43 protein-coding genes, 1 tRNA gene and 1 pseudogene are annotated in these 47,129 nt (G+C 66.7%); 24 read left to right on the forward strand and 21 right to left on the reverse strand.

Translation table 11 applies throughout. The annotated features are described in order from the left end of the window. Window positions 1-1,448: sigma-54-dependent Fis family transcriptional regulator (locus ACF8O7_RS25715; RefSeq protein WP_392444630.1), on the reverse strand; the 1,448-nt coding region annotated here is incomplete at its 3' end. 320 nt (window positions 1,449-1,768) lie between these two features. Here ACF8O7_RS25715 and ACF8O7_RS25720 point away from each other — a divergent pair. The 9 genes from ACF8O7_RS25720 to ACF8O7_RS25760 all read left to right on the forward strand — a co-directional run bounded on the left by ACF8O7_RS25720 (window position 1,769) and on the right by ACF8O7_RS25760 (window position 12,564). After that, window positions 1,769-3,571, forward strand: coding sequence for an NAD(P)/FAD-dependent oxidoreductase (locus tag ACF8O7_RS25720; RefSeq protein ID WP_034367991.1), 1,803 nt, complete (start codon window positions 1,769-1,771; stop codon window positions 3,569-3,571). Between the two features lie 69 nt (window positions 3,572-3,640). Further along, window positions 3,641-4,708 (forward strand): 2,3-butanediol dehydrogenase, encoded by a 1,068-nt coding sequence (locus ACF8O7_RS25725; RefSeq protein ID WP_074923048.1) that lies wholly within the window; start codon window positions 3,641-3,643, stop codon window positions 4,706-4,708. A gap of 272 nt (window positions 4,709-4,980) precedes the next feature. Then, complete coding sequence (rpoH, locus tag ACF8O7_RS25730; protein ID WP_016450157.1) at window positions 4,981-5,925, forward strand: RNA polymerase sigma factor RpoH; 945 nt, start codon at window positions 4,981-4,983, stop codon at window positions 5,923-5,925. 96 nt (window positions 5,926-6,021) lie between these two features. Beyond that, window positions 6,022-7,014 (forward strand): tripartite tricarboxylate transporter substrate binding protein, encoded by a 993-nt coding sequence (locus tag ACF8O7_RS25735; protein ID WP_017404747.1) that lies wholly within the window; start codon window positions 6,022-6,024, stop codon window positions 7,012-7,014. A 33-nt stretch (window positions 7,015-7,047) separates the two neighbouring features. Next, window positions 7,048-7,794, forward strand: a complete 747-nt coding sequence (locus tag ACF8O7_RS25740; protein WP_017404748.1) for a sterol desaturase family protein — start codon at window positions 7,048-7,050, stop codon at window positions 7,792-7,794. After that, on the forward strand, window positions 7,791-8,726 hold the full coding sequence (locus ACF8O7_RS25745) for a fatty acid desaturase (RefSeq protein ID WP_209798728.1): 936 nt from the start codon (window positions 7,791-7,793) through the stop codon (window positions 8,724-8,726). Before ACF8O7_RS25740 ends, ACF8O7_RS25745 begins: the two co-directional genes overlap by 4 nt. A gap of 15 nt (window positions 8,727-8,741) precedes the next feature. Further along, window positions 8,742-10,694, forward strand: a complete 1,953-nt coding sequence (locus tag ACF8O7_RS25750; protein ID WP_392444635.1) for an iron-containing redox enzyme family protein — start codon at window positions 8,742-8,744, stop codon at window positions 10,692-10,694. Then, complete coding sequence (locus ACF8O7_RS25755) at window positions 10,694-11,671, forward strand: DUF6999 family protein (protein ID WP_016450152.1); 978 nt, start codon at window positions 10,694-10,696, stop codon at window positions 11,669-11,671. The genes ACF8O7_RS25750 and ACF8O7_RS25755 overlap by 1 nt, the downstream gene beginning before the upstream one ends. Window positions 11,672-11,898: 227 nt before the next feature. Then, window positions 11,899-12,564, forward strand: a complete 666-nt coding sequence (locus tag ACF8O7_RS25760; RefSeq protein WP_392444638.1) for a Crp/Fnr family transcriptional regulator — start codon at window positions 11,899-11,901, stop codon at window positions 12,562-12,564. A 69-nt stretch (window positions 12,565-12,633) separates the two neighbouring features. On the opposite strand, the gene ACF8O7_RS25765 is transcribed toward ACF8O7_RS25760, so the two are convergent. The 5 genes from ACF8O7_RS25765 to ACF8O7_RS25785 all read right to left on the reverse strand — a co-directional run bounded on the left by ACF8O7_RS25765 (window position 12,634) and on the right by ACF8O7_RS25785 (window position 18,491). After that, complete coding sequence (locus ACF8O7_RS25765; protein WP_392444640.1) at window positions 12,634-14,487, reverse strand: putative bifunctional diguanylate cyclase/phosphodiesterase; 1,854 nt, start codon at window positions 14,485-14,487, stop codon at window positions 12,634-12,636. Then, a complete protein-coding gene (locus tag ACF8O7_RS25770; protein ID WP_392444641.1) occupies window positions 14,484-16,079 on the reverse strand; it encodes a methyl-accepting chemotaxis protein in 1,596 nt (531 codons plus the stop codon). The genes ACF8O7_RS25765 and ACF8O7_RS25770 overlap by 4 nt, the downstream gene beginning before the upstream one ends. 161 nt (window positions 16,080-16,240) lie before the next feature. Next, a complete protein-coding gene (locus ACF8O7_RS25775; RefSeq protein ID WP_034390671.1) occupies window positions 16,241-16,855 on the reverse strand; it encodes an SCO family protein in 615 nt (204 codons plus the stop codon). 186 nt (window positions 16,856-17,041) lie between these two features. Beyond that, the gene (locus tag ACF8O7_RS25780; RefSeq protein WP_392444644.1) at window positions 17,042-17,731 is read right to left on the reverse strand and encodes an SCO family protein; all 690 of its coding nucleotides are present in this window, start codon (window positions 17,729-17,731) and stop codon (window positions 17,042-17,044) included. Then, complete coding sequence (locus tag ACF8O7_RS25785) at window positions 17,718-18,491, reverse strand: SURF1 family protein (protein ID WP_016453743.1); 774 nt, start codon at window positions 18,489-18,491, stop codon at window positions 17,718-17,720. The genes ACF8O7_RS25780 and ACF8O7_RS25785 overlap by 14 nt, the downstream gene beginning before the upstream one ends. A gap of 29 nt (window positions 18,492-18,520) precedes the next feature. Here ACF8O7_RS25785 and ACF8O7_RS25790 point away from each other — a divergent pair, with 29 nt between their 5' ends. Next, a complete protein-coding gene (locus tag ACF8O7_RS25790; RefSeq protein WP_047473766.1) occupies window positions 18,521-18,763 on the forward strand; it encodes a twin transmembrane helix small protein in 243 nt (80 codons plus the stop codon). 70 nt (window positions 18,764-18,833) lie between these two features. On the opposite strand, the gene ACF8O7_RS25795 is transcribed toward ACF8O7_RS25790, so the two are convergent. The 7 genes from ACF8O7_RS25795 to ACF8O7_RS25825 all read right to left on the reverse strand — a co-directional run bounded on the left by ACF8O7_RS25795 (window position 18,834) and on the right by ACF8O7_RS25825 (window position 25,317). Next, window positions 18,834-19,715, reverse strand: a complete 882-nt coding sequence (locus tag ACF8O7_RS25795) for a cytochrome c oxidase subunit 3 (protein WP_016450144.1) — start codon at window positions 19,713-19,715, stop codon at window positions 18,834-18,836. Between the two features lie 70 nt (window positions 19,716-19,785). Then, window positions 19,786-19,998 (reverse strand): DUF2970 domain-containing protein, encoded by a 213-nt coding sequence (locus ACF8O7_RS25800; protein ID WP_016450143.1) that lies wholly within the window; start codon window positions 19,996-19,998, stop codon window positions 19,786-19,788. Continuing rightward, window positions 19,995-20,615 (reverse strand): cytochrome c oxidase assembly protein, encoded by a 621-nt coding sequence (locus tag ACF8O7_RS25805; protein ID WP_016453742.1) that lies wholly within the window; start codon window positions 20,613-20,615, stop codon window positions 19,995-19,997. Before ACF8O7_RS25805 ends, ACF8O7_RS25800 begins: the two co-directional genes overlap by 4 nt. Before the next feature lie 28 nt (window positions 20,616-20,643). Next, window positions 20,644-20,751: a cytochrome oxidase small assembly protein gene (locus tag ACF8O7_RS25810; protein ID WP_016450141.1), complete on the reverse strand. Its 108-nt coding sequence runs from the start codon at window positions 20,749-20,751 to the stop codon at window positions 20,644-20,646. A 105-nt stretch (window positions 20,752-20,856) separates the two neighbouring features. Further along, complete coding sequence (gene ctaD, locus ACF8O7_RS25815) at window positions 20,857-22,527, reverse strand: cytochrome c oxidase subunit I (RefSeq protein WP_016450140.1); 1,671 nt, start codon at window positions 22,525-22,527, stop codon at window positions 20,857-20,859. 35 nt (window positions 22,528-22,562) lie between these two features. Beyond that, window positions 22,563-23,744 (reverse strand): cytochrome c oxidase subunit II, encoded by a 1,182-nt coding sequence (coxB, locus tag ACF8O7_RS25820; RefSeq protein WP_016450139.1) that lies wholly within the window; start codon window positions 23,742-23,744, stop codon window positions 22,563-22,565. 670 nt (window positions 23,745-24,414) lie between these two features. After that, the gene (locus tag ACF8O7_RS25825) at window positions 24,415-25,317 is read right to left on the reverse strand and encodes a trans-aconitate 2-methyltransferase (RefSeq protein ID WP_212646475.1); all 903 of its coding nucleotides are present in this window, start codon (window positions 25,315-25,317) and stop codon (window positions 24,415-24,417) included. A gap of 89 nt (window positions 25,318-25,406) precedes the next feature. Here ACF8O7_RS25825 and ACF8O7_RS25830 point away from each other — a divergent pair, with 89 nt between their 5' ends. From ACF8O7_RS25830 to ACF8O7_RS25840, 3 genes are all read left to right on the forward strand, one after another. Then, window positions 25,407-26,150 carry a ComF family protein gene (locus ACF8O7_RS25830; protein WP_212646476.1) on the forward strand — a complete coding sequence of 248 codons (744 nt, stop codon included), beginning with the start codon at window positions 25,407-25,409 and terminating at the stop codon, window positions 26,148-26,150. Window positions 26,151-26,202: 52 nt separating this feature from the next. Then, window positions 26,203-26,700 carry a tRNA (uridine(34)/cytosine(34)/5-carboxymethylaminomethyluridine(34)-2'-O)-methyltransferase TrmL gene (gene trmL / locus ACF8O7_RS25835; RefSeq protein WP_016450136.1) on the forward strand — a complete coding sequence of 166 codons (498 nt, stop codon included), beginning with the start codon at window positions 26,203-26,205 and terminating at the stop codon, window positions 26,698-26,700. Between the two features lie 183 nt (window positions 26,701-26,883). Next, window positions 26,884-27,189, forward strand: a complete 306-nt coding sequence (locus ACF8O7_RS25840; protein WP_016453737.1) for a DUF4148 domain-containing protein — start codon at window positions 26,884-26,886, stop codon at window positions 27,187-27,189. Window positions 27,190-27,320: 131 nt separating this feature from the next. On the opposite strand, the gene ACF8O7_RS25845 is transcribed toward ACF8O7_RS25840, so the two are convergent. Continuing rightward, window positions 27,321-27,785 (reverse strand): MaoC family dehydratase, encoded by a 465-nt coding sequence (locus tag ACF8O7_RS25845; RefSeq protein ID WP_017406698.1) that lies wholly within the window; start codon window positions 27,783-27,785, stop codon window positions 27,321-27,323. Between the two features lie 76 nt (window positions 27,786-27,861). Beyond that, entirely contained in the window at window positions 27,862-28,491 is a 630-nt protein-coding gene (locus tag ACF8O7_RS25850) for a LysE family transporter (RefSeq protein WP_012203595.1), read from the reverse strand. 297 nt (window positions 28,492-28,788) lie between these two features. On the opposite strand from ACF8O7_RS25850, the gene kefC reads away from it, so the two are divergent. Then, window positions 28,789-30,672 carry a glutathione-regulated potassium-efflux system protein KefC gene (gene kefC, locus ACF8O7_RS25855; RefSeq protein WP_392444649.1) on the forward strand — a complete coding sequence of 628 codons (1,884 nt, stop codon included), beginning with the start codon at window positions 28,789-28,791 and terminating at the stop codon, window positions 30,670-30,672. 10 nt (window positions 30,673-30,682) lie between these two features. Here kefC and ACF8O7_RS25860 read toward each other — a convergent pair whose 3' ends face one another. Continuing rightward, window positions 30,683-31,573, reverse strand: coding sequence for a LysR family transcriptional regulator (locus ACF8O7_RS25860; protein ID WP_392444652.1), 891 nt, complete (start codon window positions 31,571-31,573; stop codon window positions 30,683-30,685). A gap of 106 nt (window positions 31,574-31,679) precedes the next feature. On the opposite strand from ACF8O7_RS25860, the gene ACF8O7_RS25865 reads away from it, so the two are divergent. Both ACF8O7_RS25865 and ACF8O7_RS25870 read left to right on the forward strand, forming a co-directional pair. Beyond that, window positions 31,680-32,279 (forward strand): short chain dehydrogenase, encoded by a 600-nt coding sequence (locus ACF8O7_RS25865; protein WP_017405388.1) that lies wholly within the window; start codon window positions 31,680-31,682, stop codon window positions 32,277-32,279. 79 nt (window positions 32,280-32,358) lie between these two features. Then, window positions 32,359-32,817, forward strand: a complete 459-nt coding sequence (locus ACF8O7_RS25870) for a DUF1841 family protein (RefSeq protein ID WP_016453732.1) — start codon at window positions 32,359-32,361, stop codon at window positions 32,815-32,817. A 75-nt stretch (window positions 32,818-32,892) separates the two neighbouring features. On the opposite strand, the gene ACF8O7_RS25875 is transcribed toward ACF8O7_RS25870, so the two are convergent. Then, window positions 32,893-33,567, reverse strand: a complete 675-nt coding sequence (locus tag ACF8O7_RS25875; RefSeq protein WP_016450129.1) for a cytochrome c — start codon at window positions 33,565-33,567, stop codon at window positions 32,893-32,895. Between the two features lie 116 nt (window positions 33,568-33,683). Here ACF8O7_RS25875 and ACF8O7_RS25880 point away from each other — a divergent pair, with 116 nt between their 5' ends. The 6 genes from ACF8O7_RS25880 to ACF8O7_RS25905 all read left to right on the forward strand — a co-directional run bounded on the left by ACF8O7_RS25880 (window position 33,684) and on the right by ACF8O7_RS25905 (window position 42,901). Continuing rightward, window positions 33,684-34,538 (forward strand): MoxR family ATPase, encoded by an 855-nt coding sequence (locus tag ACF8O7_RS25880; protein WP_016450128.1) that lies wholly within the window; start codon window positions 33,684-33,686, stop codon window positions 34,536-34,538. An 8-nt stretch (window positions 34,539-34,546) separates the two neighbouring features. After that, window positions 34,547-35,281, forward strand: coding sequence for a GNAT family N-acetyltransferase (locus ACF8O7_RS25885; RefSeq protein WP_046240826.1), 735 nt, complete (start codon window positions 34,547-34,549; stop codon window positions 35,279-35,281). A gap of 31 nt (window positions 35,282-35,312) precedes the next feature. Then, on the forward strand, window positions 35,313-36,500 hold the full coding sequence (locus ACF8O7_RS25890) for a VWA domain-containing protein (protein ID WP_046987465.1): 1,188 nt from the start codon (window positions 35,313-35,315) through the stop codon (window positions 36,498-36,500). 76 nt (window positions 36,501-36,576) lie between these two features. Then, window positions 36,577-38,427: a BamA/TamA family outer membrane protein gene (locus ACF8O7_RS25895; RefSeq protein WP_046987464.1), complete on the forward strand. Its 1,851-nt coding sequence runs from the start codon at window positions 36,577-36,579 to the stop codon at window positions 38,425-38,427. Between the two features lie 2 nt (window positions 38,428-38,429). Next, a complete protein-coding gene (locus ACF8O7_RS25900) occupies window positions 38,430-42,749 on the forward strand; it encodes a translocation/assembly module TamB domain-containing protein (RefSeq protein WP_392444656.1) in 4,320 nt (1,439 codons plus the stop codon). A 77-nt stretch (window positions 42,750-42,826) separates the two neighbouring features. Next, window positions 42,827-42,901: transfer RNA gene (locus ACF8O7_RS25905), tRNA-Arg, on the forward strand. A gap of 262 nt (window positions 42,902-43,163) precedes the next feature. Here the strand turns inward: ACF8O7_RS25905 and ACF8O7_RS25910 are convergent. The 4 genes and pseudogenes from ACF8O7_RS25910 to ACF8O7_RS25925 all read right to left on the reverse strand — a co-directional run bounded on the left by ACF8O7_RS25910 (window position 43,164) and on the right by ACF8O7_RS25925 (window position 45,485). Continuing rightward, window positions 43,164-43,490 carry a hypothetical protein gene (locus tag ACF8O7_RS25910; protein WP_080649883.1) on the reverse strand — a complete coding sequence of 109 codons (327 nt, stop codon included), beginning with the start codon at window positions 43,488-43,490 and terminating at the stop codon, window positions 43,164-43,166. A 305-nt stretch (window positions 43,491-43,795) separates the two neighbouring features. Continuing rightward, window positions 43,796-44,255: pseudogene (locus ACF8O7_RS25915) on the reverse strand (hypothetical protein). 95 nt (window positions 44,256-44,350) lie between these two features. Next, the gene (locus tag ACF8O7_RS25920; protein ID WP_392444658.1) at window positions 44,351-44,647 is read right to left on the reverse strand and encodes a YciI family protein; all 297 of its coding nucleotides are present in this window, start codon (window positions 44,645-44,647) and stop codon (window positions 44,351-44,353) included. 34 nt (window positions 44,648-44,681) lie between these two features. Next, entirely contained in the window at window positions 44,682-45,485 is an 804-nt protein-coding gene (locus ACF8O7_RS25925; RefSeq protein ID WP_392444661.1) for an SDR family oxidoreductase, read from the reverse strand. Between the two features lie 264 nt (window positions 45,486-45,749). Here ACF8O7_RS25925 and ACF8O7_RS25930 point away from each other — a divergent pair, with 264 nt between their 5' ends. Next, the gene (locus tag ACF8O7_RS25930) at window positions 45,750-46,187 is read left to right on the forward strand and encodes a helix-turn-helix domain-containing protein (protein WP_016454547.1); all 438 of its coding nucleotides are present in this window, start codon (window positions 45,750-45,752) and stop codon (window positions 46,185-46,187) included. Continuing rightward, a partial coding sequence (locus tag ACF8O7_RS25935) for a Bcr/CflA family efflux MFS transporter (RefSeq protein WP_392444663.1) occupies window positions 46,184-47,129 on the forward strand: 946 nt, incomplete at its 3' end. The genes ACF8O7_RS25930 and ACF8O7_RS25935, both read left to right, overlap by 4 nt.

Here is a 47,129-nt window from a genome sequence, read left to right on the forward strand (position 1 = left end):
TGGTGCGAGGCCGAGATGAAGCGCACCGCCACCGCCCGTGGCGCGCGCGCCCCCAAGGGAGTGATTTCGGATTCGGACAGCACCCGCAGCAGCTTGGCCTGCAGGGCCAGGGGCATATCGCCGATCTCGTCAAGGAACAGCGTGCCCTCGTGTGCCGCAGCAATCAGCCCTTCGCGGCCCTTGCTGGCGCCGCCGGTCCAGGTGCCGGGCAGGTAGCCGAACAGCTCGCTCTCCAACAGTGCCTCGGGAATGGCTGCGCAGTTGATGGCAATGAAGGCGCCGCTGCGGCCGCTGGATGCATGCAGCCCGCGGGCCAGGTATTCCTTGCCCGCGCCGGTCTCTCCCTGCACCAGCACGGGCAGCTCTTGCGGTGCGAGCCGCGCGGCCTTGCGCAGCAGCGTCTGCAGTGCGGCATCACCCGTGTCCAGCGCCTGCAGCGCAGCAGGCAGCGGGGGCTGCGCCGGCCTTGCCTGCGCTTGCAGGCGGCGTGTCCGGCGCTGCGGCTCCATGGCATGGGCGAAGAGGATGCTGCCGTCGCGGGCGCGGATGATGCGCTCCTGCGCCGGGCGATTGCGGCGCAGCTCGGACAGGTGGCGCAGGTCCACGTCGAAGAAGCGCTCCAGCGGCTGGCCGATGAGGCTCTTGCGCTGGCGCCAGTCCAGTTGCGCGGCCGCTGCCAACAGCCGCGCGCCCGCGTGGGTCATGGCGCGGATGCGGCCACGTGCATCGACGCTGATGGAGGCGTCGGGATCGACGTCGAGGAAATCGGGCGACTGGGCCAGGCGCACCACCCAGTCCTGGCCGGACTGCGCCATCAGGTTGGCCTGCTCCACGCGCCGCGCCGCGGCCATGACGAGGTTGAGCGCCAGGTTCTGGCTGGCCCGCTCGGCAGGTGAGCGCAGCAGCGACAGGTCCAGCACCGCCGCGAGTTCGCCGCGCATGTCGTAGATGGGCGCGGCCGTGCAGGACAGGCCGGTGTGGGTGAAGTCGAAATGGTCGCTCTGGTGCACCGTCAGCGCCTCGCCCGTCTCAAGGCAGGCACCCACGGCCGAGGTGCCCGAGTGGTCCTCGCGCCATTGCGCGCCCAGATACAGGCCCGCGCGGCGCAGGTCGCCCTTGTCGGCCTCATGCCCCAGAAAGTCCACGGCCACGCCATGCCGGTCCGCCAGCAGCAGCACGTAGTCCAGTCCCTTGAGCTGCTGGTACAGCCGCTCCAGCGCATGGCGGGCGATGTGGATCAGCGGCTCGGACTCCTCGCGGTGCGCGCGCAGCTGGCCTTCGGTGACGATGTGGGCTTCGCTGGTATGCGCCGGGTCGAGCCGGTGGGAGTCGATGCAGCGGCGCCAGCTGCGCAGCACGGCGCGGTCGCGCTCCTGCCCGCGGTGGGAGTAGCCCAGGCCGAAGGCTTCGATTTCCTGGATGTGCGAGGCGTAGGACTGCAGGGGCATGGCGTGGAGTCGATGCGGGCTTTGAACGTGCCGCAGACGATTCTGTGCCCTGTGCGGCGCAGCGCCAATCAAGACTTACCCACTGCCCCTGCTGCGCTGCAGCACGCCTGGTGCGACAGGTGTCGCAGGGCTGCCCCACCTGTGGCGGGCGGCAATGCCGGGCAGCGGGTTGCAAGGCGCAGGGTTTGTACCGGAGGCGCGCAGGCAACCCCTTGATTTGCCTGGCGCATCCTGCCGCCGGGCCTGCCTGGCATGGTGATTGCGTAAGAGCGCCTGCCCGAAGAAAAACCAGCGGGCATGACCGCATCAAGGAGACAACCATGACCGATACGACGCCCAACGCCCGCGCCAAGGCGATGCTTGACCAACTCAACCATGCCCTGGGAGACCGCGACTTCGCGGCCGCCAGCCGCCTGTTCGCCGACGAATGCTACTGGCGCGACCTGGTGCTGCTGACCTGGAACATCAAGACCATGGAAGGGCGCAGCCAGATCGCCGACATGCTGGCTGCGCAGCTGGACGCCGCGGCGCCCGTGCGCTTTTCGCTGGACGAGCGCGAGTCGGTGGAGGAGGCCGATGGCGTGGTGTCCGCCTGGATCGTGATCGACACGCGCCATGCGCGCGGCGGCGGCCATGTCCGCATCAGGGACGGGCGCATCTGGACGCTGCTGACGGCCGCCCAGGAGCTCAAGGGCCATGAGGAACCCATGGGCACGCGCCGCCCGATGGGGGCCGAGCACGGCATCCGGCGTGGCCGCCAGACCTGGTTGGAGCGCCGCCAGCAGGAGGCCCAGGAACTGGGCCGCGACAGGCAGCCTTTCGTGCTCGTCATCGGCGGCGGCCAGGGCGGCATTGCGCTGGGCGCGCGGCTGCGCCAGCTGGGGGTATCGCACATCGTCATCGACCGCCAGGCGCGCCCTGGCGACCAGTGGCGCAACCGCTATAAATCGCTGTGCCTGCACGACCCGGTCTGGTACGACCACCTGCCGTACATGCCTTTCCCGGACAACTGGCCCGTGTTCGCGCCCAAGGACAAGATCGGCGACTGGCTGGAGATGTACACCAAGGTGATGGAGGTCAACTACTGGCCGTCCACCAACTGCCTGAACGCCCGCTTCGATGAGGACCGGCAGGAATGGGAAGTCACCGTGGAGCGCAATGGCGAGACGCAGGTGCTGCGCCCCAGGCATGTGGTGTTCGCCACCGGCATGTCGGGCAAGGCGAATGTGCCCAAGATCAAGGGCCAGGACATCTTCAAGGGCGAGCAGCAGCACTCGTCCCAGCACCATGGCCCGGACGCCTACGCGGGCAAGAAGGTGGTGGTGATCGGCGCCAACAATTCCGCCCACGACATCTGCGCGGCCCTGTGGGAGCACGGCGCCGATGTGACCATGGTGCAGCGCTCGTCCACGCACATCGTGCGCTCCGATTCGCTGATGGACATCGGCCTGGGCGACCTGTACTCGGAGCGCGCCGTGGCCAGCGGCGTGACGACCAGGAAGGCGGACCTGATCTTTGCCTCGCTGCCCTACCGCATCATGGCCGACTTCCAGGTGCCGGTGTACAACCGCATCCGCGAGCGCGACGCTCAGTTCTACCGCCAGCTGGAGGCGACCGGCTTCATGCTGGACTTCGGGGATGACGACTCGGGCCTTTTCATGAAGTACCTGCGCCGCGCCTCGGGCTACTACATCGACGTGGGGGCCTGCGATCTGGTGATCGACGGCAGCATCAAGCTGCAGGCGGGCAAGCAGATCAGCCACCTGTCGGAAAACGCGGTGGTGCTGGCCGATGGCACCGAGCTGCCGGCGGACCTGGTGGTCTACGCGACCGGCTATGGCTCCATGAACGGCTGGGTGGCCGACCTGATCAGCCAGGAGGTGGCGGACAAGGTAGGCAAGGTCTGGGGCCTGGGCTCGGACACCACCAAGGACCCGGGACCGTGGGAGGGCGAGCAGCGCAACATGTGGAAGCCCACGCAGCAAGAGGCGCTGTGGTTCCACGGCGGCAACCTGCACCAGTCGCGCCACTACTCGCTGTACCTGGCGCTGCAGCTCAAGGCGCGGCAGGAAGGCCTGCCGGTGCGTGTCTATGACCTGCAGCAAGTTCATCACCTGCGGTAAGGCCGAATAATCGCCATGGGGCGGCTGTGCCGCCCGCCAACCCAGCCTTGCAAAACAGAAAGTTCAATCATGAAAGCAGCACGTTTCCACGACCGGGGCGACATCCGCATCGAGGACATCCCCGAACCCGTGGTGGAGCCCGGCACCGTGGGCATCGAAGTGGCCTGGTGCGGCATCTGCGGCACGGATCTGCATGAGTTCATGGAAGGGCCGATCTTCATCCCGCCCTGCGGCCACCCGCATCCCATCTCGGGCGAGTCCGCACCCATCACCATGGGGCATGAGTTCTCGGGCGTGGTGTACGCCGTGGGCGCAGGGGTGGACGATATCCAGGTCGGCCAGCATGTGGTGGTGGAGCCCTACATCGTGGCCGACGATGTGCCCACGGGGCCGGGCGACAACTACCACCTGTCCAAGGACATGAACTTCATCGGCCTGGGCGGGCGCGGTGGCGGGCTGTCCGAGCGGATTGCCGTCAAGCGCCGCTGGGTGCATCCCATCTCCGATGCCATTCCACTGGACCAGGCCGCGCTGATCGAGCCGCTGTCCGTGGGCCACCATGCCTACACCCGCAGCGGAGCGAAGGCCGGCGATGTGGCACTGGTGGGCGGCGCCGGCCCCATCGGTCTGCTGCTGTCGGCCATCCTCAAGGCCAAGGGCCTGACCGTCGTCATCACCGAGCTCAGTGCCAAGCGCAAGCAAAAGGCGCGTGAATCGGGCGTGGCCGATCACATCCTGGACCCCTCCGAGGTGGACGTGGTGGCCGAGGTGATGAAGCTCACCGGCGGCAAGGGCGTGGATGTGTCGTTCGAATGCTCCAGCGTGAACAAGGTGCTGGACACGCTGGTGGCCGCGACGAAGGCCACGGGCGTGGTGGTGATCGTGTCCATCTGGAGCCATCCGGCCACCATCAACGTGCACAGCGTGGTCATGAAGGAGCTGGACGTGCGCGGCACCATCGCCTACTGCAACGACCACCAGGAAACCATCAAGCTGGTCGAGGAGGGCAAGATCAACCTCGAGCCCTTCATCACCCAGCGCATCCAGCTCGATGACCTGGTGGCCCAGGGATTTGACACGCTGATCCACAACAACGAGTCGGCGGTGAAGATCATCGTGCAGCCACGGTTCAAATAGCCGCTGGGCACCGCGACTGCACGAACCTGCATCTTTCGTGCCGGTCGCCCGGTCGCCGGCGGAGCCGGGCGCAAAGGGGTCAAAACCCGGCGGGGGCCGACACATGCCTCCCGCCGGCAAGCAGGGTTTCCAAAAATCGCTCAGACTAGCCAGAAGCGACTTTTGCAGTGCCGAAGATTTCTGCAACCGACTGAAAAACCCGCGGAACTTCGGCTTTAGCACTCAATCCTAACGAGTGCTAATATGAAGGAATGGAAGAAAGGAACTCTGCAATGACAAACGCCTCCGGCTCCATTGCGACCACCTTGGCGCCCGCTAACCCCTGGGCCCTGGTGCCGCCTCTGGGCAATCTGGATGCCTACATTTCCGCGGTCAACCGCCTGCCCATGCTCACCCTCGAGGAAGAGCAGGACTACGCCCGCAAGCTCAAGGAACACAGTGACCTGGACGCCGCAGGGCGTCTGGTGATGTCCCACCTGCGCCTGGTGGTGTCCATCTCGCGCCAGTACCTGGGTTACGGCCTGCCCCACGGCGACCTGATCCAGGAAGGCAATGTCGGCCTGATGAAGGCCGTCAAGCGCTTCGATCCCGATCAGAACGTGCGCCTGGTGAGCTACGCCATGCACTGGATCAAGGCCGAGATCCACGAGTACATCCTCAAGAACTGGCGCATGGTCAAGGTCGCCACGACCAAGGCCCAGCGCAAGCTGTTCTTCAACCTGCGCTCCATGAAGCAGGGCCTGAAGTCCGACGCCGCCATGGCCGAGGACGGCGCCATGCTGCGCGACACGCTGACCTCCGGCGAGATCGACGCCATGGCCGAGAAGCTCAACGTCAAGCGCGAAGAAGTCATGGAGATGGAAACGCGCTTGGCCGGTGGCGACGTGCTGCTGGACCCCTCGCCCAGCGATGATGGCGAGCAGGCCTTCGGCCCCATCGCCTATCTGGCCGACGGCGCACATGAGCCCACGGCCATGATCGAGTCGCGCCAGCGTGACCATCTGGCCACCGACGGCATTGCCATGGCGCTGGATTCGCTGGACGACCGCAGCCGCCGCATCGTCGAGGAGCGCTGGCTCAAAGTCAACGATGACGGCTCGGGCGGCATGACGCTGCATGAACTGGCCGCCGTGTATGGCGTGAGCGCCGAGCGCATTCGCCAGATCGAGGTGGCTGCCATGAAGAAGATGAAGAAGGCCCTGGCCGAGTTCGCCTGATGGCCTGACGGCCTGGGCTGACAGGCTGCTTCAAGACAAACCCGGATAATCTCCGGGTTTTTTATTGCCCGCAGCCTTTGCGGCCCCCACGCACCCATGCCCGCCCGCGCCATCTCGCCACTACGCCGCCTCTTCGCCAATGCCTTGGCCACCGCCCTGGCTTCGGCCCTGCTGCCTTGCGCTGCCGTGGCGGGCGACAACTGGCCCAGCAAGCCGCTGCACCTGATCGTCGGCTTTCCCGCAGGATCTTCCCCGGACCTCACGGCGCGCGCACTGGCCGAGCCGCTGGAAAAGCGCCTGGGCCAGCCCGTCATCGTCGAGAACAAGGTGGGAGCAGGCGGCAACATTGCAGGCGAGCAGGTGGCCCGTGCGCGCGATGGCCATACCTTCAGCGTGATGATCAACGGCAACCTGACGATTGCCCGCCTGCTCAACCCCGCCGTGCGCTACGACCCCGTCAAGGACCTGCAGCCCGTCAGCCTGATCGGCGTGGCACCCCTGGTGCTGGTGGCGCCGGCCGGCGCGCCCGAGGGCCGGGCCTTCCTGGAGGCCGCTGCCCAGGCCGGCAGCCGCTGGAGCTACGGCTCGCCCGGCGTGGGCACCGTGGGCCACCTGGGCATGGAGCTGCTCAAGAGCCGCTCCGCGCTCAGGCCCGAGCACATTCCCTATCCCGGCTACCCGCAGGTGTTCAACGCCATCCAGGGCGGCGACCTGCAGCTGTCCATGCTGCCGCCCGCGCTGGCCATGGCCCAGGTCCAGGCCGGCAAGCTGCGCGGCGTGGCCGTGACCTCGGCCGCGCGCAGCCCGCTGGCGCCGGGCCTGCCCAGCCTCAAGGAGCTGGGCGTGGGCGATTTCGACCTGGAGATCTGGAACGCCGTGGCGGCGCCCAAGGCCATGCCCGCCGCCCATGTGCACAAGCTGGCCGAGGCCGTGAGCGAGATCGTGCGCTCGCCCGAGATGCGCGCGCGCCTGGCCGCCCAGGGCTGGCAGGCCGTGGGCAGCTCGCCCGAAGGCCTGGCCCTGCGCATGCGCCAGGACGTGGCGACGCTGGGCCGCATCATCCGCGAACAGGGCATACGCGCACAATGATGCGCCCAGTGACGTGCCCTCTTTGACACCCCCATGACCGCAGCCCAAGCCTTTACCGAACTCAACGCCTGGCAGGTCATGGCCTGGGGCCTGGCCTTCTTTGGCGTGCTCTACCTGGCCGGTGGCTGGGGCATGTCGGCGCTCACGCGCTGGCTGCAGCGGCGCGGCGTGGGCCGCGTGCTGGACACGCGCCCGCTCAAGCCCGACCAGTTGCAGCGCGAATGGCGCCAGTCGCTGCATTCGGTGCTGATCTTCGGCATCGGCATGATCGTGCCCTGGGGCCTTCTGCAATTGGGGTGGGCGCGGCTGGAGCCCGATGCAGGCCCCTGGCGCATTGCCATCGAAGTCGTGGTGCTGCTGATCTGGAACGATGTGCATTTCTGGATCAACCACCGCCTGCTGCACACGCGGCTGCTGGGGCGCTTTCATGGCGACCACCACCGCTCCATCGTCACCACGCCGTGGTCCACCTACAGCTTCCATCCCATCGAGGCGCTGATGCTGGGCAACGTCATCCTGTTGCCCATGGTGGTGCATGACTTCAGTTTCTGGTCGCTGGCCTCGGTGCCCGTGCTCAGCCTGCTGCTGAACGTCATAGGCCACTCCAACTACGACTTCTTTCCCAGGGTGTCCGACACGCATGCGCTGGCCGCCAGCCGGCGCCACCATCTGCACCATGCCCGGCCCAATGGCAACTACGGCTTTGCGCTGGCCTTCATGGACCGGCTGATGCGCACGCGCGTGGCACTGCCCGCCACGGCCCGGCCCAGGACGGAATGAGCCGACCGCCTGCTCGCCACGTCCAGCCATGGCTGCCCCGGCTGCGCCACGGGCGCGACCTGCAGTCGCTGGCCTATCTGGTGGCGCTGCCGCTGATCGTGTGGTGGCAGTGGCAGCATGGCTGGAACCTGTGGCTCTACGGGATCGAGCTGTTCCTCACGCTGGGCGTGGGCGTCATCCACCACAACCACACGCATTTGCGCATGTGGCGCGGGCGCTGGGCCAACCGCTTCACCGACTACTGGCTGACCCTGCTGCAAGGCCACCCGACCTTTGTGTTCTGGCCCGCCCATGTGGCCAACCACCACCGCTTCCGCCACGGCCCGCGCGACATGGCACGCACCTACCGCTTCGGCGGCGACCACAACCATCTGCTGGGCTACCTGCTCCACCCGCTGCAGGCCGGCTGGGTGCTGTACCCGCTGTTCCTGCGCTGGCTGGGCCAGCTGCGGCGGCATTGGCCCGGCGCCTTTCGCTACTGCATGGGCCAGTACCTGCTGTGGCTGGGCAGCTGGGCGCTGCTGCTGTCGCTGGATTGGCAAAAGGCCTTGCTGCTGGTGATCGTTCCCCAGTTGCATGGCCTGCACTGGCTGCTGGCCACCAACTACCTGCAGCACGCCCATGCCGATGGCCGGCCACTGACGCGCGGCCAGCGGCTGGACAGCGCCACGCCACTGAACTACGCGCGCAATTTCGAGGGCTGGGTCAATCCGCTGCTGTTCAACATCGGCCTGCACACGGCCCACCACGAGCGGCCCCAGGCCCACTGGTCCGAGCTCACGCGCCTGCACAGCGAACACTACCGCCAGCGCGTGGCCCCTGCGCTCAACGAAGGCGGACTGCTACCCTACATGGCCCGCGTCTTCGTGCTCGGCACGGTCTGGCCGCCGGCGCGCACGCGCGCGCAAATGCCTCCCGGAACATACGACTGATACGTCCCAGAACCCATGCCCGTCGCCTATTCCAACGTCTATCTGCATGCCGCAGGCATGTTCCTGCCCGGTGAACCCGTGGACAACGCAGGCATGGATGCCTACGTGGCGCCGCTCAACCGCCTGTCCGAGCGCCTCAAGCGCCGCATCCTGGCCGAGAACGGCATTGTCCAGCGCCACTACGCCATCGACGCCGAAGGCCGCACCGTGCACAGCAACACGGCCATGGCCGCCCAGGCCATCCAGGACTGCCTGGCGCAGGCCGGGCGCGCGCTGGGCGATGTGGGCTTCCTGGCCAGCGGTTCCTCGGGCGGCGATGCGCTCATGCCCGGCTTTGCCAGCATGATCCAGGGCGAGATGGCCGCGCCGCCCATGGAGACCCTGTCCGTGCACGGCGTCTGCGCCGCCAGCGTGGGCGCGCTGCAGGCAGCGGCCCAGGCCGTGGACCGCGCGCCCGACTCGCTGGCCCTGGCCGTGGCCAGCGAAATGCCCTCGCGCCTGTTCAAGCGCTCGCGCTTCGCGGCCCAGGGATACAACACGGATTTCGACGCCCACTTCCTGCGCTGGATGCTGTCCGATGGCGCGGGCGCCGTGCTGCTGGGCGGCCCGCAGGCCCTGCCCGACGCGCCCGGCCTGCGCCTGAAGCTGCGCTGGACGCACCTGCGCAGCTTTGCGGGCGACTACCCGGTCTGCATGCAGCTGGGCCTGACGCCCGACCGCGCCACCAGCCACCTGGACTTTGCCGCCTGGGGCGAGGCCGAGGCCGCAGGCGCGCTGTCGCTGCGCCAGGACATCCGCCTGCTGCCGCACCTGTTCGATGTCTGCATCCACGAATACGCCCACCTGGCGCACACGGGCTGGGTGCCCGGGCGCGGCATAGACCACTTCCTGTGCCACTACTCGTCGGAGCGCTTCATCCCCGTGGTCGATGAGCTGCTGGGCAAGGCCCAGCTCGGCATCCCGCGCGAGCGCTGGTGGAGCAACCTGGCCTGGCGCGGCAACACGGGCGCGGCCTCCATCTTCGTGATGATGTCCGAGTTCCTGCGCACGGAATCGGCACGCCTGAAGCACGGCGACACCGTGCTGTGCTTCATTCCCGAATCGGGCCGCTTCACGGCCGGCTACATGCTGCTGGAAGTGGAGGATGCGGCCCAGGCGCCCACCGCCACCCCGGCCACGGCCGCAGCACGCAGTGCGACCGCCGAAGCTTCCGCTGCCCCGGACCTGCTGCCCGATGTCTCCACCATCGCCCCGCCCCACGACCCGAACCAGGCCCCGGCCACGCTGGCGCCGCTGCTGACCGAACTGGCCAGCCTCTGGCAGGACTACCGCTCGCGCGTGTGGCGCACGCCGCTGCTGCAGCGCATACGCACAGGCAGGCTGCAGACCGCCGACTACGTGCGCTGGATGAGCCACTGGGTTCCCCAGGTGCGCGAGGGCAGCCTGTGGATGCGCGAGGGCGCGGCCTCGCTCACCGGCGAGCACGCGGCGCTGGCTGCGCTGATCGACGTGCATGCGGGCGAGGAGCAGAACGACTTCCGCATCCTGCACGAGGACTACCTGAAGGCTGGCGGCACCGAGACCGACCTCACCCGCCTGCGCCGCAACCCCGGCGGCGAGGCGCTCAACGCCTATCTGCACGGCCTGGCCGCCACGCCCAATCCCGTGGGCCTGCTGGGCGCCATCTACATCATCGAAGGCACGGGCCAGCGCATCGTGCCCAGCCTGCTGCCGCTGCTGCGCGCCAGCCTGCCGCTGCCGCCCGATGCCTTCCGCTTCCTGGAATACCACGGCGCCAACGACGAACACCACCTGGAACGCTGGCTCATGGCCGTGCAGATGGTGATGGCGCTGGACGGCACAGACGGCAGCGGGGGTACGGCGGCGCAGGCCATCGTGCGCACCGCGCGCCACACGGCGGCGCTGTACCTGATGCAGTTCGAGCATGTCCTGACCGAGGAGCACTGATGCCACCGCCAGACTTCATCGACCAGCCCCACGACGAGCGCGACCCCAGCCCCTGGCGTGCCCTGTACCTGGACCAGAGCACGCCGCTGCCCGACGACGTCAAGGCCGCCTGGCTGCGCGACTGCAGCAGCGGCTCGCGCCAGTACCTGCTGCCCTTCCTGCGGCCGCTGGCGCGCACCAGCATCGTCCTCATCCAGATCCTCAAGGTGCTGCTGCCGCGCAACTGGGCCCACTCCAGGCTGCTGCACCGGCTGCTCGCCTTCAGCATGAACCGCTTCGTCTCGCCCGAGGCCAACTGGCTCATCCTGCGCCATTTCCACCTGGGCTCGCAGATCCTGGCCTTTGTCGCGGCCAATGCGCCCACGCCCGTGTCCACCACACCGCTGGAGCCGGACAGCATCGACGACATCAAGGACGACCTGTTCCTCAGGCACGACCTGAACCTGTTCAACTTCGTCATCCGCCTGAACAACGCGCTGCGCGCCGCAGGCCAGGAACTGCAGCCCGTGGCCGAGCCCGACTTCTCCATGCTGCGCAACCCGCCCCTGCGCCTGGAGGACATGCCGCGCGGGCGCCTGAACCTGCTGGACCTGCAAAGCGCCATCGAGGTCTACACGCCCGTCTACCAGCTGCTGCTGACCGACAACGACTTCTGGCGCGCCAGCAACTCGCTGCAGCTGGACGAGACCGTGGCCATCTATGCGGCCAAGATCCTCGCCTCGCCCGAGCACCTGGTCATGCTCAACAACAAGCACCCGCTGGTGCCCCTGTCCACCCTGCGCGCCGGCCACCGCCTGGTGCTGCACGGACTGTCCACCGAAATGCTGCACTGCCTGCTGATGAAGGTCGCCAGCGGCGACATCCCCCTGCCCGCACGCGAGCTGGCACGCATGCGCGAAGCCGCCCGCGCCCACGGCAGCGAAACGGCCAGCGGTGCCGACCATGCCAGCAGCGCCAGCAGCACGGCAGCCGTCTGACCCAGGTCAAGGAACAGCGGCGGATTGACGCCATCTGGCGCGAAAACGGTTACATCACGTTGCATTCAGCCGCAGGGCCCGCTAGCCTGCACGGCTTCGCCCTGGCCGCACGCCCGGGTCCCTGCCAGCGCCAGGGCGCCTCCTGCCCTGGCTTGCGGCGCCTTCGAACCGTCCGTGCCATGCCATCGTCGTCCTTTGCGCCTTCAGCCGTACGCTGCAGCGAATGCATGCGTTCGTCGCACTGCCTGCTGGGGCAACTGCCCGAACCCGCCTTCCTGCAATGGCTGCCGCACATCCGCGAACGCGGCCTGGCCAAGGGCCAGAAGCTCCAGGCGCAAGGCTGCGTTGCCCATGAATTCCAGGTGATCAAGCTCGGTTTCGTCCTGGCTATCCGCCGTGGCGGCGACGGCGTGCAGCGGCCCGTGGCACTGTTCGGCAACGGCCACGCGCTGGGCAGCCCGGGCTGGCTGCAGCAGCCCTCGGCCATGCACTTCGAGGCCCTGGGCCCGGGGCGCATCTGCTGCGTGGATATCGCCACCATCACGCGCCGGGGCTTGGTCGATGCCGCCTTCGTGCGCGCGCTGGCCACCAGCTACACCTGCAACAACGCCCTGCTGGCGGAATGGGCCCACATCGTCCGCATCCCCGGCGTGCTGCGCCAGCTGGCCGCCACCCTGATGCAACTGGCCGCGCTGCAGTCAAGCCTGCTCGTGCGCCTGCCCAGCCAGGGTGCACTGGCCGCCCTGCTGGCCACCACGCGCGAAACCATCGCACGCAGCCTTGTGCGCCTGGTGCAACTGGGCGCGCTGGAGCGGCCGGATCGATGGCATTGCGTGCTGCAGCCTGCGGTGTTGTTGAGGATCAGTGGGGGTGGGGTGAGGGAGGTGGGGTGAAGGAGGTGGGGTGCGAGAGGCGTGGCGGTTGATCGGGCGGACCGGTAGGCTTGCCGACCTGTTGCAACATCAAGCGCCAGGTTTGGCAGAACCGCCGTCCCTGCTCACCATCGCTCCCTTCCCATCGCAACAGTCCGCAGTTTGATGCTCAAGCGCCTCTTCCTCCTGCTGCGCCAGCAAGGTCGCCACGGGCTTGTGAATCAGCGCGGGAATCTGCTCCGCCGGCATGGCGCGGGCGAAGAGCCAGCCCTGGTAGGCGTCGCAGTCCAGGATGCGCAGCAGGCGCAGCTGCTCGGCGGTTTCCACGCCTTCGGCCACCACCTGCAGGCCCAGGGTGCGGGCCAGCGCGATCACGGCCTTGACGATCTTGGCGTCGGCCGGGCTGTCGAGCATGGGGCCGATGAAGGTGCGGTCTATCTTCACGCGCGAGACGGGCAGATCGCGCAGGTGGGCCAGCGAGGAGTAGCCGGTGCCGAAATCGTCCAGCACCACGCAGACACCTGCGGCAAGCAGGCTGCCCAGCAATTCGCGCGCCTGCTGCGGGTCGGTCATGGCGGCGGACTCGGTGACTTCCAGCTCCAGCAGGTGCGGCGGCACGCCATGCCGGGCCAGGCTGCCCATGAGGCGCTGCTGCAGGTCGGCCTGGCGCAGTTGCTGGGCCGAGAGGTTGACCGCCACGCGCAGCGGCATGCCTGCGCGCAGCCAGTCGCCGGCCTGGCGGCAGGCCGCATCGATCACCCATTCGCCCAGCGCGAGGATCAGGCCCGTGGACTCGGCCACGGGCACGAAGCGCTCCGGCGAGACCCAGCCCATCTGCTCGTCGTTCCAGCGCAGCAGGGCCTCCACGCCCTGGACCTGGCCGCCCAGCACCTGCACCTGGGGCTGGAAATGCAGGCTCAGCAGACCCCGGTCCAGGGCGCGCTTGAGGCGTTCGTGCAGCAGCACTTTCTCGGCCATGGCCTCGCCCATGGCGCTGGCATAGCAGGCGTAGGAGGCACGGCCGCGCTGCTTGGCGTCGTACATGGCCATGTCGGCATAGCGCATGAGGGTGGCCGCATCGCCCGCGTCCTGCGGGTAGAAGGCCACGCCCACGCTGGCGCCGAAGTTCAGCGCGTAGTGGCCGATGGCGCAGGGCCGGCACAGCTCGCCCAGCAGCGCGTCGACGCGCCGGCGCAGGTCCGGCCCGTTGCAGGGATGCAGCACGGCGGTGAACTCGTCACCGCCCATGCGCGCCAGCGTGGCCGAAGTGCCCAGCGCGGCCTGCAGGCGGCGCGCCACTTCCTTGAGCACCTGGTCGCCCACGTCGTGGCCATAGCCGTCGTTGATGGCCTTGAAGTTGTCGAGGTCGAGCAGCAGCAGCGCAAAGGACGCGGGCCCGGTGCCCGAGCCCGAACCCACTTGCGCCTGCGAGATCGCCTGCTCCAGCTGCAACCCGAACTGCCAGCGGTTGAGCAGGCCGGTGAGCGTGTCGTGCGTGGCGTGGTAGTGCATGCAGGCCTCCATCTGGCGCAGCTGCGACAGGTCGCGCACAAAGGCCACGGCCACGCCCCCGCCGTGCGGGGAATGGCCCAGGGCGATGTCCACGGACAGGCGCTTGCCGTCCTTGCGCAGCAGCCACAGGTCCCGCCCCTGCCCCATGGGCCGGCGCGCGGGCTGGGCGAAGTAGGACTGCAGCTGCGGCCCATGGGCCGCATGCGCCTCGGGCGGCAGCAGCATCTGCAGCGGACGGCCCAGCAGCTCGGAGGCGCCATAGCCGCTCATGGCCTGCATGGCGGGATTGGCCAGCAGGATGCGGCCCTTGCGATCCACGAGCACGATGCCGTCGGGCGCGGCCTCCATGGCCACGCGCTTGAGCTCCTCATCCAGCGCCTCGCACGGCCCGATCAGATGGCCGGCTTGCGCGCTCCAGACCGACGCCATCATGCGGACGGCCCCTTGCCGTGGAAGACCGATGCCGCAGCCTCCAGCGCCTGAGCCTGCCCGGCCAGCTGCTGCGCGTGCCCGATGGTGTCGCGCGCCAGCGTGGCGTTGTGCTGGGTCATCTGTTCGAGCTGCTGCACGGCGGCCTGCACCTGTTGCACGCCACCGGCCTGGGCCTGGCTGGCGGCCTGCATGCCTTCGGCCAGCAGCAGCTGCTCGCGCATGTCGGCCTGCACGGCGAGCATGGCCTCGCCCATTTCGCGCGCCATGGCGCAGCTTTGCGCCACCTGCTGCTGCGATGCCTCGATCAATGCCTTGATCTGGCGCGCAGCTTGGGCGCTGCGCTGGGACAGGCCGCGCACCTCGTCGGCCACCACGGCAAAGCCCTTGCCGTGCTCGCCGGCGCGCGCGGCCTCCACGGCGGCGTTGAGCGCCAGCAGATTGGTCTGAAAGGCAATGCCGTCGATGAGCGAGCTGATCTCCCCGACCTCGTCGCTGGTCCGGGCCACGCCGCGCATGCCCTGGTCCAGTTGCGCGACCATGCGGCTGCTCTGCCCGGCCATGTCCACGCCATGCCGCGCGCGGCGGGCGGCCTCGCCGGCCTGGGCGCTGCTGCGCTCTATGGCGCAGGCCAGGGCCCGCATGGCCTGGGCCGATTGCTCCAGGCTGGCGGCGGCAGCCTCGGTGCGGTCGCTCAGTTCGGTGCTGCCCTGCTGCACGGCCAGCGCGCAGCGGCGCACCTGGTCGCTCTTGCCCTGGATGTCGTCCACCAGGGAGACCAGGTTGAGTCCGGTCTGCCGCACGGCGCCGCCGATGGCGCCGATCTCGTCCGTGCGCTGCGTGAACAGTTCCCCCGTCTGCTGCCCGCTGGCCACGGCCTGGGCCTGTCCGCGCAGGGCAGCCAGGGGCATGAGCAGCCTGGTGCGCAGCCACTGCCCGGCCGCCACGCAAGCCAGGCTCCAGATCAGCCAGGCGGGCCAGATCTCGGCCAGCGTCAGGGACAGGGGCAAAGCCGAGGCCCAGGCCTGCAGCGACGGCAACCACAGCCCGGCCGATCCCAGCAGCCACAGTCCCGCCACCATGGCCTGCGCCCGCCAGGCCAGCGGCCTGAAGCGCCACCAGCGCTGCAGCGCGCCCGCGGCGCCACGCCCCACTGGGAAGCCCCGGTGCAGGCCCAGCGAGCGCACGCCGGCATTGATCTGTTCATAGAGCGCCGCATGCTGCTGCACCTCGCACGGCTGCGGCCGGGTGCGCACGGACAGGTAGCCGACCACGGTGCCCGCATGACGTATGGGACTGGCGTTGGCGCGCACCCAGTAGTGGTCGCCATTCTTGCGCCGGTTCTTGACCAGGGCGCTCCAGGGCAGCCCGCGCTGGATGGTGGACCACATGTCGGCAAAGGCGGCCGCCGGCATGTCGGGATGGCGCACGATGCTGTGGGCCTTGCCGTAGAGCTCGGCGGCCTCGAAGCCGCTGACGCGGATGAAGGCATCGTTGGCATAGACGATGCGCCCCTTCAGGTCGGTGACGGAAAGAAGCGTCTCTCCTTCGCTCAGAGGGTACTCACGCTGGGTGACGTACACGTTTCGCCGCATGGATCAGGTCTCTCGGAGATGGGCGGGGCGTCGGCATGACACCCCCAGGCGGGGCCCACTCTAAGCAGTCCTGAGGCGATGCACATCAGGGATGGTGTGCTGCAGCGCACCTAAACGCAGTCAATGTGACGGGGGTCACATTGGCTGCGGCGCGCGCAGGATCAGGAGCGTTTTTCCTGCAGCAGGGCCTTGACGTCGGCGCCCAGCACCTGCGGGCCGCCGCCGTATCGCTCATACACGCGCAGGCGGCCGGCCGTGTCATAGACATAGCTGCCGGCCGAATGGTCCAGCGTGTAGGTGCCTTCGGTCTTGCCGGGCACTTTCTTGTAGAAGAGCTTGAAGTCCTTGGCCACGGCCGCCGTCTCGTCCGGCGTGCCGTGCAGGCCGACGAAGCCGGGGTCGAAGTTGCCCAGGTAGGCCTTGAGCACCTCGGGCGTGTCGCGCTCGGGGTCCAGGGTGACGAAGACGCCCTGCAGCCTGTCGCCATCGGCGCCCAGCTGCTGCTTGACCTCGACCAGCTCCTGCAGGGTGGTGGGGCAGACATCGGGGCATTGCGTGTAGCCGAAGAAGACCACGACGACCTTGCCCGCGAAGTCCTTGATGCTGCGCTGCTTGCCGTCCACATCGCGCAGGGGAATGTCCTTGGCGTACTCGGCGCCCGTGACATCGACACCCTGGAAACTGGTCTTTGCCTCGCGCGAGCATCCGCTCAGCGCCAGGGCGCCCCATGCCATGGCGGTCAAGCCCAGAACGCGCAGCGCTGTCCGTTTGTTCATGCTTCCTCAACAAGGTAGTTGCCGCAGGCTGCGTGGCCGCAAAGGCTGCGCGCCGGCCCGGGCTGGAAAGGGAAAAGGCGAAAGCGTCCGCTGAAGGCGCTTTCGCACAGCCGCAAACCATAACCCATAACCGCAAGACCCCGGCGCTGCGGGGCCTGCCTGCCGGCCTACCGGGGCCGGCCAGCCTTACTCGCCGTCGCCCGGACGCCCTGCCGTGTCCCAGGAAGCCGATGCACGCAGCAGCCGGTCCAGGTCGCGCTTGGCCTTGCCGGCATCGGCCATGCCCAGGCCTGCGGGCATGCGCATCATCCAGTGGCCCTGCGGGTCCACCACGTACAGGTGGTCCTGCAGCGCATGGCCGGGCGCCGGCTGCAGCCAGCCGTGCAGCACGGCCTCGGGCACGCGCAGCACCGTGGCCTGGGCCAGCGCGGGGCGCAGGTGGGCGGGCACGGGTGCGTCGTCGGAGATGAGCCAGACCCGGTCCAGCCGGTCCTTTTCGCGGCCCAGGGTTTCGCGCAGCTGGCGCTGCAGATAGAGATGGCTTTCGCAGGCGCTGCCGCAGGCCCCGCCCGCCACGCTCAGCAGCAGCCATTGGCCCTTGAGCGACTGCAGCGGTACAGGGGCGCCGTCCAGCGTGGTGGCCGTGGCCGGTGGCAAGGCTGGCTGGTCCGCGATCAGCTCGCCAAAGCTGCGCTGCTGGCCAGGCCGCAGCACGTAGTAGGTGAAATAGGAGGCCACCACGGGCGCGGCGCAGACCGCGAACACGGCCAGCATCTTCCAGCGGCCGCTGCGCGTGCGTTGCGCGCCGGCAAGGCTCGGCTGCAAGGGTGGCAGGCCATGGACAGTCATCTCCAGGGGAGTCTCAGGAGCGGGCATGGCGCGGGCGGACAAAGCGTCGGACGATTTGGAACCAGACATACAAAAGCGTGATCAGGGCCGCAAGTCCAAACCATTGGAACGCATAGCCATGGTGTTTCTCGACACCGGCCGTCACAACGGGCCAGTCGCGCCGCAGGCCTTCGCTGGCTTCGCCGGTCTGCAGCAGGCTCCATTCGCGCAGCGGCAGCCCGGAGGCCACGGCCCATTCGGCAATGTCCACATTCTGTCGGATGCGCGACTTTTGCCCATCAGGGTCTGCCCCTGCACGGCCGAATTCGTAGAGCCGGGACGGCGCGGCCTCCATGCGCCCCTGGACGGTCACCAGCCCTTCGGGCGTCTGCACCTCGGGCAGGGCCGTGCGGTCCAGGAAGTTGCGCGGCACCCAGCCGCGCTGCACGGCGATCACCACGTCCTCATGCGGCGCAGCCAGCCGCAGCGGCGTGAGCACGAAGAAGCCCGGCTGGCCCTGCATCTGGCGGTTGTCCAGGTACAGCGTCTGCCCCGCAATCCAGTGGCCCTGCAATTGCACGGGACGGTGCAGCCAGGGCGCGGCTTCGGGGTTCGGCACCGCACCGGGCTGCACGGCTGCCAGCTGGGCGTTGCTCCACGGCGGCAGGCCCTGCTGGCGCTGCACGGCGTCGAACAGTTCCTGCTTGTAGGCCGCGCGCTGCAGCTGCCAGCGGCCCAGGGACAGCGTGACGGCCACGCCGATCAGCGCGGCCAAGGTGATCAGTACAAACCGCCAGCGCTCTGGCATTCTGGAAACACGCACCGGATAATCCACCCATGAAATTCGTGATCGTTCTCGCCCTGCTGGCCATTGTCGCCAGTCTGGGCAGCGCCCTGTTCTTCATGATGCGCCGCAATCCCGAAGACCAGCAGGGTGCGGGCGACGACAAGCGCCGCAGCCGCGCCATGTTCCGTGCACTGGCGCTGCGCGTGGGCCTGTCCATCGCGCTGTTCCTGTGCGTGCTGCTGGCGGCCAAGCTGGGCTACATCCATCCCACCGGCTGGACCGCCGGGCAATAGACAAGCCCCCTGCCACCACAAACAAAAAGAAGCGCCCTGGCGCTTCTTTTTGCATGGGGCCGGATACAGACTACATCCAGTAGACCAGCACGTAGAGGAACAGCCACACCACGTCCACGAAGTGCCAGTACCATGCCGCGCCCTCGAAGCCGAAATGCCGCTCGGCCGTGAAGTGCCCGGCATGCAGGCGCATGGTGATGAAGAAAAGCATCAGCATGCCCACGAAGACGTGGAAGCCGTGGAATCCCGTGAGCAGGAAGAAGGTCGAGCCGAACACGCCCGAGGACAGCTTGAGGTTCAGATCCGTGTACAGGTGGTAGTACTCGTAGCCCTGCACGCACAGGAAGACGAAGCCCAGGATCACCGTCATCCACATGAAGGCGATGGTGCGGGCGCGGTGGCCGGCCTGCAGCGCATGGTGGGCAATGGTCAGCGTCACGCCCGAAGTCAGCAGCAGCGCCGTGTTGATGGTGGGCAGCCAGAACGGGCCCACGGTCTGGAAGGGCTCGACACTGTTGGCCGGCGAGGCCGTGGCACCCGCTGCCATGCTGGGCCAGACGGCCTTGAAGTCGGGCCACAGCAAGGCGTTGTCCAGGCTGCCCAGCGCGGGCACCGAGTGCGAGCGCGCCCACCACAGGGCGGTGAAGAAGGCGCCGAAGAACATCACCTCGGAGAAGATGAACCAGCTCATGCTCCAGCGGAAGGACAGGTCGATCTTGCGACCGTACTTGCCGGACTCGCTTTCATGCGCGGCCTCCCGGAACCAGAAAAAGAGCACGGCCAGCCACCAGACCAGGCCCAGGCCCAGGCTGTACATGCCCCATTCATGGCCGTTGATCCAGTTGCCCGCGCCCAGGATCACGAAGAACAGCCCCGCCGCCGCCATGACGGGATGGCTGGACTCTGCCGGCACGTAGTAGTAAGGCGTTTTGCCGTGGGTGGTTGCACTCATTGCTCAGCTCCTGACATTCTTGGTTCTGTGTTTCCCGTCGATCACTCTCTGTCCCCGATGGCCGCGCCGCTCAGACCACGAGCTTGACCAGCGCGATCAATCCCAGCACCAGCAGGAAGATGGCCGCCAGCCCCACTGCAATCACATGCAGCGGCGTGATGCGCTCCCCGTCCTGCTGGTACTCGCTAGCCCTGCGCACGCCGAACAGGGACCACGCCACGGCGCGCACCGTGCGCCACACGCTGGGCGGGCGGCGCTTGTCCCCGGGTTGCGGCGCATTCATGAGGCCGGCTCCTGCTTCGGCCCTGCGGCCACCGGCGCATCGCCCGTGGGCGCGGCCGGCGTCCTGCCGCCCACCTCGAAGAAGGTATAGGACAGCGTGATCGTGGTCACGTCCTTGGAGATGCGCGGATCGATCACGAAGGCCACCGGCCACTCGCGCTTTTCCCCTGGCTCCAGCGTGTACTGCGAAAAGCAGAAGCACTCGAGCTTGTTGAAATGCGCAGCCGCCTGGCGTGGCGCATAGCTCGGTATCGCCTGGGCCGCCATGCGGCGGTTCTGCACATTCTGGAATTCGTACATGACCGTGGCCAGCTCGCCCGGATGGACCTGCATGGAGCGCTGCGCCGGCTTGAAGTCCCAGGGCCCGCGCGCATTGGCGTCGAACTCCACGGTGATGGTGCGGCTCTTGTCCACCTGCGAGTTGGCCGGCAGCTTCACATCGCGCCCGGCCGTGCCGTTGCCCGGCACCTGCCGCTCGGACAGCGACAGGATGTTGATGCCCGTGAGCTCGCAGATGTGCTTGTAGATGGGAATCAGCACGTAGCCGAAGGCAAACATGCCCAGCGCCACCACGGCCAGCTTGCCCACCATCTTCGCGTTTTCACTGCGCACGCTCACGGATTGCCCTCCTGTTGCCTTCAAGCGCTCAATGGAGCACGGTGATCTTGATCACGAAGCCGGCCAGAAAGACCAGCGCCACCGATACCAGGATCAGCGCCAGCCGCACGTTGGCTTTTCGTTGCTGTGCATCCATTTTTCTGATCTCCATGACTACTGGCAATCTCTGAGACTGTCGCGCCCCACCCCAGGGGCACCGAGGAAGGGGGAAGGCGCGAAGCGACCCAGGCGGTGGTTCATTTCAGCCTATGACGCGGGTCGCCGTCGCATCCAGCTTGGGCGGCGTCTCGAAGGTATGGAACGGCGCCGGCGAGGGCACTTCCCACTCCAGGCCTTCGGCAGCCTCCCAGGGCTTTTGCGGCGCCTTCTCGCCCTTGCCGCGCATGGCGGGCACGACGACGAAGAGGAAGAAATACACCTGCATCAGGCCAAAGCCCAGCGCGCCCAGCGAGGCCACCATGTTGAAGTCGGCGAACTGCATGGGGTAGTCGGCATAGCGGCGTGGCATGCCCGCCAGGCCCAGGAAGTGCATGGGGAAGAAGGTGATGTTGAAGAAGATCAGCGAGCCCCAGAAGTGGATCTGGCCGCGCGTCTCCGAATACATCACGCCCGTCCACTTGGGCGCCCAGTAGTAGTAGGCCGCGAACATGGAGAACAGCGATCCGGCCACCAGCACATAGTGGAAGTGGGCCACCACGTAGTAGGTGTCCTGCAGCTGGATGTCGATGGGCGCCATCGACAGGATCAGGCCCGTGAAGCCGCCCATGGTGAACACGAAGATGAAGCCCACCGAGAACAGCATGGGCGTCTCGAAGGTCATGGAGCCACGCCACATGGTGGCCACCCAGTTGAAGATCTTCACGGCCGTGGGCACCGAGATCAGCATGGTGGCGTACATGAAGAACAGCTGGCCCGTGACGGGCATGCCGGTCGTGAACATGTGGTGCGCCCACACGATGAAGGACAGGATGGCGATGGACGAGGTCGCATACACCATGGACGCATAGCCGAACAGCTTCTTGCGGCTGAAGGCCGGCACGATCTGGCTGATGATGCCGAAGGCCGGCAGGATCATGATGTAGACCTCGGGGTGGCCGAAGAACCAGAAGATGTGCTGGTACATCACCGGATCGCCGCCGCCTGCGGGGTTGAAGAAGCTGGTGCCGAAATGGCGGTCCGTCAGCGTCATGGTGATGGCGCCGGCCAGCACGGGCATGACGGCGATCAGCAGGTAGGCCGTGATCAGCCAGGTCCAGGCGAACATGGGCATCTTCATCAGCGTCATGCCGGGCGCGCGCATGTTGAGCACGGTGACAATGATGTTGATGGCGCCCATGATGGAACTGGCGCCCATGATGTGCATGGCCAGGATGGAGGTGTCCATGGACGGCCCCATCTGCAGCGTCAGCGGCGCATACAGCGTCCAGCCTGCGGCGGGTGCGCCGCCGGGCATGAAGAACGAGCCCACCAGCATCAGGCCGGCCGGGATCAGCAGCCAGAAGCTGAAGTTGTTCATGCGCGCGAAGGCCATGTCGGAGGCGCCGATCTGCAGCGGCAGCATCCAGTTCGCAAAGCCCACGAAGGCCGGCATGATGGCGCCGAACACCATGATCAGGCCGTGCATGGTGGTCAGCTGGTTGAACAGCTCGGGGTTGACGATCTGCAGCCCGGGCTGGAACAGCTCGGCGCGGATCAGCAGCGCCAGCACCCCGCCCACCATCAGCATGGTGAACGAGAACAGCAGGTACAGCGTGCCGATGTCCTTGTGGTTGGTGGCGAACATCCAGCGCCGCCAGCCCGTGGGCGTGGCGTGGTGGTGATGGTCGTCATGCCCGTGTCCATGCTCGTGCTCATGCGCATGTTCGTGGCCCTCGCCCGCAGGGCTGTGGATGGGGGGAAGTACGGCGCTCATGCTGTTATCTCCAATCGCTCATCTGTCTTGCGTGCTCACTGCGCAGGGAACTTGCCGGTGCGGGCGGCCACGAACTCGGCCGGCTGCACCAGCTGGCCGGTCTTGTTGGACCAGTGGTTCTTGGCAAAGGTGACCACGGCGGCCAGCTCGGTATCGCTCAGCTGCTTCCAGGCGGGCATGGCGCCGTTGGCACGGCCTTCCAGCACCACATGCATCATCTCGGCCGTGGGACCCAGGACCACGGGGCTGCCGTCCAGCGCCTTGATGGGACCGGCGCCCTTGCCGTTGGCCTGGTGGCAGGCCGCGCAGTTGGCCGCATAGACCTTCTCGCCGCGTGCGATCAGGTCTTGCAGGGACCAGACCTTGCTGGGGTCGTCCTTCTTGGCGGCGGCGATCTTCTTTTGCTCGTCCACCCAGGCCTTGTAGCCGTCATTGGACAGCACCTTCACGTGGATGGGCATGTAGGCATGCTCCTTGCCGCACAGCTCGGCGCACTGGCCGTAGTAGTCGCCGGTCTTCTCGGCGCGGAACCAGGTGTCGCGCACGAAGCCCGGAATCGCATCCTGCTTGATGCCGAAGGACGGCACCATGAAGGAGTGGATCACGTCGTTGGCCGTAGTGATGATGCGCACCTTGCGGTCCACGGGCACGACCAGCGGGTTGTCCACCTTGAGCAGGTAGTCGTTGGGTGCCTTGGACACATCGCCGCTGTCGGACAGCACGCGGTGGCTGCTGTCCAGCGTGGAGATGAAGCTCAGGCCCTCGCCTTCGCCGTTGATGTAGTCGTAGCCCCATTTCCACTGGTAGCCCGTGGCCTTGATCGTGACATCGGCGTTGGTGGTGTCCTTCTGCGCCACCAGCACCTTGGTGGCCGGCAGCGCCATGAGCACGACGATGATGAAGGGCACGACGGTCCAGACCACCTCGACCGTGGCCGATTCGTGGAAGTTCGCGGCCTTGGCGCCGCGCGATTTGCGGTGCTTCCAGATCGAATAGAACATCACGGCGAACACGCCGATGAAGATCACCGTGCAGATGATCAGCATCATCCAGTGCAGGTAATGCTGCTCATGCGCGATGCGCGTGACCGCCGGATGAAGGTTGAGCTGATTGACGGCCGGGCCGCCTGGCAGATCTGTCGCCGCATGTGCAAGGGAGCCTGCCCCTGCCACACTCATCAAGCCCCAGAGAACCAGCCTGGTGGAAATGCTTTTCATAGTTTTCACTTACATCTAAGCCTCGGGTTATCCACTCGCTCCGCTGCGCCGGCGTGGGGGCCGCGCAGCCAGACCGTTCAACGCCTGCCCAAAGGGCAACTCCCGGCCTCAACTGTCCGAGCATGCATGAAAGCGCAGCAGATGTGCCTGCGCGCAATCACCAATAGCGTGCCAGCCGGCATCAACGGCAGCTCGGACGTGGGACCAGGATGGGGGCGGGCCGCCATCCCCGCCTGCGCCTGCAGGCGCATGAACTCGGGGGACAGCAGCAAAGTGGATGGGAGGATGCGCGCGCGCCGGCCCTTCAGGGCATGTGTGCCGTGTGTGCCGTGTGTGCCGGGAGCGGATGGAAGAAGGCAGCGCATGCGGCCCAGCAGTGCGGGCAGCAGGGAACACAGTGACAGAAAGACCAGTGCCCGCTCCCAGAGGAGCAGGCACTGCTGCAGCCGGTGATGATCAAACTTGCGGGCGGGCCACTCTTGAATGCGCCGGCCCGTTCTCGTTCCCGTGGCAAAGCGAAACACCAAATCGTCTCCCCTTTCGGCCTGCGGACCGCTGGTCTTTTCCCGGCCCGGGAGAGCGAGCCCAGGGAAAAGCTGTTGTCTCTGTCAGCTCGGGAAAAGTGTAGACGTTTTTGTTTTCGATCAATGACCGGAAAGCGACATTCAGGCTATCGCAAACCCGTGTTGCGCGGCTGGCGCAGCATGCTGCGCATGTCCTCCAGCGACACGGCGCTGCTGGACTCCAGGCGCACGCGCGGCTGCGGCTTGTAGGCATGGCCGTAGACGATCTCGAAGGTCAGCGCCAGCTGTCCGTCGGGGCCGGCCAACCGTTCGCGCAAGGCGTCGTGCAGGCACTGCTGCCAGCGGCGGCCGCGCAGCGCGGCAAAGCGTTGCGGATGGAAGTTGCGGCCGAGCTCGCGCAGCTCTTGCAGCAGCCGCTCGGGCGTGGCAAAGGTCAGCGTGATGTGCTCCATGTCCATCACCGGCTCGCTGAAGCCTGCGTGCACCAGCATGTCGCCCCAGTCATGCATGTCGGTGAAGGCCTGGCCGGCGGGCGGCCAGCCCAGCTGGGCGTAGAGGGCATGCAGCTCGCGCAGCGTATCGGGCCCCAGGCAGGAGAACATCACATAGCCGTCCACGGACAGCGCCTGGTGCCAGCGCGTGATCAGCGCCTGCGGGTCGGCCTGCTGGTGCAGGGCCATGTTGGCCCACAGCATGTCCACGCCGGCGGGCTCGGGCTCGCCGAAGCGCGTGGCGCCCCCGGTCCAGCGCGCGGGCTGCCACCAGCGCGTGCCCAGCTGCTCGCGGGCGGCGGCCTCATGCAGCGGCGAGGCTTCATAGACCAGGCATTCGGACTGCGCATAGCGCTGGCGCAGCAGCGCATGGGCCTGCAGGCCGCCGCGCACGGGCTGCCAGTGGCACCAGCGCTGGGGCGGCTTGACGATCCAGTCCAGCCGCTCCTGCATGCGGCGCGCCACCTCCTCATGCAGCCACGGCGAGGCCGCAGGCGCGCCCTGCTGCCAGCGCAATGCGGCGGCCGGATCGATGGTGGGAGGCAATTCGTGGGACATGGCTGGGCGGGGAATCGGTGCTCCTCAAAAGACAGGCGCCCGGCCCCGGAGCAAAGGGGTGGCGGACGCGGCGCGAGTATATTGACTCCATGCCCAACCTGCCTGCGTCATGGCTTTCGCGCTGGCATGCCGGCCTGCCCGGCCTGCTGCCCAGCCAGTGCGCCGTCTGCCACCGCTGGCCTGCGCGGCGCCTGTGCCAGGACTGCCGCGCACGCTGGGCCGGACCCATGGCGCGATGCGGGCGCTGCGCCATGCCGCTGCCGGCCTGCACCGGCGCCGATGGTCCCCGCACCTGCGGCGCCTGCCTGGTCAAGCCGCCGCCGCTGACGCACTGCCTGGCCGCGCTGGACTATGCCTACCCGTGGCACACGGTGATCGGCGACTTCAAGTTCCGGGGAGATACCGGCCTGGCACGCAGCCTGGCCGATCTGCTGCTGGAGTTGCCTCAGGCGCGCGAGCAACTGCAGCAATGCGACCTGCTGCTGCCCATGCCGCTGTCGCCGCAGCGCCTGCGAGAGCGCGGCTTTCACCAGACCCTGGTGCTGGCCCGCGCGCTCTGCAGCGCATCCACCCGGGGCAAGCTGCGGCACCAGGCCGTGCAGCGCGCCCACACGGCACAGGCCCAGCATGACCTGCCGCGCGCCCTGCGCCTGCGCCAGCTGCGCACGGTCTTTGCCGTGCCACCTGCGCAGCTGGCCCACGTGCGCGGCCGCAAGATCCTGTTGATCGACGATGTGATGACCACGGGCGCCAGCCTGCATGCGCTGGCCACCTGCCTGCGCCGCGCAGGCGCGGCCGAGGTCAGCGCCCTGGTGCTGGCGCGCACGCCCTGACCGCAGGGGACCGGGGCCCGGGGGCATCTGCCGCCGCGAGACAATACGGGCCATGTTCCATATCGTTCTCGTCGCGCCGGAGATCCCGCCCAATACCGGCAATGTGATCCGTCTGGCCGCCAACACCGGCTGCAGCCTGCACCTGATCGAGCCGCTGGGCTTTTCCATGGAAGACCGCCTGATGCGCCGCGCCGGCCTCGACTACCACGAGTACGCGCCCGTGCGCCGCCATGCCGACTGGCAGGCCTTCCTGCAGGACTGCCGGCCGGACCGCCAGCGCATGTTCGCCATGACCACGCACAGCAGCAGTCCCGCCCACGCCATCGGCTTCCAGCCCGGCGACTGGCTGGTGTTCGGCTCCGAAAGCAAGGGCCTGCCCGCCGAGGTGCGCGAGCAGTTCCCGCCGCAGCAGCGCCTGCGCCTGCCCATGCTGCCGCAGCAGCGCAGCCTGAACCTGTCCAACGCCGTGGCCGTGACGGTGTTTGAAGCCTGGCGCCAGCAGCAGTTTGCCGGCGCCGCACTGGCCGAGGGCGCGCCCGGTGCGGCCTGAGCAACCGGCCTGGGTCGGCGGAAAGTTCCCCGCCGATTGTTTCAACCGCTGAAAAAGCGCATTGCCAATCCAAGGGTTTATCCCGATTCCACACCGTCCTACATTTGAGTCATGGGCTCTACGTTACCAAGCGATTTCCGCAAGGAACGCCCTGTCCCAGAAACAAAACAAAGGACTTGAATCATGAAGAACACCCGCCGTTTTGCCGTCCTGGCCGCCCTCACCGTTTCCGCCTTCGCCGCCCAGGCCGCCGGCTTCGACTACGCCGACAACAGCAGCTACCCGCCCGAAGTGAAGACCCAAAGCACGCTGACACGTGCCCAGGTCATGGCCGACCTGAAGGCCGCCCAGGCCAACGGCACCATGCCCTCCGTCGCCGAAGGCTACCTGCCCATCCAGAACACCGCCACCGCTGGCGTGAGCCGCGAGGAAGTGCGCCGCGAGGCCGCCGCTGCCGAGCGTTCGGGCCAGCTGAACTTCGGCGCCTGAGCCCCAGACCCCGCAACCGCTGCCACCATGCAGCCAGCCCGCAGGTGCCGCCTGCGGGCTTTTTTCATCGCCGGGCCGCCCCAAGATGAAAAGCTCCCTCTTGGGAGGGCAGCGTGGGGGTCAGTTTTCATTCAGGCCTTGGCGCCGTAGTTGCGGGCCACGGACTCGGCCACGCAGGCGGGCTTGTCCGCGCCTTCGCGCTCCACGGTCACCAGCCAGGTCATCTGCAGGCCGCCGGGCTCGATGGGCTCGGCGGCCTGCAGCGTCAGGCGCGCGCGCAGGCGGCTGCCCACGGGCACGGGCGAGGTGAAGCGCACGCGGTTGAGGCCGTAGTTCACGCCCATTTGCGCGCCTTCGATGTGAAAGCAGCTCTGGAAAAACTGGGGAATCAGCGACAGCGTCAGAAAGCCATGCGCGATCGGCGCGCCGAAGGGGCCCTTGGACGCACGCTCGGGGTCCACATGGATCCACTGCTGGTCGCCCGTGGCATCGGCGAACAGCTGCACCTGCTGCTGGGTGATGGTGATCCAGTCGCTGACGGCGACTTCCTGCCCCACGCAGGCACGCACTTCGGAATAGGAATGGAAGGTTTTCATGCCCCAAATGGTAGGGGCCGGTGCCGCGCGCTCCATGTCGGGCGCGCGACAGGCTAGGGTTAGCCCAGGGAGGGGCTCAGCGCGAGGCGCGCTGCACGAAGAACAGCCCCGTGCCCACGGCCATCAGCAGCGCGCCGAAGACCCGGTTCTGGCTGCGCACGGCACGCGCGCTGCGCATGAAGCCGCGCAGCGCGCTGGCGCTGGCCGCATAGCCGTGCATGACCATGGTGTCCACGGCCAGCATGGTGGCGGCCAGGATCAGCAACTGCAGCCACAGCGGGCGGCTGGTGGTCATGAACTGGGGCAGCACGGCCACCATGAAGATGATGCCCTTGGGATTGGTGGCGTTGGTCAGGAAGCCCGTGAGCACGCGGCGGCGCACGCTGAGCTCGGGCATGGATTCCTGGGTGGCCAGGGGTGCGGCACCCGAGCGCCATTGGCTGATGCCCAGGTAGATCAGATAGCAGGCGCCGACGATCTTCACGGCGTTGAACGCCCATTCGGAGGCCAGCAGCAGCGAGCCCACGCCCGCGCCGGCGATCAGCAAGATGGTCAGCAGCCCCAGCTGCAGCCCGAAGATGGTGGCGCTGCTCTTGCGCACGCCATACGACAGGCCATGGCTCATGGACAGCACGGCGCCCGAGCCCGGGGAGACCGCAATGATCCAGCAGGCCACAAAGTAGGCGATCCAAGTGTGCCAATCCATGCCAAACACCTTAAAAATACGGAGCAGGCCGGCATCTTAAAACCGTGCAGCCGATCTGGCGCACTGCCGCGGCAAAGCCGGATGGGGCGGTGAAGCATTCGGTGGCATTTTTCATCGCCGGGCCGCCCCAAGATGAAAACGGCCCCCTCGGGGGGCGCCCGGCCAGGGGCAGCGGACCTAGCGCAGCAAAGGGAGCGTGGGGGGCATTTTCAACCCTGTCAAAAAGCTGACCCAGCTGTGAGAGTGACACAATCAATCACCCCAGGGTAAACACCAACTCCAAGATCCCGAGCTTCCATGGAACACAGCGCCCCCATCTGGCTGACCTACGGCTTTCTCTATCTCACCGCCGCCGTGCTGGCTGTGCCCATTGCGCGTGCCCTGGGCCTGGGCGCCATCATTGGCTACCTGGGTGCCGGCATTGCCATGGGCCCCTGGGGACTGTCGCTTGTCAGCAATGTGGATGACATTCTTCACTTTGCCGAGTTCGGCGTGGTGCTGATGCTCTTCGTGATCGGGCTGGAGCTGCAGCCCAGCCGCCTGTGGGAGCTGCGCCGGCCCATCCTGGGATGGGGGCTCGCGCAGATGCTGGCCTGCACGGGCGTGCTGTTCCTGGCGGCCTGGGCCTTCGGCTTTTCCTGGCGCGTGAGCCTGATCGCGGGCATGGGCCTGGCCCTGTCGTCCACGGCCATCTGCCTGCAGGTCATGGCCGAGCGCAACCTCATGCGCACGCCCAGCGGCCAGGCCGGCTTTTCCATCCTGCTGTTCCAGGACGTGGCCGCCATTCCCATCCTGGCACTGATCCCCATCCTGGGCGCGGTCAAGGCCGCCAATGCCACGCACACAGACAGCCACCTGTGGCTGCAGGTGCTCAAGACCGTGGGCACCATCGCCGCCGTGGTGGTGGGCGGCCGCCTGCTGCTGCGCCCCCTGCTGCGCTGGATCGCCCGCAGCCGCACGCCCGAGATCTTCACGGCCACCTCGCTGCTGCTGGTGGTGGGCATTGCCATGCTGATGGTGCAGGTGGGCCTGTCCATGGCGCTGGGAGCCTTCCTGGCCGGCGTGCTGCTGGCCGACAGCGAGTACCGCAGCGAGCTGGAGACCAACATCGAGCCCTTCAAGGGCCTGCTGCTGGGCCTGTTCTTCATGGCCGTGGGCATGAGCATCGACTTCGGCGTGCTGCTGCGCGCGCCCTGGGCCATGGCGGCCATGGTGCTGGGCTTTCTGGCGCTCAAGGGCGCCGTGCTCTACACCCTGGCCCGCGTGCTGAAGCTGCCCTGGCGCGAGCGCCCGGTGTTCACCCTGCTGCTGGCCCAGGGCGGCGAGTTCGCCTTCGTGGTGTTCCAGACGGCGGCGCAGTACAAGGTGTTCCACCACAGCATCTCGTCCATGCTGGTGGCCGCCGTGGCCCTGTCCATGCTGATCGGCCCGCTGGTCTTGGTGCTGATGGACAAGCTGCTGCTCAAGCGCTTTGCCGACATGAAGGATTGCCAGGTCGAAGGCGCGGGCCAGGCTGCCAGGGCCCATGAAATCTCGGAGCCGCAGGACGCGCAGATCATCATTGCGGGCTTTGGCCGCTACGGCCAGATCGTGGCGCGCGTGCTGCTGACCCAGGGCGTGCCGGCCACCATCCTCGACCACAGCGTGGAGATGCTGGAAGTGGCACACACCTTCGGCTACCGCGTGTTCTTCGGCGATGCCACGCGCATGGACCTGCTGCGCATTGCTGGCGCGGACAAGGCGCGGGTGCTGGTCATTGCCGTGGACTCTTCCGAGCAATCGCTGAAGATCGCCGCCCGCGTGCGCAAGCGCTTTCCGCACCTGGAGATCGTGGCCCGCGCGCGCGACATGGCCCACTGGTACCAGTTGCGCGACCTGGGCGTGCACCATGTCGAGCGCGAAGTCTTCGAGTCCAGCCTGGTCTCGGCATGCACCGTGCTGGAGCTCGCTGGCCACAGCCCTGCCGAGGCCCGGCGCACCACCGCGCGCTTTCGGGAGCACAACCTGCAGCTGATCGAGCGCATGTACCCCCACCACAAGGACCAGGCCCAGCTCATCGCCGTGGCCAAGCAGGGCCGCCAGCAGCTGGTCGAGCAGATGGCCAAGGAGCGGCAGGAGGCCCAGGCGCAGCAGGAGAAGGACCAGGCGCCGCAGGAAACCCCGCCCCCGCCCGCCCCCTGAAAACCGGGCCTCAGGACGCGCCCAGCGCCTGCACCATGTGGTCCACGAACTGCGCCAGCTTGGGCAGTTGGCGGCGGTCCGGCAGATAGACCAGGTGCACCGGGCGCGGCAGTGGCACGCAGTCCTGCAGCACGGGCACCAGCCGGCCCGCGGCCATGTCGGCGGCCAGCAGCACCTCGGGCTGCAGGATCAGGCCCAGGCCGCGCAGCGCCGCATGGCGCAGCCCGTCGCCGCTGTTGCAGCGCAGGCGGGCATCGTCGGGCCACTGCACCGGCGCCGAGCCGTCGCCGCGCAGAATCCATTCCGAGCGGCGCTGCCAGACCGCGTAGCTCAGGCAGTCATGGCGCGCCAGATCGCCCACGCCACGCGGATGACCGCGCCGCCGCAGGTACGAAGGCGCCGCCGCGATCACCATGCGATAGGGCTGCAGCGGCCGCGCCACCAGGCCTTCGCCGCCCACGGGGCCGATGCGCACGGCCACGTCGATGTTCTCGCCCACCAGGTCGACCATGCTGTCGCTCAGTTGCAGGTCCACGCGCACCAGCGGATTGGCCAGCTGGTAGTCGGCCACCAGCGGCGCGATCACATGGTTGCCCAGCGTGGTCGGCGCGCTGATGCGCAGCAGGCCCTGGGGTGCGCTGCGGCTGCGCTCCACGGCAGACTCGGCCCAGCGCAACTGCTCGAAGACCTGGCGGCTGTCCTCGTAGAAGCTGCGGCCCACCTCGGTCAGGCTGTGGCGCCGCGTGGTGCGCTGCAGCAGGCGCGCGCCCAGGTGGGCTTCCAGTTGCTGCACATGCTTGCCCACCATCACGGCCGAGATATCCAGGCGCCGCGCGGCCTGGGCAAAGCTGCCGTCCTCGACCACGGCCATGAAGACCTCCATATTGCGCAGCTTGTCCATGGATTGCTAACCAATGCTTAGTAGTACAAAAAGATTTCGCTACTTTATGGCATGAGCGATTTGCAAAACACTGGAGGCCTGTTCACTCCTTCCGAAAGAAAACCGCATGAAGATCCTGCTCATCGGTGCCACCGGCACCATTGGCCGCGCTGTCCACGCCCTGCTGGCCCCGCGCCATGAGATCGTCACCGTGGGCCGCAACAGCGGCGACCTGCGCGCCGACTTCACGCAGCCCGAGACGCTGCAGAAAATGTTCGAAGCCGCCGGCCAGGTGGACGCCATCGTCAGCACGGCCGGCAAACTGCACTTCGGCCCGCTGTCCGAGATGACGGCCGAGCAGTTCAACTCCGGCCTGCAGGACAAGCTGCTGGGCCAGGTGCGGCTCGCCCTGCTGGGCCAGCGCTGGCTGCGCGACGGCGGCTCCATCACGCTGACCAGCGGCGTCGCCGCCACCGAGCCCATCCGCCACGGCGCCAATGCATCGACGGTGAATGCCGCCCTCCACGGCTTCGTCACCGGCGCTGCGGTCGAACTGCAGCGCGGCCTGCGCATCAATGCCGTGAGCCCCACCTTGCTGACCGAATCGGCCGATGCCTATGGCTCGGTCTTCCCCGGCTTCGAGACCGTGCCCGCCGCGCGCGTGGCCCTGGCCTACCAGCGCAGCGTGGAAGGCGCCCAGACCGGCAGGGTCTTCGAAGTGCTCTGATCCATGTCTTGCGGCGGGCCCTCGGCAAAGTCCTTGCGTGCCCCGCCCAAAAAGGCTGCGTGCTACGCTGCGCGCCACCATGTTCAACCCCACCCAAGCCGATGTGCGGCGCTTTTTCTGCGGCGTGCGCACCAAGATGCTGAGCGGCGCGCCGATGGAGGCCATAGAGACGCTGGCCAGCCTCTGGATCGCCGAGCATCCCGAGTATTTCGATGACCTTGCCGACGTGGACGCCGCCCTGCTGCGCGACTACGACGCCACGCCCGGCGTGACCAATCCGTTTTTGCATCTGTCCATGCATCTGTCCATCAGCGAGCAGTGCAGCATCGACCAGCCGCGCGGCATACGCCAGGCCGTGGAGCTGCTCAGCCGCCGCCTGGACTCGCTGCACGACGCCCACCACGCCACCATGGAATGCCTGGGGCAGATGCTCTGGGAAAGCCAGCGTTCGGGCCGCCCGCCCGATGGCGAGGCCTACATTGCCGCCGTGCAGCGCCGCGCCACCAGCGACGGTGCCAAGGCCACGGGCGGCGCATAGCGCCTCTGTGCATCACCCTCAAGACAAAGCCCGCGATTGCGGGCTTTTGCTATGGGGTATGGGGCTGCGCGCGATTCACTGCGATTTGTGGCCCAGGCGGAAATGGGGCTGCGGCAGGGTCTGCAGCTCGCCATCGAGGCTGCCGATGTAGTTGGCCAGCGCCTTGAGTTCGCTGTTGGTGAACTGCTTGGCAATGCCGGCCATCACGCCGTTGCTGCGGCCGATATGGGGGTTGCCTTCGGTCTTGTAGGACTTGAGGGCGGAGTACAGATAGTCCGCATACTGGCCGGCCACCTTGGGGTAGCTGGGATCGATGGGTTTGGAAAAGCCCTGGCCGTGGCAGGATACGCAGGCGCCCTTTTGCAGCAGCGCGGCGACCTGGGTGCTGGGCTCGCGGACCTTGGCGTCGGCGGCCTTGGCCACGCCATGCTCGGCGTAGTAGGCGGCCACGTCGGCCATGTCCTGCTCGGTCAGCGGATCGGCAATGCCGCGCATGGTGGGATGCTTGCGTTCGCCCTTCTGGTAGGCCTGCAGCGCGGCCACGATGTAGGGTGCGCCCTGGCCGGAAATCTTGGGGACCTTGTACACCTCGGGGAAGCTGGCCTGGTAGCCCTGGATGCCATGGCAGCCAATGCACATGGCGATCTTCCCCTCCCCTGCCTTTGCGTCACCTTTGCTTTGCTGGGCCTGTGCCACAGAGGTCACAGATGCGACAGCCAGCGCCAATACCGTGGTCAAAGTTTTTATCATTTTGCGCGCACAATCCTTCAAGAGTTCTGACGGATGCCTACTGCTGAGCGGGTAGCGCGAACGATTATGGCAGTCACCGTCAAGCGTCCCCATCAATACTTACGCTGATACCGCCCATGAAATTTCAAGGTTCCGAGAACTACGTCGCCACCCAGGATTTGATGCTCGCGGTGAATGCCGCAGCCACCTTGCAGCGCCCGCTGCTGGTCAAGGGAGAGCCCGGCACGGGCAAGACCATGCTGGCCGAGGAAGTGGCCGCCGCGCTGGACATGCCGCTGCTGCAGTGGCACATCAAGTCCACCACCAAGGCCCAGCAGGGCCTGTATGAATACGACGCCGTCAGCCGCCTGCGCGACTCGCAACTGTCCGACATCGACGGCGGCGAGCGCGTCAAGGACATCCACAACTACATCGTCAAGGGCGTGCTGTGGCAGGCCTTCACGGCAGACCGGCCCGTGGCCCTGCTGATCGACGAGATCGACAAGGCCGACATCGAATTCCCGAACGACCTGCTGCGCGAGATCGACCGCATGGAGTTCTACTGCTACGAGACGCGCGAGATGATCCGCGCCAAGCACCGGCCGCTGGTGTTCATCACCTCCAACAACGAAAAGGAGCTGCCCGACGCCTTCCTGCGCCGCTGCTTCTTCCACTACATCAAGTTCCCCGACGCCGACACCATGCGCCAGATCGTGGCCGTGCACTTCCCCAAGCTGCAGGGCGAGCTGCTGGCCGCCGCGATGAAGGTGTTCTACGACGTGCGCAACCTGCCCGGCCTCAAGAAGAAGCCCTCCACCAGCGAGTTGATCGACTGGCTCAAGCTGCTGGTGGCCGAGGACATTCCCGTGGAATCGCTGCAGACCGCCGAGGGCAAGGTCTCCGTGCCGCCGCTGGTGGGCGCCCTGCTCAAGAACGAGCAGGACGTGAGCCTGTTCGAGAAGCTGGTCTTCATGAACCAGCGCAACCGCTGAGGCCAGCCATGCCGGATTCCAAGCCCGACACCGAAGGCCCCGACCACGCCGGCGCAGACCCGCGCGTGCCGGCCATCACCGGCCAGGTCACCACCATCCCCGTGGCTGGCGCCGTGGCGCACCAGGGCTTCGTGCAGCCCGTGGTCATGCGCTTCAACGGCGTGCGGCTCGAGCCCCTGGCGCTCAGCCATGAAGCGGGCCTGCGCGAGGCCGTGCAGGACGGCCAGCTGTGGCGCATCCGCGTGACCTCCGCGCCCGAGCCCGACGACGTGCGCGCCTATATCGAGGCCGCGCTGGAGCAGCGCAGCCAGGGCAAGCGCTTCGCGTTTGCCGTGCTCGACGACGACAGCGGCCGCGTGCTGGGCACCAGCAGCTACCACGACATCCTGCCCGAGGTGCGCCGCGTGGAGATCGGCTACACCTGGTACGCGCGCAGCGTACAGCGCACCCATGTCAACACCTCGGCCAAGCTCATGCTCATGGGCCATGCCTTCGACACGCTGGCCTGCCATGTGGTGGGCTGGCGCACGGACTGCTTCAACTTCGCCAGCCAGCGCGCCATCGAGCGCCTGGGTGCCAGGAAGGACGGCGTGATCCGCGGCCACGCGCTGCGCCGTGACGGCACCATCCGCGACACCGTGATGTACAGCCTGCGCAGCGGCGAATGGCCCGAGTCGCGCGCCCAGTTGCTGGACCAGTTGCAGCGCCATTCGGACGGCAGCACCGCCGTGGCGCGCACATGAGGGCGCGTACGCAAGGCCCCCGGGAGATGCCATGCTGATCGACTTCTTCTACACCATGCGCGCGGCCAAGCTGCCCGTCTCGGTCAAGGAGTTCCTGACCCTGCTGGAGGCGCTGCAGGCCGGCGTGGTCGGCCCCAGGAGCGAGGACGCCTGGAGCCTGGACGACTTCTACCACCTGGGCCGCACCGTGCTGGTCAAGGACGAGAAGCACTACGACAAGTACGACCGCGCCTTCGCCGCCTACTTCAAGGGCGTGGAGATGGTGGCCGACCTCACGCGCGAAATTCCCCAGGACTGGCTGAAGAAGCTGCTGGAGCGCGAGCTCTCGCCCGAGGAAAAGGCCGCCATCGAGGCCATGGGCTGGGACGAGCTGATGGAGACGCTCAAGAAGCGGCTCGAAGAGCAAAAGGAGCGGCACGAAGGCGGCAACAAGTGGATAGGCACGGGCGGCACCAGCCCCTTCGGCCACGGCGGCTACAACCCGGCCGGCGTGCGCATCGGAGGGCCGGGCCGCAACAAGAGCGCCGTCAAGGTCTGGGAGCAGCGCGCCTACCGCGACTACGACGACACGCAGGAGCTGGGCACGCGCAATATCAAGGTCGCGCTGCGCCGGCTGCGCAAGTTCGCCCGCGAAGGCGGCGAGCTGGAGCTGGACCTGCCCGACACCATCCGCAGCACGGCCGCCAACGCGGGCTACCTGGACATCAAGATGATCCCGGAGCGCCACAACAACGTGAAGGTGCTGCTGCTCATGGACGTGGGCGGCACCATGGACGAGCACGTGCAGCGCGTGGAGGAGTTGTTCTCCGCCGTCAAGAGCGAGTTCAAGCACCTGGAGTTCTACTACTTCCACAACTGCGTCTACGACTTCATGTGGAAGAACAACCGCCGCCGCTTCGCCGAGAAGTTTCCGACCTGGGACATCATCCGCAAGTACAACAAGGACTACAAGCTGATCTTCGTGGGCGACGCCACCATGAGCCCCTACGAGATCCTGCAGCCCGGCGGCAGCGTGGAGTACATGAACGAGGAGCCCGGCGCCGAATGGCTGCAGCGCCTGACGCATGCCTTCCCGCGCTTTGCCTGGATCAACCCCGAGCCGCCCGGCGTCTGGCAGTACCGCCAGAGCATCAGCATCATCCAGCAGCTCACGGGCAACCGCATGTACCCTTTGACACTCAAAGGTCTGGAAGACGCCATGCGCCTGCTGTCAAAATAGGCCGATGCCCAAGCTCCCCCCCGCGACAGCGCCGGCCCGAGGGCCGGCGTTTTTGTTTCTGTTGAGTGCAGCCCTGATGCTCGGCGGCTGCAGCCTCCTGCCGTCCAAGAATGATGACAAGGACACGGACCCGTCGCTGATTGCAGCGACCGGCGACCCGGCCTTCTCCCTTGTCGTCGATGCGCCCAAGGAAGTGCGCGAGCTGCTGGAAAAGCACCTCGAACTGCGCCGCTACCGCTACCAGAGCGACCTGCAGCGGCGCGAGTTGACGCGGCTGCTGGGCGCCACCGACGCCAACGTGCGCGACCTGATCGGCACGCTGGGCTACTTCAGCCCCACGGTCACGGTGGAGATCAAGGAAACGCCCGAATCCGACGAGGCCCCGCTGGAGGTCACCGTCAAGGTGGACCCTGGCGAGCCCGCCACCATTGCGCGCAGCCAGGTGCGTTTTGCGGGCGTCAATGCCGACGATCCCGAAGGCGCCTCGCAGCGCGCCACCATCGAAAGCCAATGGCCGCTGCAGCCCGGCCAGCGCTTCAGCCAGTCCAGCTGGAGCCAGGCCAAGAGCCAGGGCCTGCGCACGCTGCAGTCGCGCCGCTACCCGCTGGCGCGCATCGACTCCAGCCTGGCCGACATCGACGCCGACACGCACGAGGCCGACGTCAGCGTGGCCTATGCACCCGGCCCGGCCTACACCTTCGGCCCGCTGCGCATCGAAGGCGCCCAGCGCTACGACCCCGTGGGGACGGCCCGCATCGCACGCCTGCCCGAGGGCGAGGAATACGACCAGACCGCCCTGGTCGACGCCCAGCTGCGCCTGGCCAGCAGCGGCTACTACGACTCCGTCTTCCTCACGCTGGCCAACGTGCCCCAGCAGGGAGACAGCGCCGCCGAGGACGAGGAAGCCATCAAGCGCAAGGGCGCCCAGGTCACCACGCCCGTCATCGCCCAGGTGCGCGAGGCCCAGATGCAGAAGTGGGTCTTCGGCGTGGGCATGAGCACCGACACCGGCCCGCGCCTGAGCGTGGACCACATCCACAACCGCCTGCCCTGGCTGGGCTGGCGCGCCGTCACGCGCATGCGCTTCGACCGCAAGAACCCGCTGATCTCCACGCAGTGGACCGCCCTGCCCGATGAAACCCTGTGGCGCTGGTTCACCACGGCCAAGGCCGAGCGCGCGCCCTCGGGCGACTTCGATGTCAACAGCCTGCAGCTGCGCGCCGGCCGCACCAAGTCCGAAGACCACATCGACCGCAACTACTACCTGCAGTACGACTACGCCAAGACCCAGGGCGAGGGCGCGCCCCCGTCCAGCTCGTCGGTCACGGCCAACTACGGCTGGACGGGCCGCTACTTCGACAGCACGCTGGCGCCCTCCTCGGGCTTCGGCTTCGCCTGGGAAGTCGGCGCGGGCACCACGCTCACGCCCCAGCGCACGCCGTTCGGCCGTGTCTCGGGCCGCTGGCTCAGCCTGATTCCCATCGGCGAGGTCGATCCCGAGACCAAGCGCCGCAGCCGCCTGGCGCTGCGCGCCTCCGGCGGTGCCTTGCTGGCCCGCAAGGATGCCGACCTGCCCGTCACCCAGCTGTTCATCACCGGCGGCGACAACACCGTGCGCGGCTACGGGTACCAGAGCATCGGTGCGCGCACCGACAGCGGCAAGGTCATCGGTGGGCGCTACATGGCCGTGGGCAGCATCGAGTGGCAGCGGCCCATCGTCATCAAGGGCAACACACAGGACTGGGAGCACGCCGTCTTCCTGGACGCCGGCACCGTGGGCGATGCGCCCGACTCCATGTACATGCGCGTGGGCGTGGGCACCGGCCTGCGCTGGCGCAGCCCCGTGGGCCCCGTGCAGGCCGACATCGCCTGGGGCGCCCAGGAAAAGCAGCTGCGCCTGCACCTGCGCCTGGGCTTCAACTTCTGACCATGGTGGATTCCCGCTTGAATACCCCTGCCTCCTCCGCCGCGCCAGACCAAAGCCCCCAGGCGTCCCCTCCGTCGCCTGCGCCCCGCCGCCGCTGGCTGCGCTACCTGCTCTGGTTCTTCCTGGTCCTGGTCCTGCTGCTGGCCGCCCTGCTGGGTTCCGCCTGGTGGTGGAGCGGCCGTGCCGATTCGCTGGCCTACACCCTGCAGCGCGTGGCCGGCTGGCTGCCCGCAGGCCAGAGCCTGCAGGCCAAGGAAGTCACCGGCACCGTGCGCCAGGGCGGGCGCATCGGCTGGCTGCAATGGCAAAGCCCCACCATGAAGGTGGAGCTGCGCGACGCCACCATCGGCTGGCAATTGCGCCCCCTGCTGTCGCGCACCGTGCGCCTGGGCGAAGTGCGCATCGCCGAGCTGAGCATTGCCAGCACGCCCGACCCCGAGGACAAGAAACCCGTCGAACCGCTGCAGCAGCTCGTGCTGCCCGTGAAGATCGACGTGCCCTTCCATGTGGAGCGCATCGTCTGGCAAGGCCCGCCCCAGGCCGAGGTGCTGGGCCTGCAAGGCCACTACGTCTACGACGGCAGCGAGCACCAGCTGGACGTGCGCGACCTGCAATGGGCCGATGGCAACTACCAGGCCAGGCTGCGCCTGCAGGCCCGTGCGCCCATGGCCATCCAGGCCGAGCTGCAGGGCGACCTGCAGGCGCCGGCCCTGGCTTCGGACGACGAGGCCTCCACGGCCAAGGCCCCCAAACCTGCACCGCTGGCCGTGCAGGCCAAGGCACAGATCGACGGCACCCTGGCCACCGCCGCTGCGCAACTGGGCATCAAGCTCCAGGTTGATGCCAAGCCCGGGACGGTGTCCGAGGAGACGCCTGCCCCTGCCGCCGTACAGAAATCCGCCAAGGCCGATGGCAAGAACGGCAAGGCCAGGGAGCGCAAGGAAGCCGCCCCCGTGTCCGAACCCATGCATGCGGACATCGAGGCCAGCATCCGGCCCTGGCAACCCCAGCCGCTGCAGACCGCGCGCGCCCAGCTCAGCCAGATCGACATCGCTGCCTTCTGGCCCCAGGGACCGCGCACCCGCATCAGCGGCGAATTGCAGGCCGGGCCGGATGGCAAGGCAGCTGATACAGCCCAGGCACCAGCCACGGAACAGGCATCGGACCAGGCACCAGGCTCGGCCATCGCCACCACCGCCTGGCAGCTGACGACACGCCTGAACAACGCCATACCCGGCCCCTGGGACCGCCAGCGCCTGCCGCTGGACCAGATCGAGGCCGCAGTGCGCTATGACGGCCAGCAGTGGCTGCTGGAGCAGGCGCAGATCGCCATAGGCTCGGGCAGCATCGACGCCCAGGGCCGCTTCGAGCCCGCCACCAAGGTCTTCGAAGGCCAGGCCAAGGTCCAGCGCCTGGACCCCGCCGCGCTCTACAGCCTCCTGGAAGCCGCACCGCTGCAGGGCGAGCTGCGCGCCAGCACCACGGCAGAGCAGCAGGTGGACTTCAGCGTGGACATCCAGGCCGCAGCAGCGCCCGCAGGCGCCAAGCGCCAGCCCCTGCGCATAGAAAAACTCGCCACCAAAGGCCGCTGGGCCCAGCCCGTGCTGTCGCTGGAGAACCTGCAGCTTGATGCGCTGCAGGCCTCGGTGCGCAGCCGCAGCCTGCAGTTCGACACCGAACAGCAAAAGCTGCAGACCGTGCTGAAGGCCCAGCTGCCCGGCGCCGAACTCTCGCTGGACGGCCACATCAGCCCTGCCGCAGGCCAGGGCAGCAGCCAGCTCAAGCTGTCGTCACTCACCGCCCTCACACAGTGGCTGCGCAAGCTGCCCGGCATGAAGGACCCGCTGGCCGGCGCCCTGGTCGAAGGCCAGGCCCAGCTGGACGCCAGCTGGCGCGGCGGATGGGGCGCACTGCAAAAGCGCATGAAGGCCGCCGTGGGCGACCCCCTGCCCGCCAGCGGCCTGCAGCTGCAGGCCGACCTGCAGGCCGCCAAGCTGCGCTACCTGCCCGCCAACACGCCGCCCGAGCAGGCGCTGGAGCTGCCCGAGCTGCGCCTGGCCCTCAAGGGCTCGCCCGAGCAGGCCAGCCTGACCCTCACCGGCCAGGCGAAGCGCGGCACGCAGACCGCGCAGATCGACACGGCCCTGCAGGCAGGCCTTGCCACGGGGCGCGGTGCCGCGCCCCTGGACTGGCAGGCCAGCATCGACAGACTGCAGGCCCGGTTGAATCCGGGCCAGGACCTGCCCGGCCCCTGGCAGGTGCAACTGGCAGGCAAGCAGCCCGTGCAGATCGCCCAGCGCACCACGGGCCGCACCGTGCTGTCCACCACCTTCACGGCATCGGCCGGCAGCCTGCAGGTCACGCCGCCCACGCTGGCCCAGCGCCGCGCCAATGCCGAGGCGCCGCAGCCCGTGCTGCTGGCCTGGGACGACACCCGCGCCACCCAGGGCGGCGACGGCCGCTGGGCCCTGCGCAGCACCGGCCGCGCCCAGGCCCTGCCGCTGGCCTGGGTCGATGCCCTGTCCATGGCCGAGGAGCCCCCGCTGGCCGCCATGGGCCTGAGCGGCGACCTGAGCTTCAACGCCCGCTGGGACATCGACACGACGGGCCCCGCGCTCAAGGCCGAACTGCTGGTCGAGCGTGCAGCCGGCGACCTGCGCCTGGCCGTGGAAGACGGCTCGGGCACCACCGTCATCCACACCACGGGGCCGCGCTCCAGCAAGCCCGGCGAAGTGCGCACCCGTACCGTCCGCGGCGCCGGCATGCGCGCCCACATCAAGCAGGCCCGCCTGAGCGTGCGCGCCCAGGGCGACGACGTGCAGGCCAAGCTCGACTGGGACAGCGAACGCGCCGGCACCCTGACCGCGCAGCTGGGCACGCGCCTGGCCCAGCAGGACGGCACCTGGACCTGGCCCGAGAAGGCCCCTCTGTCCGGCCAGATAGACGCCCGCATGCCCGACATCGGCATCTGGGCGCTGTTCGCCCCGCCCGGCTGGCGCGTCACCGGCTCGCTGCAGGCCAAGGCCGAGATCAGCGGCGACCGCCAGAACCCGCAGTGGCAGGGCAATCTCTCGGCCGACGGCCTGAGCATCCTGTCCGCGCTGGACGGCATCGACCTGCAAAACGGCGTGCTGCGCGCGCGCCTGCAAGGCAACCGCCTGGATCTGACCGAGCTGCGCATGCAGGGCGGGCGCGGCAGCAATGCGCGCATCCTGGGCTACAGCGGCAACCTCACCACGGCACCGCGTGAAGGCGGCGAACTCACGGGCTCGGGCTTCGTGCGCTGGGACCCGCCCAACGCCGATGGCAGCAACTCCGGCCTGAGCATGGACCTGCGCGCCCAGGCCACCAGGCTGCAGGTGCTGGTGCGCGCGGACCGCCAGGTCAGCGTCTCGGGCGGCCTGCAGGCCAGGCTGGAGCAAGGCCAGTTCACGCTGCGCGGCGACCTCACCACCGACCGCGCCACCATCATCCTGCCCGAGGAATCCGCGCCCTCGCTGGACTCCGACGTGGTCGTGCACTCGGCCGCCTCGCGCAAGGCCGAGCAGGAAGCGGCGCGCAAGCAGCAGCAGGCCGACCGCAAGGCCCAGGCCCGCGCGGAAACCATCAAGCTGCCCGACATCCTTGTCAAGCTTGACCTGGGCCGCGACTTCGCGCTGCAGGGCTACGGCATCACCACCCGCCTGGAAGGCGCGCTGGAAGTGCAGGGCCCCACCGTGGCGGGCGGCCCGCCGCGCATTACCGGCGAGATCCGCACCGTGCAGGGCCGCTACCGCGCCTGGGGCCAGTCGCTGGACGTGGAGACCGGCCTCATCCGCTTCAACGGCCCCTACGCCAACCCCTCGCTGGACATCCTGGCGCTGCGCCCGAACATCGCCGTGCGCGCAGGCGTGCAGGTGCAGGGCACGGCCAACGCCCCGCGCGTGCGCCTGTACTCCGACCCCGAAATGCCCGATGCCGAAAAGCTCTCCTGGGTGGTCATGGGCCGCGACCCCGCCACGGGCGGCGCCGAAAGCGCCCTGCTCCAGCAGGCCGCGCTGTCCCTGCTCAGCGGCGGGCGCAACAACAGCGGCAAGATCGCCAGCAACCTGGGCCTGGACGAGATCGGCTTCAAGGGCCCGGGCGGCGAAGGCTCCACCGGCGCCGCCCTCACCCTGGGCAAGCGCCTGTCCAGCGACCTCTATGTCACCTACGAGCAAAGCCTCTCGGGCGCCATGGGCACGCTGTACATCTTCTACGACCTCTCGCGCCGCCTCACCCTGCGCGGCCAGACCGGGGAAACCAGCGCGCTGGACCTGATCTACACCGTGCGCAAGGACTGACGCTCCACCCCTGCGCAGCCGCCCTGCCGGCGCTGCGCGGGGCGGACCCGCCATGGGTTTACAATCGCCGTTTGCTCCTCTCCGTAGTTCAATGGATAGAACGGGCGCCTCCTAAGCGCCAGATACAGGTTCGATTCCTGTCGGAGGGACCATCAATTTTCCAATGGCGACAACCACTTACAGCTCATTGAGTGGGTGTCTGGGCCATAAGTGGGACATGAATACGGTCTCAAGAGCTGGATTGCATGCCCGCGCAGTGGGCTATCAACACGGAAACGACGACAGCCCCCTCGGCGCCCTTATGGGAATCGAAGGGGCCGTTTTCGTTTCGTTTGGCCCGAGCTAAGCGCGCGCACCCGCATCAGCGCCGAACCTTCTCCAGCGCCACCGCAGGGCCTGCTCAGGCAGGGCAAATCACTTAGTGATTGCTTTTTTCAGTTCTTCCTGGAATTCCTCACCATTCCGAAGGCGAAGATATTCCTGATGTGCCAACCGATAGGCTTCTGATTCCATACCGTACGAAGTCGACAGTACTTCATAGCGGTCGACTCCGGCACGACGCCAGAGTGCCAGATCGGCCATGACCTCCGCGCGGGAAGTACTATTTACTTCCTTTTTATTTGCTGCGCTGCTCTCTTGAGAATTGGCTGCATAGCAAGTAGAAATAGCTATTGTGAAGAATGCGAATTTTAGAGTGCGCAATGCACTTGCCCTGATCAAGGGCGAGGCTATTTTTGACATGGTTTAAATGACAGATGACTATGAGGCTACCGGCAAGTATGTTATGCGGCAGTGTTGACCGAATGAATCAAAGACGCAATATTAAATATTGAGCCACTCCTTTCCCAAAGAAAATTGATGACTACCAGATATATTCATCAATCAATATTCAGAATAAGTTTCCAATCAACTTTTCTTTTTCAATCCAAAAAGTAATTGAAAATTCAAAACACTTTGCTGATCTTTACCCAAAGTCTTGCTCACGGAATATCCACACGCAGCAGACCAGTGCACGAATGCTGCAAAAACCAAATAGATGTTGAAATTCAAGTGAGGTAACGAGTAGCGGGCTTGGAGTTTGAGAAACCCTGGGCCAAATCTCCGCGCGCTTGCTCAAATGCGTCCCATGCCGCTGCCTCAGGCACTGGTGGAATGGTCACAAGCTCTCTGCGATCAAAACCCACCAAGGCTGCATCAACGAGTTCGTCAACCTCCATCCATGACATCGCCACCAGAGCGCTCATAGATCTCGGTGCGTGTGGCGGCCGGCAAAACCGCTGGTATGTAGACGCCCCTGGGCCCTGCCTCAGCTGCAAGGCTCTGCGAGAAGGCCAACATGTGGGACTTCGTTGCTGCGCAAATACCTTGTGAAGACTCAGGCAGCAATGCATTGAGCCGGTCGGTGGTACGGGCTACCCATACGAGATCGTGGCCACGAGCCGCAAAGCGGCGTGCGTAAACAGCACCAATGCCACTGGAGGCGCCAGCAATAAGAGAGCTAGTCATTTCAACTTCCCCAATTGATATCCACCATTTTTTATGGCAGCCTTGTCAATAAGACAAGTCAGCGCAGAGAGACGCTGCTGCGGAGAAAGATGCGTTCAGTTACGGGAAGTCAAGCTGGCCATCGTGTAGTGCTCATAGTGGCCAATCCCATTCTTCACGATGGGATCTTCGGATGTAAACGAACCGATCTCTTGGTTGTCGGCGATCTGGTAAAGAGACACGCCGTAGCCATCACCATCGTCAATCACAGGCCCGTGCGCTACGATCACACCTTGCTCGAGAAGACCGTTCATATATTCGCCATGCTGCCTCATCCATGTTTTTTCTTCGCCGGACATGGTGGCCAGGAAATTCGCGCGAGGCGGGACAAATTTGCACAGGTAGTATTTCATTTCGGCTCCTCTCAAAGATAAATGATGCTGGGATTCAAGCTGTTCTCACACTCTTCAATATTGCCCCCTCGAACATCTTGGGCGCATAGCTCTGCAGGAACAGGATCATTCCGGTCATCTTTCCAACGGGATTACTGAACTTTGGCTTCTTGGTATCGATCAGCTTGGTAATCGTGTTGACGACGGCGTCGGGCGCCTCCGCCTCATCGATCCCCTTCTGTGTCGCAGCATCTGCTTGCTTGCGGTAGGCGTTGTAATCAGCAATACGCCCGCTTGATTGAGACACGGAGTTATGAGCGAGGTTGGTCTTGAACCACACTGGCTCCACCATGCTGACTTGGATGTTGAACGGATCCAGCTCGAAGCGCAGAGATTTGAAATACCCCTGGACTGCGTGCTTTGAAGCCGTGTAGTACGAGAGATTCGGCGGGCCGATCAAGCCGACGATGGAGCTGATTGTGATGATCTGCCCATGCTTTTGCGCCCGCAGCCGGGGCAGCAAGGCATTCGTCACTTTGATCGTGCCCCAGAAGTTGGTTTCGAACTGCTGACGTCCCAATTCGACGGGAGTCTCTTCTGCCAGCCCCGTCACCATGTAGCCGGCATTGTTCACCAATACATCCAGCTGCCTGACGCTGCGGAACAGCTCTTCAGCGAACGCGCTGATGGAGTTGTCGTCGCTGATGTCCAGACGCAGCAGCTTGAAGGGAACCTTCCCTTCGTGCTTTTCAGGTTCACGGCTGGTGCCGATGACTTCGAAGCCCTGGTTGTGCAGGCTGTTGGCGAGCAGCAGGCCGAAGCCCGAGGATGCGCCGGTGATTAGGACTGTCTTCTTCATGGGTAGCTTCTCCGTAGATGATGGAAATTCTTGAAAACTTTGCCCGGCTGAACGTGCGTGCAGAAGGGCTTTGGGCTATTTGCTATCGGGGTTGGCAGCGCGACCATGAACAAGCCTTCATCAGCCAAGGCATGGCTCACAACCGTTACCTCTCAAGATGAGGCTGGGCTCTCTGCGCGCATGACTCCTTTCGGGCGTGGGTGCTGGACTGAACGATGGGCGCATGTTAGTATCGTTTCAGTACTTAGTCAATACTGAAATGATATGGACTCGAAAAAAACTTCTGAAAGCACTTGCCCCATCGCGCGCAGCCTGGCCTTCCTGGGCGATGCGTGGACTATGTTGATCCTGCGGGATGCGAACGCTGGGCTGACGCGCTTCGATCAGTTCAGGAAAAGCCTTGGCATCGCTCCCACGATGCTGACGAAGCGTTTGGCGACGCTCACGGATGAGCAACTGCTGGAAAAGCGGCAGTATTCGGAGCGGCCACCTCGCGAGGAATACGTCCTGACCGAAGCTGGGAGGGACTACTTGCCCGTTCTCTTCATGATTGCTGCCTGGGGCCGAAAGCACCGTGGCGAAGGCAAGCTGGTTCGGTTTCTGGATGCCGAGACGGGCAACGATCTGAAGCCGATTGCGATCGACGCAGAGACCGGCGCAGAGATCGGGACTCGCGAAATCCGCATGGTGATGCCGGAATGAAGCCAAGCAGTCGGGCTCCAGTGCCGGCGGAAAATCAAGCAGGCACAGCGAACCGTGGCGTAGTTCTTCTGTTGGCTGCGCTCGCGGCGATAGGCGCTTTGTCAACCAACATCATCCTGCCGTCGTTTCCGGCGATGTCTAAAACCCTGGGTGCGTCAGATGCCCAGCTCGGCCTGACACTCAGTGTCTTCTTCGTAGTTTTCGCGGCGGGGCAACTCTTCGTGGGACCTCTGTCTGATCGCTTCGGGCGTCGCAAACTGGTCATAGGGGGCTTGCTGGTCTTCGCGGCCGGCGGGGTGGTGTGTGCCCAGGCGGCGGCTCCAGCCGAACTGATTGTCGGCCGAGCAATACAGGCTGCAGGCGTATGCGCCGCGTCCGTACTTGCACGCGCGATCGCAAGAGATATGTATGAAGGCGAAACTCTGGCACGCGTTCTTGCGATGGTGATCGTGGCTATGGCCGCGGCCCCGGGGTTCTCTCCGCTGCTGGGCGGCATGACTGAGAAAATGATTGGCTGGCGCATGACCTTCCTGACGGTCAGTGCCTTCGGGCTTGCACTTTCAATGTGGTACGCCTTCCGACTTCCAGAAACACACGTCGCGTCGCGGCGGATGCCGCTTGCCGTTGGCCCCATACTCAGGATCTATGCCAGCCTTCTGATCGATCCACGCTTCCTCCGTCCAGTCGTCGCTGTCATGTGTCTCACAGGCGGGCTTTATGGATTCTTCGCTGCTGCTCCATCAGTGCTGATGGGCGCCATCAAGTTGAGCGCGCTGGAGATGGGGCTCTTTTTTGCAGCCACGGTGCCCGTTGTTTTTGCTGCAGGCCTCGCTGTACCAAGACTTTCACATCGCTGGGGTGCAGCTCGAGTCATCCAAGCCGGAATCGTCTTGGCCTTGGTTGGAGGCGTGATGATCTACCTGGCCTCGGTTCGATACCCAT

It is taken from the genome of Delftia sp. WSY_16, from assembly GCF_043104415.1.
GTDB classification, from domain to species: Bacteria; Pseudomonadota; Gammaproteobacteria; order Burkholderiales; family Burkholderiaceae_C; genus Comamonas; species Comamonas tsuruhatensis.

What these genes read in the sequence shown, in the direction of transcription:
- ACF8O7_RS25825 (WP_212646475.1), bottom strand. Translation starts at nt 25,317, where the DNA reads ATGTCCCACGAATTGCCTCCCACCATCGATCCGGCCGCCGCATTGCGC.
- ACF8O7_RS25770 (WP_392444641.1), bottom strand. Translation starts at nt 16,079, where the DNA reads ATGCGGCGAAACGTGTACGTCACCCAGCGTGAGTACCCTCTGAGCGAA.
- ACF8O7_RS25890 (WP_046987465.1), top strand. Translation starts at nt 35,313, where the DNA reads ATGCTGATCGACTTCTTCTACACCATGCGCGCGGCCAAGCTGCCCGTC.
- ACF8O7_RS25745 (WP_209798728.1), top strand. Translation starts at nt 7,791, where the DNA reads ATGAGCCGACCGCCTGCTCGCCACGTCCAGCCATGGCTGCCCCGGCTG.
- ACF8O7_RS25765 (WP_392444640.1), bottom strand. Translation starts at nt 14,487, where the DNA reads ATGATGGCGTCGGTCTGGAGCGCGCAAGCCGGCCATCTGATCGGGCCG.
- ACF8O7_RS25800 (WP_016450143.1), bottom strand. Translation starts at nt 19,998, where the DNA reads ATGAATGCGCCGCAACCCGGGGACAAGCGCCGCCCGCCCAGCGTGTGG.
- trmL (WP_016450136.1), top strand. Translation starts at nt 26,203, where the DNA reads ATGTTCCATATCGTTCTCGTCGCGCCGGAGATCCCGCCCAATACCGGC.
- rpoH (WP_016450157.1), top strand. Translation starts at nt 4,981, where the DNA reads ATGACAAACGCCTCCGGCTCCATTGCGACCACCTTGGCGCCCGCTAAC.
- ACF8O7_RS25755 (WP_016450152.1), top strand. Translation starts at nt 10,694, where the DNA reads ATGCCACCGCCAGACTTCATCGACCAGCCCCACGACGAGCGCGACCCC.
- ACF8O7_RS25920 (WP_392444658.1), bottom strand. Translation starts at nt 44,647, where the DNA reads ATGAAATACTACCTGTGCAAATTTGTCCCGCCTCGCGCGAATTTCCTG.
- ACF8O7_RS25880 (WP_016450128.1), top strand. Translation starts at nt 33,684, where the DNA reads ATGAAATTTCAAGGTTCCGAGAACTACGTCGCCACCCAGGATTTGATG.
- ACF8O7_RS25875 (WP_016450129.1), bottom strand. Translation starts at nt 33,567, where the DNA reads ATGATAAAAACTTTGACCACGGTATTGGCGCTGGCTGTCGCATCTGTG.
- ACF8O7_RS25860 (WP_392444652.1), bottom strand. Translation starts at nt 31,573, where the DNA reads ATGGACAAGCTGCGCAATATGGAGGTCTTCATGGCCGTGGTCGAGGAC.
- ACF8O7_RS25720 (WP_034367991.1), top strand. Translation starts at nt 1,769, where the DNA reads ATGACCGATACGACGCCCAACGCCCGCGCCAAGGCGATGCTTGACCAA.
- ACF8O7_RS25870 (WP_016453732.1), top strand. Translation starts at nt 32,359, where the DNA reads ATGTTCAACCCCACCCAAGCCGATGTGCGGCGCTTTTTCTGCGGCGTG.
- ACF8O7_RS25795 (WP_016450144.1), bottom strand. Translation starts at nt 19,715, where the DNA reads ATGAGTGCAACCACCCACGGCAAAACGCCTTACTACTACGTGCCGGCA.
- ACF8O7_RS25885 (WP_046240826.1), top strand. Translation starts at nt 34,547, where the DNA reads ATGCCGGATTCCAAGCCCGACACCGAAGGCCCCGACCACGCCGGCGCA.
- ctaD (WP_016450140.1), bottom strand. Translation starts at nt 22,527, where the DNA reads ATGAGCGCCGTACTTCCCCCCATCCACAGCCCTGCGGGCGAGGGCCAC.
- ACF8O7_RS25830 (WP_212646476.1), top strand. Translation starts at nt 25,407, where the DNA reads ATGCCCAACCTGCCTGCGTCATGGCTTTCGCGCTGGCATGCCGGCCTG.
- ACF8O7_RS25725 (WP_074923048.1), top strand. Translation starts at nt 3,641, where the DNA reads ATGAAAGCAGCACGTTTCCACGACCGGGGCGACATCCGCATCGAGGAC.
- ACF8O7_RS25850 (WP_012203595.1), bottom strand. Translation starts at nt 28,491, where the DNA reads ATGGATTGGCACACTTGGATCGCCTACTTTGTGGCCTGCTGGATCATT.
- ACF8O7_RS25930 (WP_016454547.1), top strand. Translation starts at nt 45,750, where the DNA reads ATGGACTCGAAAAAAACTTCTGAAAGCACTTGCCCCATCGCGCGCAGC.
- ACF8O7_RS25910 (WP_080649883.1), bottom strand. Translation starts at nt 43,490, where the DNA reads ATGTCAAAAATAGCCTCGCCCTTGATCAGGGCAAGTGCATTGCGCACT.
- ACF8O7_RS25840 (WP_016453737.1), top strand. Translation starts at nt 26,884, where the DNA reads ATGAAGAACACCCGCCGTTTTGCCGTCCTGGCCGCCCTCACCGTTTCC.
- coxB (WP_016450139.1), bottom strand. Translation starts at nt 23,744, where the DNA reads ATGAAAAGCATTTCCACCAGGCTGGTTCTCTGGGGCTTGATGAGTGTG.
- ACF8O7_RS25925 (WP_392444661.1), bottom strand. Translation starts at nt 45,485, where the DNA reads ATGAAGAAGACAGTCCTAATCACCGGCGCATCCTCGGGCTTCGGCCTG.
- ACF8O7_RS25865 (WP_017405388.1), top strand. Translation starts at nt 31,680, where the DNA reads ATGAAGATCCTGCTCATCGGTGCCACCGGCACCATTGGCCGCGCTGTC.
- ACF8O7_RS25895 (WP_046987464.1), top strand. Translation starts at nt 36,577, where the DNA reads ATGCTCGGCGGCTGCAGCCTCCTGCCGTCCAAGAATGATGACAAGGAC.
- ACF8O7_RS25750 (WP_392444635.1), top strand. Translation starts at nt 8,742, where the DNA reads ATGCCCGTCGCCTATTCCAACGTCTATCTGCATGCCGCAGGCATGTTC.
- ACF8O7_RS25790 (WP_047473766.1), top strand. Translation starts at nt 18,521, where the DNA reads ATGAAATTCGTGATCGTTCTCGCCCTGCTGGCCATTGTCGCCAGTCTG.
- ACF8O7_RS25900 (WP_392444656.1), top strand. Translation starts at nt 38,430, where the DNA reads ATGGTGGATTCCCGCTTGAATACCCCTGCCTCCTCCGCCGCGCCAGAC.
- ACF8O7_RS25735 (WP_017404747.1), top strand. Translation starts at nt 6,022, where the DNA reads ATGCCCGCCCGCGCCATCTCGCCACTACGCCGCCTCTTCGCCAATGCC.
- ACF8O7_RS25810 (WP_016450141.1), bottom strand. Translation starts at nt 20,751, where the DNA reads ATGGATGCACAGCAACGAAAAGCCAACGTGCGGCTGGCGCTGATCCTG.
- ACF8O7_RS25785 (WP_016453743.1), bottom strand. Translation starts at nt 18,491, where the DNA reads ATGCCAGAGCGCTGGCGGTTTGTACTGATCACCTTGGCCGCGCTGATC.
- ACF8O7_RS25740 (WP_017404748.1), top strand. Translation starts at nt 7,048, where the DNA reads ATGACCGCAGCCCAAGCCTTTACCGAACTCAACGCCTGGCAGGTCATG.
- ACF8O7_RS25760 (WP_392444638.1), top strand. Translation starts at nt 11,899, where the DNA reads ATGCGTTCGTCGCACTGCCTGCTGGGGCAACTGCCCGAACCCGCCTTC.
- ACF8O7_RS25775 (WP_034390671.1), bottom strand. Translation starts at nt 16,855, where the DNA reads ATGAACAAACGGACAGCGCTGCGCGTTCTGGGCTTGACCGCCATGGCA.
- ACF8O7_RS25845 (WP_017406698.1), bottom strand. Translation starts at nt 27,785, where the DNA reads ATGAAAACCTTCCATTCCTATTCCGAAGTGCGTGCCTGCGTGGGGCAG.
- ACF8O7_RS25780 (WP_392444644.1), bottom strand. Translation starts at nt 17,731, where the DNA reads ATGCCCGCTCCTGAGACTCCCCTGGAGATGACTGTCCATGGCCTGCCA.
- kefC (WP_392444649.1), top strand. Translation starts at nt 28,789, where the DNA reads ATGGAACACAGCGCCCCCATCTGGCTGACCTACGGCTTTCTCTATCTC.